Origin of the sequence: Citrobacter sp. Cm046 (assembly GCF_030333065.1) — a bacterium.
GTDB lineage: Bacteria > Pseudomonadota > Gammaproteobacteria > Enterobacterales > Enterobacteriaceae > Citrobacter > Citrobacter murliniae.
In genome coordinates this window covers 115344-173014 of record NZ_JAOWGP010000036.1, presented here as the reverse complement: position 1 = coordinate 173014, position 57671 = coordinate 115344, and the positions used below count along the sequence as shown (strand labels likewise).

General features: G+C 51.5%; 55 protein-coding genes (2 of these 55 cut by a window edge). 26 read left to right on the top strand and 29 right to left on the bottom strand.

The genetic code is table 11. The annotated features are described in order from the left end of the window. Positions 1–708, top strand: the 3' portion of a protein-coding gene (gene rdgC / locus OGX98_RS07495) for a recombination-associated protein RdgC (RefSeq protein WP_045440439.1). It extends 204 nt beyond the left edge of the window; 708 of the gene's 912 nt are visible here — the last part of the coding sequence; the start codon falls outside the window, past its left edge; its stop codon occupies positions 706–708. A gap of 44 nt (positions 709–752) precedes the next feature. Here rdgC and ppnP read toward each other — a convergent pair whose 3' ends face one another. The 5 genes from ppnP to OGX98_RS07470 form a co-directional block, all read right to left on the bottom strand. Then, positions 753–1037 (bottom strand): pyrimidine/purine nucleoside phosphorylase, encoded by a 285-nt coding sequence (ppnP, locus tag OGX98_RS07490; RefSeq protein WP_045440436.1) that lies wholly within the window; start codon positions 1035–1037, stop codon positions 753–755. A gap of 71 nt (positions 1038–1108) precedes the next feature. Then, positions 1109–1786: an AroM family protein gene (locus OGX98_RS07485; protein ID WP_048221959.1), complete on the bottom strand. Its 678-nt coding sequence runs from the start codon at positions 1784–1786 to the stop codon at positions 1109–1111. A gap of 246 nt (positions 1787–2032) precedes the next feature. After that, the gene (gene yaiA / locus OGX98_RS07480; RefSeq protein WP_045440432.1) at positions 2033–2224 is read right to left on the bottom strand and encodes a protein YaiA; all 192 of its coding nucleotides are present in this window, start codon (positions 2222–2224) and stop codon (positions 2033–2035) included. 26 nt (positions 2225–2250) lie between these two features. Further along, entirely contained in the window at positions 2251–2796 is a 546-nt protein-coding gene (gene aroL / locus OGX98_RS07475; RefSeq protein WP_045440429.1) for a shikimate kinase AroL, read from the bottom strand. A gap of 185 nt (positions 2797–2981) precedes the next feature. Further along, positions 2982–3437 carry a YaiI/YqxD family protein gene (locus tag OGX98_RS07470; RefSeq protein WP_045440426.1) on the bottom strand — a complete coding sequence of 152 codons (456 nt, stop codon included), beginning with the start codon at positions 3435–3437 and terminating at the stop codon, positions 2982–2984. 148 nt (positions 3438–3585) lie between these two features. Between OGX98_RS07470 and proC the strand changes: the two genes are divergently transcribed. Next, complete coding sequence (proC, locus tag OGX98_RS07465) at positions 3586–4395, top strand: pyrroline-5-carboxylate reductase (protein ID WP_048221961.1); 810 nt, start codon at positions 3586–3588, stop codon at positions 4393–4395. A gap of 15 nt (positions 4396–4410) precedes the next feature. On the opposite strand, the gene adrA is transcribed toward proC, so the two are convergent. The 5 genes from adrA to OGX98_RS07440 form a co-directional block, all read right to left on the bottom strand. Continuing rightward, on the bottom strand, positions 4411–5526 hold the full coding sequence (adrA, locus tag OGX98_RS07460; protein WP_144243049.1) for a diguanylate cyclase AdrA: 1116 nt from the start codon (positions 5524–5526) through the stop codon (positions 4411–4413). Positions 5527–5617: 91 nt separating this feature from the next. Beyond that, a complete protein-coding gene (gene psiF, locus OGX98_RS07455; protein ID WP_045440421.1) occupies positions 5618–5938 on the bottom strand; it encodes a phosphate starvation-inducible protein PsiF in 321 nt (106 codons plus the stop codon). Positions 5939–6068: 130 nt separating this feature from the next. After that, positions 6069–7484 (bottom strand): alkaline phosphatase, encoded by a 1416-nt coding sequence (phoA, locus tag OGX98_RS07450; RefSeq protein ID WP_225760577.1) that lies wholly within the window; start codon positions 7482–7484, stop codon positions 6069–6071. Positions 7485–7590: 106 nt separating this feature from the next. Further along, positions 7591–7833 (bottom strand): sigma-S stabilization anti-adapter protein IraP, encoded by a 243-nt coding sequence (locus OGX98_RS07445; protein ID WP_045440415.1) that lies wholly within the window; start codon positions 7831–7833, stop codon positions 7591–7593. A 210-nt stretch (positions 7834–8043) separates the two neighbouring features. After that, on the bottom strand, positions 8044–9240 hold the full coding sequence (locus OGX98_RS07440) for a multidrug efflux MFS transporter (protein WP_045449472.1): 1197 nt from the start codon (positions 9238–9240) through the stop codon (positions 8044–8046). A 300-nt stretch (positions 9241–9540) separates the two neighbouring features. On the opposite strand from OGX98_RS07440, the gene ddlA reads away from it, so the two are divergent. After that, positions 9541–10635, top strand: a complete 1095-nt coding sequence (gene ddlA, locus OGX98_RS07435; protein ID WP_286595063.1) for a D-alanine--D-alanine ligase — start codon at positions 9541–9543, stop codon at positions 10633–10635. A gap of 154 nt (positions 10636–10789) precedes the next feature. On the opposite strand, the gene OGX98_RS07430 is transcribed toward ddlA, so the two are convergent. Beyond that, a complete protein-coding gene (locus OGX98_RS07430) occupies positions 10790–11008 on the bottom strand; it encodes a DUF2754 family protein (protein WP_045440413.1) in 219 nt (72 codons plus the stop codon). Between the two features lie 261 nt (positions 11009–11269). On the opposite strand from OGX98_RS07430, the gene OGX98_RS07425 reads away from it, so the two are divergent. Beyond that, positions 11270–11593 carry a DUF2755 family protein gene (locus OGX98_RS07425; protein ID WP_045440411.1) on the top strand — a complete coding sequence of 108 codons (324 nt, stop codon included), beginning with the start codon at positions 11270–11272 and terminating at the stop codon, positions 11591–11593. Here OGX98_RS07425 and OGX98_RS07420 read toward each other — a convergent pair. Together OGX98_RS07420 and sbmA are read right to left on the bottom strand one after the other, a co-directional pair. Next, positions 11578–12681, bottom strand: a complete 1104-nt coding sequence (locus OGX98_RS07420; protein WP_048221964.1) for a DUF1615 domain-containing protein — start codon at positions 12679–12681, stop codon at positions 11578–11580. The genes OGX98_RS07425 and OGX98_RS07420 overlap by 16 nt on opposite strands. Positions 12682–12694: 13 nt before the next feature. Then, positions 12695–13915, bottom strand: a complete 1221-nt coding sequence (gene sbmA / locus OGX98_RS07415; protein ID WP_045440405.1) for a peptide antibiotic transporter SbmA — start codon at positions 13913–13915, stop codon at positions 12695–12697. Between the two features lie 375 nt (positions 13916–14290). Between sbmA and ampH the strand changes: the two genes are divergently transcribed. Both ampH and hemB read left to right on the top strand, forming a co-directional pair. Beyond that, positions 14291–15448, top strand: a complete 1158-nt coding sequence (gene ampH, locus OGX98_RS07410) for a D-alanyl-D-alanine-carboxypeptidase/endopeptidase AmpH (protein WP_045440403.1) — start codon at positions 14291–14293, stop codon at positions 15446–15448. Positions 15449–15604: 156 nt separating this feature from the next. Further along, the gene (hemB, locus tag OGX98_RS07405; RefSeq protein WP_286595062.1) at positions 15605–16579 is read left to right on the top strand and encodes a porphobilinogen synthase; all 975 of its coding nucleotides are present in this window, start codon (positions 15605–15607) and stop codon (positions 16577–16579) included. A gap of 77 nt (positions 16580–16656) precedes the next feature. Here hemB and tauD read toward each other — a convergent pair whose 3' ends face one another. From tauD to tauA, 4 genes are read right to left on the bottom strand one after another with little or no spacing between them, the layout of a single operon-like run. Beyond that, on the bottom strand, positions 16657–17508 hold the full coding sequence (tauD, locus tag OGX98_RS07400) for a taurine dioxygenase (protein ID WP_045440398.1): 852 nt from the start codon (positions 17506–17508) through the stop codon (positions 16657–16659). Next, positions 17505–18332 carry a taurine ABC transporter permease TauC gene (tauC, locus tag OGX98_RS07395; protein WP_045440395.1) on the bottom strand — a complete coding sequence of 276 codons (828 nt, stop codon included), beginning with the start codon at positions 18330–18332 and terminating at the stop codon, positions 17505–17507. The genes tauD and tauC overlap by 4 nt, the downstream gene beginning before the upstream one ends. Further along, positions 18329–19096 (bottom strand): taurine ABC transporter ATP-binding subunit, encoded by a 768-nt coding sequence (tauB, locus tag OGX98_RS07390; RefSeq protein WP_225760574.1) that lies wholly within the window; start codon positions 19094–19096, stop codon positions 18329–18331. Before tauB ends, tauC begins: the two co-directional genes overlap by 4 nt. Before the next feature lie 11 nt (positions 19097–19107). Beyond that, positions 19108–20070 (bottom strand): taurine ABC transporter substrate-binding protein, encoded by a 963-nt coding sequence (tauA, locus tag OGX98_RS07385; RefSeq protein WP_045440390.1) that lies wholly within the window; start codon positions 20068–20070, stop codon positions 19108–19110. Positions 20071–20325: 255 nt separating this feature from the next. On the opposite strand from tauA, the gene OGX98_RS07380 reads away from it, so the two are divergent. From OGX98_RS07380 to fbpC, 6 genes are all read left to right on the top strand, one after another. Continuing rightward, positions 20326–20955, top strand: coding sequence for a response regulator transcription factor (locus OGX98_RS07380; protein ID WP_048221969.1), 630 nt, complete (start codon positions 20326–20328; stop codon positions 20953–20955). Next, entirely contained in the window at positions 20955–22496 is a 1542-nt protein-coding gene (locus OGX98_RS07375; RefSeq protein ID WP_048221970.1) for an MASE1 domain-containing sensor histidine kinase, read from the top strand. Before OGX98_RS07380 ends, OGX98_RS07375 begins: the two co-directional genes overlap by 1 nt. An 88-nt stretch (positions 22497–22584) precedes the next feature. After that, a complete protein-coding gene (uhpC, locus tag OGX98_RS07370) occupies positions 22585–23889 on the top strand; it encodes an MFS transporter family glucose-6-phosphate receptor UhpC (RefSeq protein WP_200012149.1) in 1305 nt (434 codons plus the stop codon). After that, entirely contained in the window at positions 23886–24917 is a 1032-nt protein-coding gene (locus OGX98_RS07365) for an ABC transporter substrate-binding protein (RefSeq protein ID WP_045440378.1), read from the top strand. The genes uhpC and OGX98_RS07365 overlap by 4 nt, the downstream gene beginning before the upstream one ends. Before the next feature lie 70 nt (positions 24918–24987). Next, entirely contained in the window at positions 24988–27066 is a 2079-nt protein-coding gene (locus tag OGX98_RS07360) for an ABC transporter permease (protein WP_286595061.1), read from the top strand. 11 nt (positions 27067–27077) lie between these two features. Beyond that, positions 27078–28124: a ferric ABC transporter ATP-binding protein gene (fbpC, locus tag OGX98_RS07355; RefSeq protein ID WP_045440372.1), complete on the top strand. Its 1047-nt coding sequence runs from the start codon at positions 27078–27080 to the stop codon at positions 28122–28124. A 31-nt stretch (positions 28125–28155) separates the two neighbouring features. On the opposite strand, the gene mmuM is transcribed toward fbpC, so the two are convergent. Both mmuM and mmuP read right to left on the bottom strand, forming a co-directional pair. Continuing rightward, entirely contained in the window at positions 28156–29088 is a 933-nt protein-coding gene (mmuM, locus tag OGX98_RS07350; protein WP_048221972.1) for a homocysteine S-methyltransferase, read from the bottom strand. Then, positions 29075–30478 (bottom strand): S-methylmethionine permease, encoded by a 1404-nt coding sequence (gene mmuP / locus OGX98_RS07345; protein WP_286595060.1) that lies wholly within the window; start codon positions 30476–30478, stop codon positions 29075–29077. Before mmuP ends, mmuM begins: the two co-directional genes overlap by 14 nt. 407 nt (positions 30479–30885) lie before the next feature. On the opposite strand from mmuP, the gene OGX98_RS07340 reads away from it, so the two are divergent. Together OGX98_RS07340 and OGX98_RS07335 are read left to right on the top strand one after the other, a co-directional pair. Next, positions 30886–31389, top strand: a complete 504-nt coding sequence (locus tag OGX98_RS07340) for a GNAT family N-acetyltransferase (RefSeq protein WP_286595059.1) — start codon at positions 30886–30888, stop codon at positions 31387–31389. A 164-nt stretch (positions 31390–31553) separates the two neighbouring features. After that, a complete protein-coding gene (locus tag OGX98_RS07335) occupies positions 31554–32342 on the top strand; it encodes a hypothetical protein (protein ID WP_200012143.1) in 789 nt (262 codons plus the stop codon). Between the two features lie 162 nt (positions 32343–32504). On the opposite strand, the gene OGX98_RS07330 is transcribed toward OGX98_RS07335, so the two are convergent. Next, the gene (locus OGX98_RS07330; RefSeq protein WP_045440360.1) at positions 32505–32981 is read right to left on the bottom strand and encodes a cold-shock protein; all 477 of its coding nucleotides are present in this window, start codon (positions 32979–32981) and stop codon (positions 32505–32507) included. Positions 32982–33068: 87 nt separating this feature from the next. After that, positions 33069–33314: a DUF2543 family protein gene (locus OGX98_RS07325; RefSeq protein WP_045449467.1), complete on the bottom strand. Its 246-nt coding sequence runs from the start codon at positions 33312–33314 to the stop codon at positions 33069–33071. A gap of 396 nt (positions 33315–33710) precedes the next feature. Between OGX98_RS07325 and OGX98_RS07320 the strand changes: the two genes are divergently transcribed. Together OGX98_RS07320 and OGX98_RS07315 are read left to right on the top strand one after the other, a co-directional pair. Then, positions 33711–34487: an MBL fold metallo-hydrolase gene (locus OGX98_RS07320; protein WP_045440358.1), complete on the top strand. Its 777-nt coding sequence runs from the start codon at positions 33711–33713 to the stop codon at positions 34485–34487. 18 nt (positions 34488–34505) lie between these two features. After that, positions 34506–35456 carry a GlxA family transcriptional regulator gene (locus OGX98_RS07315; protein ID WP_284097372.1) on the top strand — a complete coding sequence of 317 codons (951 nt, stop codon included), beginning with the start codon at positions 34506–34508 and terminating at the stop codon, positions 35454–35456. Here OGX98_RS07315 and OGX98_RS07310 read toward each other — a convergent pair. Then, positions 35453–36061, bottom strand: a complete 609-nt coding sequence (locus tag OGX98_RS07310; protein WP_045440353.1) for a class I SAM-dependent DNA methyltransferase — start codon at positions 36059–36061, stop codon at positions 35453–35455. The genes OGX98_RS07315 and OGX98_RS07310 overlap by 4 nt on opposite strands. A 175-nt stretch (positions 36062–36236) precedes the next feature. Between OGX98_RS07310 and OGX98_RS07305 the strand changes: the two genes are divergently transcribed. The 5 genes from OGX98_RS07305 (at position 36237) to OGX98_RS07285 (ending at position 42999) form a co-directional block, all read left to right on the top strand. After that, positions 36237–37316, top strand: a complete 1080-nt coding sequence (locus OGX98_RS07305) for a LacI family DNA-binding transcriptional regulator (RefSeq protein WP_200012134.1) — start codon at positions 36237–36239, stop codon at positions 37314–37316. Positions 37317–37469: 153 nt separating this feature from the next. Further along, entirely contained in the window at positions 37470–40547 is a 3078-nt protein-coding gene (locus tag OGX98_RS07300; RefSeq protein WP_286595058.1) for a beta-galactosidase, read from the top strand. A 59-nt stretch (positions 40548–40606) separates the two neighbouring features. After that, the gene (locus OGX98_RS07295) at positions 40607–41860 is read left to right on the top strand and encodes an MFS transporter (RefSeq protein WP_136345276.1); all 1254 of its coding nucleotides are present in this window, start codon (positions 40607–40609) and stop codon (positions 41858–41860) included. A 29-nt stretch (positions 41861–41889) separates the two neighbouring features. Then, positions 41890–42501: a galactoside O-acetyltransferase gene (lacA, locus tag OGX98_RS07290; protein WP_286595057.1), complete on the top strand. Its 612-nt coding sequence runs from the start codon at positions 41890–41892 to the stop codon at positions 42499–42501. Positions 42502–42726: 225 nt separating this feature from the next. Beyond that, positions 42727–42999 (top strand): YceK/YidQ family lipoprotein, encoded by a 273-nt coding sequence (locus OGX98_RS07285; RefSeq protein ID WP_045440341.1) that lies wholly within the window; start codon positions 42727–42729, stop codon positions 42997–42999. Positions 43000–43058: 59 nt separating this feature from the next. Here the strand turns inward: OGX98_RS07285 and prpE are convergent, their stop codons facing one another. The 4 genes from prpE to prpB form a co-directional block, all read right to left on the bottom strand. Continuing rightward, positions 43059–44945 carry a propionate--CoA ligase gene (gene prpE, locus OGX98_RS07280; protein WP_045440339.1) on the bottom strand — a complete coding sequence of 629 codons (1887 nt, stop codon included), beginning with the start codon at positions 44943–44945 and terminating at the stop codon, positions 43059–43061. 40 nt (positions 44946–44985) lie between these two features. Beyond that, the gene (locus OGX98_RS07275; protein WP_286595056.1) at positions 44986–46437 is read right to left on the bottom strand and encodes a bifunctional 2-methylcitrate dehydratase/aconitate hydratase; all 1452 of its coding nucleotides are present in this window, start codon (positions 46435–46437) and stop codon (positions 44986–44988) included. Between the two features lie 38 nt (positions 46438–46475). Continuing rightward, complete coding sequence (prpC, locus tag OGX98_RS07270; protein ID WP_045440334.1) at positions 46476–47645, bottom strand: bifunctional 2-methylcitrate synthase/citrate synthase; 1170 nt, start codon at positions 47643–47645, stop codon at positions 46476–46478. A 109-nt stretch (positions 47646–47754) separates the two neighbouring features. Then, complete coding sequence (gene prpB / locus OGX98_RS07265; RefSeq protein WP_045440332.1) at positions 47755–48633, bottom strand: methylisocitrate lyase; 879 nt, start codon at positions 48631–48633, stop codon at positions 47755–47757. Between the two features lie 250 nt (positions 48634–48883). Between prpB and prpR the strand changes: the two genes are divergently transcribed. Then, positions 48884–50479, top strand: a complete 1596-nt coding sequence (gene prpR / locus OGX98_RS07260; protein WP_200012128.1) for a propionate catabolism operon regulatory protein PrpR — start codon at positions 48884–48886, stop codon at positions 50477–50479. A gap of 48 nt (positions 50480–50527) precedes the next feature. Here the strand turns inward: prpR and yahO are convergent, their stop codons facing one another. Next, on the bottom strand, positions 50528–50803 hold the full coding sequence (gene yahO, locus OGX98_RS07255; protein ID WP_045440330.1) for a DUF1471 family periplasmic protein YahO: 276 nt from the start codon (positions 50801–50803) through the stop codon (positions 50528–50530). Positions 50804–51161: 358 nt separating this feature from the next. Between yahO and OGX98_RS07250 the strand changes: the two genes are divergently transcribed. The 4 genes from OGX98_RS07250 to OGX98_RS07235 all read left to right on the top strand — a co-directional run bounded on the left by OGX98_RS07250 (position 51162) and on the right by OGX98_RS07235 (position 55300). Beyond that, complete coding sequence (locus OGX98_RS07250) at positions 51162–51794, top strand: LysE family transporter (protein ID WP_286595054.1); 633 nt, start codon at positions 51162–51164, stop codon at positions 51792–51794. 81 nt (positions 51795–51875) lie between these two features. Further along, on the top strand, positions 51876–53261 hold the full coding sequence (locus OGX98_RS07245) for a diguanylate cyclase (protein WP_286595053.1): 1386 nt from the start codon (positions 51876–51878) through the stop codon (positions 53259–53261). A 229-nt stretch (positions 53262–53490) separates the two neighbouring features. Continuing rightward, entirely contained in the window at positions 53491–54585 is a 1095-nt protein-coding gene (locus OGX98_RS07240; RefSeq protein ID WP_045440324.1) for a 4Fe-4S binding protein, read from the top strand. A 205-nt stretch (positions 54586–54790) separates the two neighbouring features. Continuing rightward, complete coding sequence (locus OGX98_RS07235; RefSeq protein ID WP_225760564.1) at positions 54791–55300, top strand: hypothetical protein; 510 nt, start codon at positions 54791–54793, stop codon at positions 55298–55300. 53 nt (positions 55301–55353) lie between these two features. On the opposite strand, the gene foxA is transcribed toward OGX98_RS07235, so the two are convergent. Together foxA and OGX98_RS07225 are read right to left on the bottom strand one after the other, a co-directional pair. Next, the gene (gene foxA, locus OGX98_RS07230; protein WP_200041934.1) at positions 55354–57462 is read right to left on the bottom strand and encodes a ferrioxamine B receptor FoxA; all 2109 of its coding nucleotides are present in this window, start codon (positions 57460–57462) and stop codon (positions 55354–55356) included. A 121-nt stretch (positions 57463–57583) separates the two neighbouring features. Beyond that, a protein-coding gene (locus OGX98_RS07225; protein WP_286595052.1) for a helix-turn-helix transcriptional regulator crosses the window boundary here: on the bottom strand, positions 57584–57671 show its end. It continues 896 nt past the right edge of the window; the window shows 88 of its 984 coding nt (coding positions 897–984); the start codon falls outside the window, past its right edge; the stop codon is at positions 57584–57586.

The following is a 57671-nucleotide window of genomic DNA, read 5'->3' as shown; positions in this document are numbered from 1 at the left end:
CGCAAAGAAGAGAAAATCCTGCCATCCCCTGTGATTAAGCAGGCGCTTGAAGCAAAAATATTCAAACTGGAAGCTGAGCAGGGTCGCAAACTCAAAAAGACCGAAAAAGACTCGCTTAAAGATGAAGTGTTGCATTCATTGCTGCCGCGCGCCTTTAGCCGCTTCAGCCAGACAATGATGTGGATAGACACCGTCAATGACCTGATCATGGTCGACTGCGCAAGCGCGAAGAAAGCGGAAGATACGCTGGCGTTGTTGCGTAAAAGCCTGGGTTCTCTGCCGGTTGTTCCGTTAGCGCTGGAAAATCCGATCGAGTTAACGCTCACCGAATGGGTGCGTTCCGGCTCTGTCGCCCAGGGCTTCCAGTTGCTGGATGAAGCGGAACTGAAAGCCATGCTGGAAGATGGCGGCGTGATCCGCGCGAAGAAACAGGATCTGGTGAGCGACGAGATTGCCGTTCACATTGAAGCCGGTAAAGTCGTCACCAAACTGGCTCTCGACTGGCAACAACGTATTCAGTTTATGATGTGTGACGATGGCTCACTAAAGCGTCTGAAGTTCAGTGATGAACTGCGCGATCAAAACGAAGACATCGACAGAGAAGACTATGCTCAACGTTTTGATGCCGATTTCATCCTGATGACCGGAGAACTGGCGGCGTTAATCAAAAGCCTGGTGGAAGGATTAGGCGGAGAAGCACAGCGCTGATTAGGATGTGCCGGATGGCAGCTTCGTCATCCGGCATTTTACAATTACAAATAGCGGCAAAGATACGATGTTGGCTCTGCCACCTGCAGATGAAACTCACTGTGCCCTGGCACGTTGAACACGTCCCCTGCAGCATACACTTTCCACTCAGTTTCCCCTGGCAGCAACACATTCAGCGCGCCGCTAACCACCGTCATCTCTTCAGGTGCCGCAGTACCGAAAGTGTATTCGCCTTCCGCCATGACGCCAACGCTGGCACGGCCAGTACTGCTGCTGGTAAAACCAATCGATTTTACTTTGCCGGAAAAGTATTCATTACTTTGAAGCATACAACTGGCCCTATCTCGTTATTAAGTTAACAAACAATATAGGGGCCTGACGTTCCACCTGTCACGCAAAATTAAGCGAGCAGTTCTGAAGCCAGCCGCGCAATCAGGACATTAGACAAAAGCACCGGAACATCCAGCGATTTTTGCAGTAAATCACGATGTCGCTGATTAAACCCTAAACAATCCAGCATGATCACATCAGCACCTTGCTCAATGAGATCTTTCCCCGCATCGATCAGTTGTTGTGCGGATCCATCAAGAGGATTTGCCACGGCATAAACTGGCGGGGTCTGTAATACCTGCCATTTACTCACCTGGGCCTCAAGCAACTCAGTGACAGGCACAATCACCCCGACCTGATGCCCATCCACAATCGATGCCACCAGAGGGGGGATAATACGTAGGGGCTCAAGCAGGATGCTATTGTGTGCCGTCAGGCGGGCAATTGAAGCGGTACTCATCAATAAGATGACGTCAAAACCCTGGTTATCCAGCACTTCAACAATGCTTTGGAGATCGCGCTCAACTTTCTGGCGCGAGACATGAGCAAGCCGATGGTCGCTGAGCAACGTTAATAACAAATCATCACCTGGCGATACGGCATATTCGAGCATCACATCTTCCCTCTGCATCTGCCCCAGCAGACTATGGTGCGTGATGTGTTGCTCATCAATATATTCCGTCAGGAGCGGTAATACCTCACTCATCGGGACAACACCAATCGTGAGGATAGCCAGCGACGTACTCATTTGTTACTCCACCGTCTTCTTACTGCGTCATGAATTCCCAGGCAAATGCCGGACACCTACCTGCGCTACAAATGCTCAAAAGCGTAGCAGCAGATAAGCAAGGCATAATGTAAAGATTCCTAATCATTCCAGTATTATGTTGTTATCGCTTAATTTTCAATTTTCGCTGTGTATGACGACGTGCGAAAAATGTGATACCGATACGAGCAGAGGGTACTCTGATTTCTTTACCAGCAACGCCTGGCGTCAGGTTTTATCGGGATCCTCATAGCGCTTTTTGGCGTCCATGGCCTCTTGCGCGGAAGGATGTTCACTGATCAATGAATCGGGTTTAGGATGATCGGCGCGAAGTTGATACCAGGTTACCGTCTGGCCAGGCGTCCCTTTCTCAACTGTCACAATGGTAGCTTTGCGCGGGTAAGGTGGTTTTGTCGGCATATCTCTTCCTTTTGAGTGGATGAGCTTTAAGTATAGACACCACCCTGTAACCGTGACGCCGGCTGCGACAGTAGCCCCAGAATATCGGCAACAACCTGAGAAGGTTTATTTGTTGCATCAACAATGTAGTGCGCCGCTTCCCGATACAGGACATCGCGCTGCTCCAGCACTTCCTGCACTTCTTCAGTTAATGGTTTACCGGTCAAGGTCGGGCGTAACCCTTCTTCCGGCGCGGCCTCCAGGCGGTTAACCAGTACTGATACGGGTGCGCTTAAATAAATGACTACACCACTATTGCGCATGTAGTGCCGGTTGTATTCGGTGAGAATGATACCGCCGCCGGTCGCAACAACGGTTAAAGGTGCGGTAACGGCTTCCAGAGCAGCCGTCTCCTGGGCGCGAAACCCCTCCCATCCCTCTCTTTCGACAATTTCCGCCACGGTCATTTGTACATGAGATTGCAACCAGCGATCGGTATCAACAAATTGGAAATCGATAGCCTTGGCGAGCGCCATTCCGGTTGTCGTCTTACCACACCCCCGGGGGCCAACAAGAAAAAGAGGTTGCGTCATCACAGAAATTCCCCAGAGAACCGCAAGCGAGCGGGATCTGATGCTGTTAAAGTTATAATCATACCATCAAACTAGTACATCACCAAAGTGTAAACAATACACTCCACTTAGGGCAATTAAATTAATTAAGCCCTACTATAACAAGAATTCACCATGATGAAAGTGTAAAAAATAAATTACAGCCACTATTTTCTGCGCTGAACTTCCAACCACCATTTATCAAGTTCAGCTGCAAAATGCTGGCGATCGCGTGGTGAAAGACTATCAGGCCCGCCGGTCTGGATCCCACTGGCACGCAGGGTATCCATAAAATCACGCATCGTCAGGCGTTCACGGATTGTCGCTTCGGTATAACGTTCTCCGCGTGGGTTTAGTGCAGCCGCACCTTTTTCAATAACCTCAGAAGCCAACGGGATATCCGCCGTGATCACTAAATCGCCCACATTACACTGGCGCACAATCTCATTATCTGCGACGTCAAACCCGGCAGGAACACGTAAAGTACGGATTAAACGCGAAGGCGGGACGCGCAAACTCTGATTTGCCACCAGAATCAGCGGCATCTGCATACGTTCAGAAGCACGGTATAATATTTCTTTAATCACATTAGGACACGCATCCGCATCCACCCATATTGTCATATCACCTCCCGACTCATGTGCAATCGCGTATTGTCTCGTGCTTTTACTTTCCAGCAAAGTGCTGTTTCTCCTTCTGAACACATTCATTCCGCGCTAAGCTTACCTTTCCCAGGTAAAACAACGAGTATCACGTATAGGGAGTGACACAATGGACAAGAAAATTGGGTTTATCGGCTGCGGTAACATGGGCAAAGCGATTCTTGGCGGCCTGATCGCCAGCGGCCAGGTTCTCCCCGGACAAATCTGGGTCTATACCCCTTCCCCCGAAAAAGTCGCCGCCCTGCACGACCAGTACGGCATTAATGCAGCACAATCTGCGCAGGAAGTCGCGCAAATTGCCGACATTGTTTTTGGGGCCGTGAAACCAGGCATCATGATTAAAGTGCTGAGTGAAATTACCTCCAGCCTGAGCAAAGATTCACTGGTCGTATCTATTGCGGCTGGCGTCACCCTCGATCAGCTCGCCCGTGCATTGGGTCATGACCGCAAAATTATTCGCGCAATGCCAAACACTCCGTCACTGGTTAATGCCGGTATGACATCTGTGACACCAAACGCGTTGGTTACACCAGAAGATACCGCTGACGTGTTGAATATTTTCCGCTGCTTTGGTGAAGCGGAAGTCATCGCAGAATCAATGATTCACCCAGTCGTTGGGGTCAGCGGTTCAGCACCGGCATATGTTTTTATGTTTATCGAAGCAATGGCGGATGCAGCTGTTCAGGGTGGCATGCCGCGCACACAGGCGTATAAATTCGCGGCACAGGCGGTGATGGGATCGGCCAAAATGGTCCTCGAAACGGGTAAACATCCTGGTGAGCTGAAGGATATGGTGTGTTCGCCTGGTGGAACCACCATTGAAGCTGTTCGTGTCCTGGAAGAACGCGGCTTCCGTTCTTCGGTGATTGAAGCGATGGTTAAGTGTATGGAACAATCGGAGAAACTCAGCAAATCCTGAGTGGATAACCGGACGTCAGGCCGCCGCTTCAGTGCGGTTACGTCCGGAATTCTTTGCTTTGTATAACGCCATATCCGCCGATTTTAACCATTCTCGATAATGTTCAGTCTCTGCGGTCAGGGGCGCCACACCCACGCTAATCCGCAGGGCAACCTGCGGAGCGCATGATAAGCGTAACTGGCTGAGCCGTTCGTGGACCCGCGACATTGCTGCAATAGCGTTGGCTGCCGGCGTTCCGCACATAATCACAGCAAACTCATCACCGCCAAAACGCCCTATGACATCACTGCCGCGTAATGTCATCTGCAATTGACGAGTCAGAGCGACGATAGCCTCATCCCCGACGTCATGTCCCCAGGTATCATTGATGCTCTTGAAGTGGTCGATATCAATAATCAGTAACGTGGCATCACGCTGATAGCGACGACAATTATCAAATTCATTGCGCAGTAAAAATTCCCAATGGCGTCGGTTATACACCCCGGTCATACCATCCCGCGTACTCATCACCTGCAACCGACGTTTATGCTCCGCCAGCTTTATTACCGTTTGATAGCTGACCCAGGCAAACAGCAACGGATAAATAACCAGCACCGGCAAAGATAGCAATACGCTCAATTGTGTACTGCTAAAAGCAACGGAGATAGCCGTTAACTGCAACGTGACAAGGCATGAAACCACCAACAACACGGCACCCGCGATGAATAATCGCACACCACCTGCGCCCATCAGGTTGATGCAGATAATCATCAGCAGTGCCGTGGATGGCAGCAGGTTAACCCCCATAATCCCCATCCACATACCCGCCAGGATCGCATCCGCTTTTAAATTAGTGAATTCACCATGTTGAGGATCTTCTGCTTTGCTCGCCAACTGCCACGCCAGGTGTGGCCAGACAAAGGCCCATCCCACCAATAACAGCCACCAGCCGCCGGTAATCGGCTGTGAAACTAATACAGAAGCAATGGGGAAAAACATTCCCCCCAGCCCTACCGCACGCGGCAGCCTGATCCGTCGGGCAAATCGCAGTCCGGAGCGCTGATGGTCATTTCGATGAAGTGATAATAACGCTTCATTCTGTACGACCTTTTTTTGATAGAAATTTTCATCATTCATCGTATTTGGGAATATTCTGAAACAAATTTCCCAAATTATAGGAAGGGGTCTGGCGGTGAAAGTATGATATTTCGGGTGAGCGATTTTCTCTGCTCACCCGTATGTATTACGCAGCTTTTTTCAGACAGGCACTCATAAACTTATTACGATCATCGCCTTTCAGAGACTGCTCTGTCGCCTGGACATTGCACTCACGCATTTTCTGCTGCTGTGGCGTCAGGCTCTTTTCCTCTGGAGCAGATTTACTGTTTTTCAGGCAATCACTCATGTACGTCTTACGGGCATCCCCTTTTAAGGTTTGCGCCGTCGCTTGCTGGTTGCAGGTGGTCATACGCTGTTGTTGCGGGGTTAATGTCTTCTCGGCAGCACCGACGGTAGTTAAGAAAATCAGACCAAATAGCAACGTAACCAGTAATGTTATTTTCATAGCACCATCCTTTTATAAGCATGCAACTCTAAACGCCGCCCTATTCTGAACGACAGCATGTAGGTATAAGTCTGGCTGCTAAACACAAAAAAACCACCCGACAGCAATAGTATTGCCGCCGGATGTCTGCTTATTTAAGCCCTAATGCGGCTTTCATGGTGTAGAACAGATCGGTTTGGTCGGTCAGACCGACAACATTCGCAGCATGTGGTCCATAGGCCGCAATACGCAACTGGCTGCCGGTATGCTCCTGGGATTCTTCCTCGGAGTTGCCGTAGCTTATAACCATTACCGCGCCATCTTTGGTGTTCAGTGCCTGGGTTAAACCTGGAGCCTTCGTATCCGGCGCAACAATCTGGCTGGAATGGGCGTGATCGGCGGTAACTACAACCAGGGTGTTGCCATCTTTCTTCGCAAATGCAAGCGCACGCTGCACCGCCTCATCCAGATCGACCGTTTCTCCAATCTGCCCACATGGGTTAGCGGCGTGATCCTGCTTATCGATTGACGCCCCTTCAACTTGCAGGAAGAAACCTTTCTCATTTTTGCTCAACAGCTCAATCGCTTTATCCGTCATCTGTGCCAGCGTGGGCACGGTATCGTTACGCTTTGGGTTCGGCGCACAAGTCACGACGGGTTGATCTATGTTGCCGTGATATGACGCTTTCGGACCTTCCCAGCGTACCGGCATGTTGCCCTCGGAGAACAGACCCAGCAACGGTTTATCCTGATTGGCTTCAGTGATTGCTGCAAGCGTTGCGGCATCGCTCACCAACTGATATCCACGCGCCTGTGCCTGTTCACGCAGCGTTTTCCCCTGCCAGTCACCTGCTGCCGCGGTCTCTGCAAAGGTTTTTGCCCCACCGCCAAGCGTAACATCGGCGCGGGCGTTCAATAATTGTTCCGTGATCGACCCTTTACCACCTTTTTCCAGCGCATTGGTCGGGCATTTTTCAGCGGTTACACTCGGACCGTAGCATTTACGTGAGGTCACATGCGCTACCAGGGCAGCCGGAGTCGCATCCTGCAACTCAGCAGTAGAAACGTTGCCTGTCGCCAGACCTGCGGCTTTCGCCATTTCCAGAATCGTGATGTGATCTTTTTCGTGAATATCAACGCCCAACGCGCCATTGTAGGTTTTAACGCCGGTCGTCCACGCCGTTGCTGACGCCGCAGAATCCGTTACATAATCAGGTTTACCCGTTTTTTTATCCAACGCGTAATGTGTGTATTGCCCGGTCAGAGGTAATGCATCAATACCTTTAAAAAATCCACCTGCGCCTTCGGCATAATTGCGAGCTGCTGTAATTTCTGAATCCCCCATGCCATCACCGATCAATAAAATAATATTCCGGGCAGGTTTATCAATCAGTGAATCACGCAGAGCCGCCGTTTGATCAGCGGTTAATCGGCGCGCCCCACCTGGCGTGGTGATATCCCCCTGAGCGGCACGATTATCCATAACCGGTACAGCAGATGATTCAGCATAAATAACCGGGGTAAACAGTAATGGTAACAGGGCAATAGCGAGTGCACTTTGTTTCACTTTATTTTCTCCATGTATAAATACAGTAAAATTAAAACAAAGTGACTATAAGTATTTGATGTGACACTTTTATGATGTCAGGGGGTAGTGAATTTCTGGAGATCGCTCAATACGTTTTTGGTAGGCTTTCACCCGGATTATGCAGAGTTGTCAAAAATGCCGGCATACGGCTTACGCCCGCCAGCGCGCCCTCAATTTGACGAATCAATATTTGCTGATCATTTTTCGCCATATTGCTTAGCATCTCCATGATAACCCACTCTAACGTTTCTACCTGGGCAGCCAGCTCCTGCGACTCTTCTTCTTTTTGGGCAAGCTTAAGTAGTAACTCAGTGACGAGATTTTTCATTTTCGTATTCCCTTTACAAAATATGGGTCACGTTAGCATTATGGCTCACGACTGCCTAGGGGATGAAAGTTGTATTTTTATAAATAATAAGACGTTTTGCGAAAACAATCACAACACAAAATAATGTGCAATGCCCCTTACTCCAGAACTATTCCATATTAAAGAGTAAGGGGATGAATAATCACACAGATATACAATACCTACGTGAGCTTAGTGCGCAAGACGCCGGCGTCGTAACGCGATGGCCAGTTGCCAGATATTAATAAGTACAATACATGCGGTCGCGATAAAAACCCAGCGGAAACCCGCCATTGCCGATACCGTTGCGCCCATTAATGGCCCTGCGACGTTACCCAGATACATAAACGACTGATTATACCCAAAGATGCGACCGGTAATCTGATCGCTGGAATATTTGACCAGCAACGTCTGCACAGCAGGTAGCATCGCGCCATCGGCAAAACCAAGCAGGAAACGCAATATTCCCAACTGCAATGGCGTAGTAACCCAGGACATGGCGAAAAAGAGCACCACGGCGAAGATTAACGTCGCCATAAGAATTCGCTCCGTGCCAATTCGATCGCCCAGTTTTCCAAGTCGGGGCGCCGATATCAGCGCCGATACGCCAGGTACCGAAGCAATTAAGCCGCTGAGAAAAGCAATGTTTGTGCTGTCTGGCACCATAGATTTGATAAACAGTGCCAGAATGGGACCTATTGAGCCGTTACACAGCTGAATAACCATAGTGGTAAAAAACAGGCTAATCACCAACGCCGGATAAGGCAGTGAGGCGAAAACCGCCTTGCCGCTTAAACGTTCACTTTTTTTAATCGTCGGACGTACGCCCTCTTTAATTAAAAACAATGTGACCAGAAAACTTACTACCAGCAGCGCCGCAGTAATACAAAATACCGCCCTTAAGCCGATATGATCGGCAATAAACCCACCCATCAGCGGCCCGCCAATAACACCGCTAATTTGCGCCGTAGAGAGCGTACTCAGCGCCCAACCGCTGCGTTCACGCGGTACCTGTGACGCGACCAGCGCCATCGCATTGGGGATATATCCCGATGTTAACCCCATCACGCCACGGAGCAGGAAAAGCTGCCAGACGTTAGTCGCAAATGCCTGCAGTAAAATCGCGATGGCCATCCCTAACGAAGCGCGCAATAGCATTAATTTGCGCCCTTTGCGATCGGCTAAGCTACCCCACATCGGTGCAACAATGGCAGAAATAAGAAAAGTGACACTAAACGTTAAGCCGGACCACATCGACAGCGCTTCATGCGAGGTCACCCCAAGCTGGGAGATATAGAGCGGTAAAAAAGGCAGGATTTGACTGATCGCCAGTCCGGTAAAAAAGCACCCGAACCAAACGGAAATAAGGTTAACTCTCCAGGATTCCATAAGACTCATAACGATAAGCAGCTGAAAACTGCGAGCAGCTTAACAAATTACGTATCCAGACGGAGGTTCAGCGGTGCGATGTATCACAGTTTAGTATTTTATCTCCCCGCTCATCATAATTGTGATATCCATCACATCAAATCCACACTTTACACAGGTGATTATGCTTTAACCAGCGCACTCGGGTTTAAACAAATTTGTTCCCCTGTACTTCACGAAAACATTCTGCCAGAAGCCGAGGAATCCTGCGTTTTGTCGTGGTAATGTATGTGCTTTGCATTCATGGAATGGGTTTTTAAGATGGCAAAGTTGCGGGTAGGAATCGTATTTGGTGGTAAGTCAGCAGAACATGAAGTGTCATTGCAATCGGCTAAAAATATTGTCGATGCCATCGACAAGACTCGCTTTGATGTTGTGTTGTTAGGTATTGATAAACAAGGGCAATGGCACGTCAGCGATGCCGGTAATTATCTGCTTAATGCAGACGATCCGGCTCATATTGCGTTGCGTCCTTCACCAACCAGCCTCGCTCAGGTACCGGGTAAACAAGAGCATCAACTGATCGACGCGCAGAATGGTCAGCCGCTGCCAACGGTGGATGTTATTTTTCCAATCGTTCACGGTACGCTGGGAGAAGATGGTTCTCTGCAAGGCATGCTACGCGTAGCGAACTTACCGTTCGTCGGCTCCGATGTGCTTGGTTCCGCAGCCTGTATGGATAAAGACGTGACCAAACGTCTGCTGCGTGATGCCGGGTTAAACATCGCACCATTTATTACGCTCACCCGCGCAAACCGCCACACCATCAGCTTTGCCGAGGTTGAATCACGCCTGGGTCTCCCACTGTTCGTGAAACCTGCCAATCAGGGGTCATCCGTTGGCGTTAGCAAAGTCACCAGCGAAGCACAGTACAACCAGGCCGTCGCGCTGGCATTTGAGTTCGATCATAAGGTGGTTGTGGAACAAGGGATCAAAGGCCGCGAGATCGAATGCGCGGTACTGGGGAACGATCACCCCCAGGCCAGCACCTGTGGCGAGATCGTTCTGAACAGTGATTTTTACGCTTACGACACCAAATACATTGACGACAACGGGGCAAAAGTTGTCGTTCCTGCGGTGATTGCGCCAGAAATTAACGATAAGATCCGCGAGATTGCGATTCAGGCATACCAGACGCTGGGCTGCGCCGGCATGGCCCGGGTGGATGTATTCCTGACTGATGAAAACGACGTGGTGATCAATGAGATCAACACGCTGCCAGGCTTTACCAATATCAGTATGTATCCAAAACTGTGGCAGGCGAGCGGTTTAGGCTATACCGATTTGATCACCCGTCTGATCGAACTGGCGCTGGAACGCCACGCTGCGGATAGTGCGTTGAAAACCAGTATGTAAAACTGACCATAATGCCTGATATACCCTAAATATTTCGGGTTACAGAAAGGCGGCCACGCCGTGAATCCCCAGGAGCTTACATCAGTAAGTGACTGGGGTGAGCCAGGAAAGTCAACACTCCTGCAACTTGAAGTATGAGGGGTATAACAAAACGTTATTGGGTATCTTTCACATCATCAGCTTCCACACGACGGCGAATAATGAGTCCGGCGAGCCAAAAACTGATCACCCATGTGACCAGCCCTACCGCATAGGTTTGCCATCCCTTAGCTTCAAAACCCAGTAATCCCACCACACCATTCAGAATAAAGATAAGCCCAATGGCGAACGCATAGTAGTGCCAGTCACGGCGAATTTTAGCAGGCAGGTTCATAGCAGCTCCGGAGAAACACACATTAGGCGCATCCTCGCACATTTTCCCAGAGACGTCTGTGGCGTATGCGGAATTTCTTAAATGTCACAAAATTTCACTTAAGGTTAAAGATTTGTGACCATCTGCAAAAAACTTAAATCCAGGAATAATCCCTGGCTGAAATTACCATCATTCTGATATTGACAATGGCGATCACCTGTCAGACTCACTGTCAGTTGTTGGCATTACGTCGAAAGAAGCAGGTTATTTCCGGAGGTCTTTATGGCTGATTTTACGCTCTCTAAAACCCTTTTTAAGGGCAAGTATCGGGATACCTCCTCCCTGACCGGCAATATTGCGTATGCCGTATTTGTACTGTTCTGTTTCTGGGTGGGAGCACAGATTTTAAATCTGTTAGCTCACGCACCCGGAATTTACGAGCAACTGATGCAGCTACAAATGCAGGAAACCGGACGTCCACGAATCGAAATCGGTTTTGGCGTCGGTACGATTTTTGGCGTGATCCCCTTCCTGGCCGGAGGGCTGATCCTTGGCATCGTCGCTGGCTTTATGCGCTGGCGCCAACGCCATCATAAAGCAGACTGAGCCATACATTTCGCCCGGCGCTCGTCCACCCGTTTAGCAAACCACGCAGTGGTCAGGTTGCGGGTGATCTTCGGACTTTCCAGTTGAATACCCGGCAGCATTTCACGGGGTAACGCTTTGCCCACCTTCGCTTCAGCCAGCTTATAGACCTTCTCATAAAGCGCGGTCTCTTCAAAAGCAAGGCTGTCGCCCTTTTGCAGTTGACGCCGAATATCGCTCTCACTCATATTCAGCTTCCCAACCAGTTTACGTACTGCCAGCTCCGTTTTACCTGGATCTTTGCTGTCGTAGCGAATCAAGTCGCCATCCAGTTCCAGCTTCACACCGCTGGCTTTACTGACAGCGTTCTGGAAAGCGGCATTCCGGCTGGCGTACCAGCCCGCATTAAAGTCAGCGAAACGGAAAACAGGTGCACTATAGTTCGCCGGATAGTTCAGCAAATGATAAGTTCCGAACCATAGCCCACCACGGCGACTGAACACTTCCTGACGCACTGTTCCTGCCATTTTCCATGGGTATCCCGTCGTGTGCTGTTCCGCAAACGCAATGCTGACCTGCATCGGACCGCCGGTATGAACCGGATTTAGTGAACCAAACAGCGTCTGTCCCATCGGCACCATATTGATAAAATCATCAAAGATGGCGCTAAGCTGCTTTTCCGTCTTCACTGAATCCAGGCGCTCACTGTAGCTTTTTCCTGTCGGGGAATTAATCTTCAGTGCGGTATGAACCAGAAACACCGGAATATGCATACGCTCAGCACGACGGTCGATCTCTTTCCAGGCAATTTTACTTAAGCCAGGAACGACCGGATCGGCCTGATAGTTGGACTCCTGCTGCGCCACTGCCAGCACCGAACAGACGTTCTCGACCGTCGGTGCCAGCTTCTGGCTTTCAAACGTCTTCGCCAGATCCTGCGCCCAGGCGTCTCTGTCCTTCACACTGGACGGCATTTTCTGACGCACGACGCTCGCCACATCGACGGCTTTCTCCCCTTTTTTTAACGGCTGCGAGGGTTGGCTGCTACACCCCACCAACACCAGTACAGCCAGACAAGACCAGGGGTAAAGACGGGAAACCGTCGACATAACATCTCCTTTGTTAACTAAGTGTATTGGTAACTACCTGAATTTCCTGGCCATCTAGCTCACGTTCAAAGCTGCGCAGACGCTTATAGATAGACATCAGTTCGACTAACGTCGTCCAGGAGTTAATCAGATACTGGAACGATCCTCGCACCTGTCCAAACACGTTGGTAATTTGCGTCATCAGACCGAGCGTAATCGTACCGGCAACAATCGATGGAAACAGCAGGAACAAGCCGAAAACGTTATCAACCTGCAGGTAAAGAATGCGGGCGATATTGAAGTACATATAGTGAAAATAGAGGCGGAAATAGTTCTGACGCACCGCGTGAAACAGTTCGCGAACGGTAGGTGGCGTCGCGCGGTTGGCATCGTCTTCACCGTACACCAGTTCTTTACGATAAGCCGCTTCCACACGTTGGTTTTTGAACTCCAGACCCGGAAGTTTTATCCCCACTACCGCCAGCATCCCGGTTCCCATCAGCGACCAGACAATCGCAGCAATCACCAGACCATAAGGCACATGTCCGACTATTGGCAAATCAGGGACATGCGCAGAAAGCGTAACCAGTACCGGCAAGAAGGCAATCAGCGTCATGATGGCGTTGATAAAACTGACGCCCATATCTTCCAGCGTCGAGGCAAAACGCATAGTGTCTTCCTGCACACGCTGCGCGGCACCTTCGATATGACGCAGATGCTGCCAGTGCGCCATATAATGTTCGTTCATTGCGGTACGCCAGCGGAAAACATAATGGCTGACGAAGAAATTGTTCATCACGCCAATGACGACGGCAATCAGCGCAATACCAAGAAAGATCCCCACTTCATGATAGAACTGCTCAATTTTCACCTTATGGGGAGCGCTGAGTGCAGTTTGAATCAAATCATAAAATGGCGCATACCAGGCGTTAACGGCGACCCCGACTTCAACCAGAAACCAGGTCACAAAGATAATCAGCGACGTGCCGAGTATGGACCAGTACTGCCAGCGATGTGGACTGTAGATAAACCAGAACAGCGCGAACAGGCCGACGCACAAAATGTAGTAAGCATAAAAAATCAGATAATCCAGCGACCAGAATCGCGCTGCGCTAATCGGTACGTCCCCCGATGCGCCAGTAATGCGCGCCACCCAGGCTCCCCCACCTGCCTGCCAAAATACAACGGCAACCAGTGCCCAAATAAATGCCGAAATAAAGAACGGCCCCGGCTTTGGGAAAAAAGACTTAAACATAGTGCTCTCCTGCTAACTTCTTATCGTTATGACGACTGCTGTGCATTTGCCACAGACGGTGGCAAGACGGCTAACGCCCAAAAACACAAGCTGAAACCGACCATTGTGACCAGAATCAGCGAACTTAGTTCGCTACCCGGTTCTGAAGAATTGTTTCTGTGGTTTTCACCTAACACTGCGTTCCAGCATATTCAGATTATCACAGCGTAAGATCACAAAAGCGAACATCCACTATCAGGGAAAAGCTCACGTTTACTCATCGTTACGTTTTTCACACTATCATTGGCGTATTAGCGCTTTGCAATATGCCGTTCAGTAGTATAAATACGCATACGCACGTCACCTTTTACTTCCTCTAACTCATGGACACCACCGTTGAAACGTAGTCTGCTTTTTTCTGCCGCGCTGTGTGCGGCGTCATTGACATCTGTCCAGGCGGCACAGCCTATAACCGATCCGGTCTTCGCCTCCGACATCGTTGATCGCTACGCCGATCATATTTTCTACGGCAGTGGGGCTACGGGGATGGCACTCGTGGTGATTGATGGTAATCAGCGCGTATTTCGCAGCTTTGGTGAAACGCGCCCCGGCAATAATGTTCACCCGCAACTGGATTCCGTGATTCGAATCGCCTCGATTACTAAATTGATGACCAGTGAAATGCTGGTTAAATTACTCGATCAAGGCACGGTAAAACTCAACGATCCGTTGAGTAAATATGCACCTCCCGGCGCACGCGTCCCCACATATCAGGGAACGCCAATCACCCTGGTGAATCTGGCAACGCATACCAGCGCCCTGCCGCGCGAACAGCCTGGCGGTGCAGCAAAGCGTCCGGTATTTGTCTGGCCTACGCGCGAACAGCGCTGGAGCTACCTTTCTACCGCGACGCTGAAAGCCGCACCAGGATCGCAGGCTTCGTATTCAAACCTGGCATTCGACCTGCTGGCCGATGCGCTGGCAGCGGCGTCCGGTAAGCCTTATCCGCAACTCTTTGAAGAGAAAATCACCCGACCGCTCGGGATGAAAGACACCACTTTCACCCCCTCACCCGATCAGTGCAAACGTCTGATGGTCGCGGAAAAAGGGGCCAGCCCGTGTAACAATACGCTGGCGGCGATGGGCAGCGGCGGCGTCTATTCTACGCCTGGTGATATGATGCGCTGGATGCAACAGTATCTCTCATCTGACTTCTATCATCGTAGCCAGCAGGCTGACCGGATGCAGACACTGATTTATCAGCGTACACAGCTGACCAAAGTGATCGGAATGGATGTACCAGGCAAAGCCGATGCGCTTGGTTTGGGTTGGGTGTATATGGCACCGAAAAATGGTCGTCCGGGGATTATTCAGAAAACCGGCGGCGGCGGTGGATTCATTACTTACATGGCGATGATCCCGCAGAAAAATGTCGGCGCTTTTGTCGTGGTCACCCGTTCTCCGCTGACCCGATTTACCAATATGAGTGACGGTATCAATAATCTGGTCACAGAATTAAGCGGTAATAAGCCGCTGGTCATTCCCGCGTCCTGATTGACTGCTCAAAAGGCAAACGGTTGATGCGGACCCGTTTGCCTGATTCACCCAGCCGCATTCTCCGGTATGCCACAAGAAAGCAACTTTCATAAACTCCCTTCACTCTGGTTCGGGTATACTACGGCCTTCGATTCCACAAACATCAGGCATACCATGACAGACCTAATCCAACGCCCTCGCCGCCTGCGCAAATCCCCTGCGCTGCGCGCTATGTTTGAAGAGACAACACTCAGCTTAAATGACCTGGTGTTGCCGATCTTTGTTGAAGAAGAACTCGACGATTACAAAGCCATCGAGGCGATGCCCGGCGTGATGCGCATTCCGGAAAAACATCTGGCAAGCGAGATTGAACGCATTGCCAATGCCGGTATCCGCTCGGTGATGACCTTTGGTATTTCCCACCACACAGATGACACCGGCAGCGACGCCTGGAAAGAAGACGGGCTGGTAGCGCGCATGTCTCGTATCTGCAAGCAAACTGTCCCGGAAATGATCGTCATGTCCGATACCTGCTTCTGTGAATACACCTCGCACGGTCACTGCGGCGTGTTATGCGAACATGGTGTTGATAACGATTTGACCCTTGCCAACCTCGGCAAGCAGGCAGTCGTCGCCGCTGCTGCGGGTGCTGATTTCATTGCCCCTTCCGCTGCGATGGACGGCCAGGTACAGGCTATTCGCCAGGCGCTGGACGCCGCGGGTTTCACCGATACCGCCATCATGTCCTACTCCACCAAGTTTGCCTCATCGTTCTACGGCCCGTTCCGTGAAGCCGCAGGCACTGCGCTGAAAGGCGATCGTAAAACCTATCAGATGAACCCAATGAACCGTCGCGAGGCGATCCGCGAATCGCTGCTTGATGAAGCGCAGGGCGCAGACTGTCTGATGGTAAAACCGGCTGGTGCATACCTTGATATTCTGCGTGATATCCGCGAACGCACGGAACTGCCGATTGGCGCCTATCAGGTCAGCGGTGAGTACGCGATGATCAAATTTGCGGCGATGGCCGGAGCAATAGATGAAGAGAAAGTGGTGCTGGAAAGCTTAGGGTCGATCAAACGCGCGGGCGCGGATCTGATCTTCAGCTACTTCGCACTGGATCTGGCAGAGAAAAAAATACTGCGTTAAGTTATTTTGCCAGATGGCGCTTCGCGTTATACGGCCAGCCACATTGTTGGCCAGGTCAGCGAAGCGCCAGCAGGCAATCAGCCCGCACGGAAGTATGGTTTGTCCCCCAGAATCGTCGCCCGATGCATAATGCGTCGCTGCGGCAGATAGTCAGCATTAGCATAATGCTGCGTCACACGGTTATCCCAAATCGCCACATCGTTGGGCTGCCAGCGCCAGCGCACCTGAAACTCCGGTTTAGTGATGTGGGCAAACAGGAATCCGAGCAGCGCTTCACTCTCTTTCTCCGTCACATCGACAATCCGTGTCGTAAATCCCTCATTCACAAACAGTGCCTGTTTACCGCTCACCGGATGCGTGCGCACGACCGGATGCAACAACGGCGGATGCTTTGCTACCGCCTCCAGCCAGCGCTGGTGCTCCTCTTCAGTCTTACGATATTTAAACTCCTGAAATGACTTACGGAAATCATGTTCAGCCCGCAGACCGCTTAGCAGTTGGCGAAACGGCGCAGATAGCGCCTCATAGGCGGCAATTCCGCTGGTCCACAGCGTGTCACCACCGGTTGAGGGCAGCTCTTTAGCTGCAAGAATCGCCCCGGCAGGCGGCGTCTCAATAAACGTCACATCGGTGTGCCAGTTGTCATTATCCGGCGGATTATCATTATGCGTATCCAGCACGATAATCTCCTCCACTCCCTCAGCATGGGGATAGACCGGATGAATATGCAGATCGCCAAAACGCAGCGCCAGCGCCCGTTGTTGCTGCGGCGTAATAACCTGATCGCGCAGGAATACCACCTGGTGGCGCAGTACCGCATGGTACAACTGTTCAAACTGGTTATCGCTCAGTGGACGGGTCAGATCCGCACCTGTTATCTGTGCCCCAATATACGGCCCCAGCGGGCTAATACTCAGACGTTCACTCATTGTACTTCTCCATGCCAGGGCGTCAGACGGCGCTGGAGCGCACGCAGACCCAGTTCTAAAATAAAGGCGATAACGGCAATCACCGCGATCCCCGCCAGCACCACATCCGTTGCCAGAAATTCACCGGCTGACTGCACCATAAAACCTAAACCTCGCGTCGCGGCAATCAGCTCTGCTGCCACCAGCGTCGACCAGCCCACGCCCAGTCCGATGCGCAATCCGGTAAGAATTTCCGGCAATGCCCCCGGTAAAATAACAAACCACAATACCTGTATACGGCTGGCCCCCAGCGATTGCGCGGCCCGGATCCTCACCTGCTGCGCGCTTTTTACGCCCGCCAGTGCCGACATTGCAACAGGTGCAAAAATGGCCAGATAGATCAGCAAGATCTTGGAGGTTTCGCCGATCCCAAACCAGATGACCATCAGCGGCAAATAGGCCAGCGGTGGAACCGGACGATACAGTTCGATAATCGGATCGAGGATACCGCGCACAGTCGGACTCAGCCCCATCGCGATCCCCACAGGAACACCAAGCAACACCGCTGCCAGCAGAGCTATCACAATACGCGTCAGACTTGCCGCCAGGTGCTGCCACAACGTGGCATCCATAAAGCCTTGCGGCCCGGCAATGGTAATAAGTTTTTGTAACACCAGCCCCGGCGAGGGTAAAAACAGTGGACTGATCAATTGCAGAGCTGCCACCGTCCACCATATCGCCAGGATAACGGTCAACGTACCGAGACTTAACGTAATCTGGCGAGAGAACGGCCAGCGCCAGCTCAGCGCGCGCTGCCGGGGTTTATCGTTAATCACCACACTCATGAAAAAGCCTCCCGTTGTTCAAAGACGCGGCTTAACACATACTCACGCATCGCGATAAACTGCGGATCGGACTTAATACTGCGGCTGTCTTCTCCGGCCACAAAGCGGCGGGAGAAATTGAGCGGCAAACGTTCAAGCACCCGGCCAGGACCTGGGGACAGCAGCACCAGTTCCGTTGCCATAAACACGGCCTCTTCGATATCGTGGGTGATCAGCAGCACCTGTTTACCCGTCTCATACCAGAGCTTAAGAAGCAGGGTTTGCATCTGTTCGCGGGTAAACGCATCCAGCGCACCAAACGGCTCGTCCAACAGCAACAATTGCGGATTCGCCGCCAGCGCCCGGGCAATACCCACGCGCTGACGCTGACCGCCAGAAAGCTGCCAGATAAAGCGTTTTTCTGCGCCCTCTAATCCAACTTTCTTCAACATTTCCAGAGCGACACGTTGACGCTGCATTTTCTCTACGCCAGCCAGTTGCAGACCGAACCCGACGTTATCCTGCACGTTACGCCAGGGCAGCAGACCTTCGTTCTGGAACACAACGCCACGTTCAGCCCCAGGACCTTCGACCTTTTTCCCTTCCAGCAAAATACTGCCGTGCTGATAAGGTACAAATCCGGCAATCAGATTCAGCAACGTGGTTTTCCCGCATCCTGAAGGCCCAAGCACCACCAGCAGTTCACCGCCATCCAGGGTCAGATTGATATCGTCCAGCGCAGGTTTTCCACCGTAACTGGCGGCAAGATGAGAGATTTGCAGCATCAGCGCCCCCTTTATTGCACAAAGCGATCGGTGACGTACTGGCTGTAGTCCGTCGCTACGGCAGGCACTTTCCCCTGCTCTTTGAGGAACTGCGCGGTGTCGATAATCGCTTTGTTTACCGGCCCGGTCAGTTCGGCGGTTTGCTGTTGCGGTGTCAGATAGGTATTACCCTTCACCAGCGCAGGAATGTCTGCCTCCGGCACTCCACTTAAGCGCGACAGCTTGCTGATATTTTCCGGCTGCTTCAGCCACTCATCGGGGTTAGCGATATAGGGCTGCTGTGCAGCAATCGCGCTTTTGGCAAAGGCTTTCACTACCTCAGGATGCTTCTCGGCAAAATCTTTACGCACCACCCACACATCCAGCGTCGGCGCCCCCCATTCCCCCACTTTTTCGGAGTCGGTTAATACTTTGCCGTCTTTTTCCAGTGCATTTACCGCAGGCGCCCAAACGTAAGCACCATCAATGTCTCCGCGCTGCCAGGCGGCAATAATCGCCGGAGGTTGCAGATTCACAATCTCCACCTGGCCAGGCTTAATACCCCAGTGTTTGAGTGCAGCCAGCAGGCTGTAGTGGGTCGTGGAGATAAACGGCACGGCGATACGTTTACCAATCAGATCCTGCGGTGTGCTGATATTTTTCTTTACCACCAGCGCTTCGGAGTTACCCAGTTTTGAGGCCAGCAAGAAAACCTCAATCGGCACCTGCTGACTGGCGGCGACCGCCAGCGGGCTGGAACCGAGATTGCCAATCTGCACATCGCCGGAAGCCAGTGCCCGCACGATGCTCGCGCCACTATCGAACTTACGCCAGTCAACGGTGGCCCCGCTCTCTTTGGCAAAGGTGTTGTCCGCCTGCGCCACTTTGGCGGGTTCGGCGGAAGTCTGATACGCGACGGTGACATTGACCGCCTGCGCCTGAAATGCAACCAATGCCAGTACGGCAAGGAGTGTGTTACGCGATGAAATACCCATGATTGTCTGCTCCCCTGTCTTGTTATGGAGGCAGTATTTCGTTGCGGCTGAATTTGATAAAGGAATTAAAAATTCTGGCTAAGAACAAAGCGTTTTTAGAAAAAAACCGGCAAAGGTTAGTGATTTTCCACAAAAACCGCGCCACGCCTTTTTATTGCGATTTTGTTACATCCGTTACATAACTATACCTGATTGATTGCCAGCACAGCCCTGGCAGGCATCATAGACGTCATTGTCAGACAAGAGAGCAATATCATGATTCATGTTGTGCTGGTGGATGACCATGTGGTGGTGCGTTCCGGCTTTGCGCAATTACTCAGCCTCGAAGATGACATTGACGTCATCGGTCAGTACAGCAGCGCGGCACAAGCCTGGCCCGCATTACTGCGCGATGACGTCAACGTGGCGGTAATGGACATCGCCATGCCGGATGAAAATGGTCTGAGCCTGTTAAAACGACTGCGGTCGCAGAAACCCGGCTTTCGCGCCATCATTCTCAGCATTTACGACGCGCCTACATTTGTTCAAAGCGCACTGGATGCCGGAGCCAGCGGCTACCTGACCAAACGCTGCGGCCCCGAGGAATTAGTACAGGCTGTACGCTCAGTGGGTATGGGCGGGCATTACCTGTGTGCCGATGCCTTACGGGCGCTACGCGGTGGTGAACAGCCCGCGCAGGTTCTGGAAGTACTGACCCCACGCGAGCGGGAAGTCTTTGATCTGCTGGTCAAAGGCGATAGCGTGAAAGAAATCGCCTTTAAGCTCGATCTCAGCCATAAAACTGTCCATGTCCACCGCGCTAACGTACTGGGCAAGCTGCAATGTCACAGCACCATCGATCTGGTGCATTTCGCCCTCGACCACCAGTTGCTGACGGGGCATTAATGTCACGATCGGCTCGCCATGGGGTGATCTCACTTTTTATCCTGTTGGCCTGGGGATCGGGCTGGCTGATGCTGTGGACGCTAGGTTTTTACCTGACCCATAACGGCCAACAGGCGGCGTTATTTCTGCCTCACGGCGTCTACCTTGCTCTGCTGATCCTGCTTTCGCGCCGTTACTGGCCCGCGCTGGTGCTGCCACCGGTGCTGATGCTGTTGTGGTTGCACAGCGAGCAGTTGTTGAATGGCTACATCCTGCTGGCAGCACCGTTTATCAGCCTGATCCCAGCGAGCATTGGGCAATCCTACTGGCACCGCTTCCCCCTTTACTGGCAGCGATTAACGTTGTTACTGGCCGCGGTCACCGTGACGTCATTACTCAACACCGCCCTGCTTTCGCCCTTTATTCAAAGTCCGGCTATGTTGACGGGTCTGGCATCGTTTACCGGTGGCGTGTTGCTGACGCCATTTGTCTATCTGATCTACGAGTTTCTCCGCCAGCAGCACCGGTATCATTTGCTCGGTCTGGATACCACCAATCCACCGCTGCGCACGTCGCTTATTATCTGGTGCAGCCTGTTTTTTATTATCGGCATCGGTACGCAGATGGTTCTGTCACCGGATATCGAGCGCCTGCTACTGATCGTGGTATTCCTGCCAAACGTGGTGATGGCGTGGAAATTTGGCTGGCAGGGGGGCGTATTGTCCGGGCTACTCGGCAGCATGATGATCACCATCGCCCGGCAGATAGGCGTAGGATTCAGCAATCTACTCGAACTGGAGATTTTTCTCGCCACCCAGGCACTGCTGGGCATCGGGCTGGGGATCGCCATCAGTCGCCAGCAGCATCTGGCGCAGAACCTGCATCATTATCGCCAGCGTCTGGAATCTGAACTGACAGCGCGGCGAGCGTTGACCGAACAACTGATCCGCACCGAAGAAAATACCCGCAAGAACCTGGCGCGGGAACTGCATGACGAAATTGGCCAGAACATTACCGCGATTCAAATCCAGTCGCAGTTAGTCAAACGGGCGCACAATCCACAACAAACGCTCGAGGCCGCCAATCAGATCAACGATCTTGCCCGACGTATTCACCACTCTACCCGTCAGTTGTTGCGCCAGTTACGCCCTCCCGCTCTCGATGAACTGTCCTTTAAAGATGCGCTACATCATCTGGTGAACGAATTTGCGTTTGCCGAACGGGGTATTCGTTGTCGGTTTGAGTATCAGATGGAAAATACGCCAGAAAATGAAACGGTCAGATTCACCCTTTATCGTCTTTTGCAGGAATTACTCAATAACGTCTGCAAACATGCAGACGCCAGCGAGGTGTCGATTGCGTTACGCCAGCGAGAAAACAGCCTGCATCTGGAAGTTGATGATAACGGCGTCGGTATTCTACCCGAAAAAATCCCTGGCTTCGGTATCCAGGGAATGCGTGAGCGCGTTAATGCACTCGGCGGCGAGTTGACGATCGAATCGCAGAATGGTACGCGGGTAATTGTTAACCTGCCCACAAATTTGCAACAAACCCGCCATTAACCAGGAAAAAGTCTTAGTCAGTCCGGACTTTCTCTCATCCCCTTTCGGTTTCACTTTCATATAGTCAGCAAAACGGAGACGGCTATCTATGCACGCACGCTCAGCCAGCAAAACAGACCAACAATATCGGGCACTACGCCCCCGGCTGCTAATGTGCATGGTGATTGGCTACGCCGCGTTTTACCTGACGCGCAAAAGCGTCAACTACGTACTTCCGGCGCTGCAAACCGATCTTGGGCTGGATAAAGGCGATATCGGCCTGCTGGGATCGCTGTTCTATCTGACGTACGGCCTGTCGAAATTCACCGCCGGATTATGGCATGACAGCCACGGGCAGCGCGCGTTTATGGGCATCGGCCTGTTCGCCACCGGCGTATTAAACGTGGTGTTTGCGTTTGGCGAATCACTGCCCCTGTTGCTTGCTGTCTGGACGTTAAACGGTTTTTTCCAGGGTTGGGGCTGGCCGCCCTGCGCCCGACTGTTGACCCACTGGTATTCACGCAACGAGCGCGGCTTCTGGTGGGGCTGCTGGAATATGTCGATCAACATCGGTGGAGCGGTGATCCCACTGATTAGCGCCTTTGCCGCCCACTGGTGGGGCTGGCAGGCCGCCATGCTGGCACCTGGGATCATCAGCATGGCATTAGGCATCTGGCTTACTCTGCAACTCAAAGGCACGCCACAGGAAGAGGGATTACCCACGGTTGGAGAATGGCGACATGACCCGCTGGAGTTGCGCCAGGAGCAGCAAAGCCCGCCGATGGGGCTTTGGCAAATGTTACGCACGACGATGCTGAAGAACCCGATGATCTGGCTGCTCGGCGTGTCGTATGTGCTGGTCTATTTGATCCGCATTGCCCTCAATGACTGGGGCAACATCTGGCTGACGGAAAGCCACGGCGTCAACCTGCTCAGCGCCAATGCCACAGTGATGCTGTTTGAAGTCGGTGGTTTACTCGGGGCGCTGTTTGCCGGATGGGGATCAGATTTGCTGTTCAGTGGACAACGCGCGCCAATGATTTTGTTGTTCACGCTGGGGCTGATGGTCTCTGTCGCTGCCCTGTGGCTGGCACCGGTTCACCACTACGCACTGCTGGCGGTCTGTTTCTTTACCGTGGGCTTTTTTGTTTTTGGCCCACAAATGTTGATTGGCCTGGCCGCTGTCGAATGCGGACACAAGGCGGCGGCAGGTTCAATCACGGGTTTTCTCGGATTGTTCGCCTATCTGGGGGCCGCGCTGGCGGGTTGGCCGCTGTCGCTGGTCATAGAACGTTACGGCTGGTCGGGAATGTTCAGTTTGCTCTCGGTAGCCGCTGTCTTTATGGGTTTATTGCTGATGCCGCTACTTATTGCAGGCATTACCCCTTCTCTCAGTCAAAGGATAAAACAATGAAACTGACGCTTACCTCTACCCTGATTGCATCCGGCATTGCGCTGGCTGCCTTAAGCAGCGTTGCACAAGCAGAAGGTCGCCTGGTGGTCTATTGCAGTGCCACCAACGAGATGTGTGAATCCGAAACCAAAGCTTTCGGCGACAAATATGACGTGAAGACCTCGTTCATCCGTAACGGATCGGGCAGTACGCTGGCGAAAGTCGATGCCGAGAAGAAAAACCCGCAGGCGGATGTCTGGTACGGCGGTACGCTGGATCCGCAATCTCAGGCCGGTGAAATGGGTCTGCTGCAGCCCTATAAATCACCGAACCTCAGCCAGATCATGGAGAAATTCCGCGATCCCGCCAAGGTTAAAGGTAACCTCTCCTCGGCGGTTTACGTCGGTATTCTGGGCTTTGGCGTCAATACCCAGCGTCTGAAAGAGAAAAACCTGCCAGTACCAAAATGCTGGAAAGATCTAACCAAACCGGAATACAAAGGTGAAATTCAGATTGCCGACCCGCAAAGTTCAGGCACGGCTTACACCGCACTGGCGACCTTTGCCCAGCTATGGGGTGAAGATCAGGCCTTTGATTATCTGAAGCAACTCAACGCCAACGTCTCCCAGTACACCAAATCCGGCATAGCCCCGGCACGTAACGCCGCCCGTGGCGAAACTGCTATCGGCATTGGTTTCCTGCACGACTATTCGCTGGAAAAAGAACAAGGCGCGCCGCTGGAACTGATCTCCCCTTGCGAAGGTACCGGCTATGAAATTGGTGGCGTCAGCATTCTGAAAGGCGCTCGTAATATTGACAACGCCAAACTGTTCGTCGACTGGGTGCTGTCGAAAGACGCCCAGGAGCTGGCATGGAAGAAAGGCAAATCCTATCAGATCCTGACCAACACCACTGCCGAAACCTCGCCAAACTCACTGAAACTCGATGATCTGAAACTTATCAATTACGACATGGATAAGTATGGTTCTACCGATGTGCGTAAAGCCTTGATCAACAAGTGGGTCAGCGAAGTGAAGATGGGTAAATAAGCCCACATTTTGCGGTTAATGCCCGGTGGCGCTCGCGCTTACCGGGCCTACATACAACACCGGAACGCTTATGTCACACACACTTGCACTCCATCCCGTGAAAAAACGGGATGCGATATTCCTTTGGGTTTTGCTGGGCTGGCTGGCGTTTGCCCTGCTGCCAAGCTGGAGTCTGGACTACGGCCTGCTGGAATCGACAAGCGATGAAATTATCGCTGCTTACAGTTGGTCGCATTTCAATATCAGCTGGTTATGGTATCTGCTGCCGAGCCTGCTGCTGGTGCGCCCGTTCCAGGAAGCCAGACGCGAACAGTGCAGCCGCCACTATCTCGATGCGGGCTGGGCGTTTTTCTGCATGGCCTTTATTGTCGCCAGCGCCACACTTGAAGGACGCGGTTTAGGTTATGCCACTATCGTACTGTTTGTGGCCCTGGGCGCGATCATGACCCTGGCGCTCACCCGCCTCGAATGGCTGGGCGGCGACCGTTTCGTCATCGGTTCACTTACGGCTATTATCGCGCTGATCGGTATTTTTATCGTCTGGCCAAGCATCGCCATTTTCATTCCGATGTTCACCAACGACACCGGAGAGTTTGCGCCACTGGCGTTTATGAATGTGCTGTCACAGGCGCATATCATTCAGGTGATCCTCAACTCCATTATGCTGTCGATTGCCGTCGGCGTCGGCTGTACCTTCTTCGGTCTGGTGCTGGCGATTTACACCACCCGTATCGCCAGACGCAGCGCCATCATTGGTCGTATTTTCTCGATTCTGCCGATCGTCACTCCGCCGTTTGTCGTCGGCTTAGGCGTCACTCTGATGATGGGACGCTCCGGCTACATCACCGAATTTATGGTGGAGTGGTTCGGGCTGACGAATACCAACTGGCTGTATGGTTTTACCGGCATCTGGCTGGCGCAAGTGCTGGCTTTCACCCCAATGGCATTTATGATCCTCGACGGGGCGATCAAGACTATTCATCCCTCGCTGGAAGAGGCCTCCTACACCCTACGCGCCAGTCGCTGGCAGACCTTTAACGGTGTATTTGTCCCGCTGCTGAAACCGGCGCTGGCTAACGCCTTTTTGATTGTCGTGGTGCAATCGCTGGCCGACTTCAGTAACCCCCTGGTCCTCGGCGGTAACTTTGACGTACTGGCAACACAAATCTACTTCTACATCACCGGCTCACAGCTCGATTACCAGGCCGCCAGTACGCTTGGTGCATTCCTGCTGCTGTTCTCGTTGCTGGTGTTCTGCGTGCAGTACATGTGGATCGGTAAACGCTCGTACGTCACCGTTTCGGGTAAATCCTATCGTGGCGACGTGCAGCCGCTGCCGGTGACCCTGGTGTGGAGCGTCGTCGCCCTGCTGGCCGTGTGGATTGCCTTTAACGCCCTGCTCTACGGCAGCATTTTCTACGGTAGTTTTACCGTTAACTGGGGCGTGGACTACACCCTGACGCTGGCGAACTTTACCAAGCTGTTCGGCCAGGGCATGAGCGACGGAGCATGGCCTTCACTGCTCGATACCCTGCTTTACGCAGGTATTGCCGCCCCCATCACCGCCATCTTCGGCCTGCTGATTGCCTGGGTAGTGGTGCGCCAGCAGTTCAAAGGCAAGAAGACCATCGAGTTCACTACCATGCTGTGTTTTGCAGTACCCGGCACCGTGGCTGGCGTATCGTACATTCTGGCCTTTAACAGCGCACCGGTGTATCTCACCGGAACGGCGGCGATAGTCATTATCTCGATGGTCATGCGTAACGTACCGGTCGGGATCCGCGCGGGAATCGCCGGACTCGGACAAATCGACAAATCACTGGATGAAGCCTCACTCAGCCTGCGCGCCGGTTCGCTGCGAACCATCACGCACATCCTGTTACCGCTGCTGCGCCCGGCGATCCTCTCGGCGCTCATCTACAGCTTTGTCCGTGCCATTACCACCGTCAGCGCCATTGTGTTCCTCGTGACGCCGGATACCCGCGTGGCGACCGCCTACATCCTGAACCGCGTGGAAGACGGCGAATACGGCGTGGCGATTGCCTACGGTTCGATTCTGATCGTGGTGATGCTGGCGATTATTTTCATCTTTGACTGGCTGATCGGTGAATCACGTACCTCCCGTTCAAAAGCCAAAAACCAGGCGTAATGGAGCGCACTATGAGTCAGAAAAATTTTGTTGAGCTGCGCAACGTCACCAAGCGATTCGGCAGCAATACGGTTATCGACAATATCAACCTCACCATCCCACAAGGGCAAATGGTGACGCTGCTGGGGCCGTCAGGCTGCGGAAAAACTACCATTCTGCGTCTGGTCGCCGGGTTGGAAAAACCGAGCGAGGGGCAGATTTACATTGATGGCGAAGACGTCACCCATCGCTCTATTCAGCAGCGCGATATCTGTATGGTGTTTCAGTCCTACGCTCTGTTCCCGCATATGTCGCTGGGAGAGAACGTCGGCTATGGTCTGAAAATGCTCGGTATCTCACGCGCGGAAGTGAAGGCCCGCGTAAAAGAAGCGCTGGCGATGGTCGATCTGGAAGGATTCGAAGACCGTTATGTCGATCAGATCTCCGGTGGACAGCAGCAGCGTGTGGCGTTGGCGCGCGCGCTGATCCTCAAACCGAAAGTCCTGCTGTTCGATGAGCCACTCAGCAACCTTGATGCCAACCTGCGTCGCAGCATGCGCGATAAGATCCGTGAGTTGCAAAAGCAATTTGATATCACCTCGCTGTACGTGACCCACGATCAGAGTGAAGCCTTTGCCGTTTCCGACACCGTACTGGTAATGAACAAGGGACATATCATGCAGATCGGCTCGCCGCAGGATCTCTACCGTCAACCTGCGTCACGCTTTATGGCAAGCTTTATGGGTGACGCCAACCTGTTTCCGGCAGCATTCAGTCAGGAATATGTTGATATCTACGGTTACCGACTGCCGCGACCACTGCATTTTGCTACTCAGGGCGAAGGCACGGTCGGCGTACGACCAGAAGCAATTACGTTGAGCGATCGCGGTGAAGAGAGCCAGCGCTGTGTGATCCAGCACGTCGCCTATATGGGGCCGCAGTATGAGGTGACCGTCGTGTGGCACGGGCAGGAAATCTTACTGCAGGTTAACGCAACCCGCCTGCAGCCGGACGTCGGTGAGCACTACTATCTCGAAATCCACCCGTACGGGATGTTTGTATTAGCGGATGCGGCGTGATGATTTACCGGGCCTTCCGGCCCGGTAACGCTCAAAAACAGGCTTTTAACCCGGCAATATCCTCTGGCGTGGTGCGACAACACCCGCCAATCAACCGCGCACCGGCAGCCCGCCACTGAGGCAGATAATCCGCCAGCCGCGCACAACCTTCACCATGATGATGCCAGGTTTTGCTCTGCGCATCGTAATGCTCCCCCGAATTGGGATAGACCACCAGCGGCAGCGTCGTTAATCCATGCAGATGCTGTAGCGCAGCGGTCGTGTTTTCCAGCGCAATACAGTTGATACCAATCGCCACTACCTGCGGATAGTGAGCCAAAAACGCGACAACTTCGCTCAGCGGCGTACCATCGCTCAGATGTTCGCTGTCACGCAGAGTAAAAGAGAACCATGCCCGCGCTCGCGGGTACGCGCTCAGCAACTCCGCTAGCGCTTTAATCTCAGCAAAATTCGGCATCGTTTCACAGGCCAGCAGATCGGCCCCGGCATCAAGCAAGGCTTCTACGCGCGGACGATGGAACGCCTGAAACTGTTCCTGACTTCGCTCGTAATCGCCGCGGTACTCTGAACCATCCGCCAGATACGCACCATATGGCCCCACGGAGCCAGCCACCAGCAGTCCCCCTGCCAGCGGATTCTCCGCCAGATACGCCTCGCGCGCCTTACGTGCCAGCTCCACGCTTTTGCCAATCAGCGCTTTTGACTGCGCTTCATCCAGTCCGAGCGTGGCAAAGCCTGCAGGCGTTGCCTGATAGCTGGCGGTGATCGCGCACTGCGCCCCCGCCCGATAGTAATCAAGGTGAACTTCGCGGATAAGCTGCGGATCTTCTACCAGCACTTTGGCTGACCACAGGCTATTGGCTAAATTACAGCCACGCGCTTCCAGTTCAGTCGCCATTGCGCCATCCAGCAACAGGAAGTCCTGTTTATCAAGGAGAGCGCTTAACGGATTATTCTGCGACATGTTCTGGCTCCTGTTTTGCTTTACGGGGTTGAGTAAGGAAATAAGCACCATAACACAGCGCAACAAACGGTAACCCGCACCACAACGCAATTCTCTGCGCCGGATCGAATGCCAGTCCCACACAAGCCACCAGACACAGCACAAACCCCAGTACAGGCACCAGCGGATACCACGGTGCGCGATAATGTAATTCACTCAATGCCTTACCTTGCTGCAGATGCCGGCGGCGAAAAACAAAGTGCGAGGCGCAGATGCTAAGCCACACCGCGACAACCGCAAACCCGGAGATCGCCGAGAGCGCGACAAATACTGTATCCGGGGCAACCACACTGGAAAACAGCGCCAGCACGCCGCCAAGCATACTGACCGACAACGCCGTCAGCGGCACACCGTTTTTCGTCACCCGCGCAAAACAGGCAGGTAACGTGCGCTCATTCGACAGCGACCACAACATACGCCCGGAGGCGTACAGTCCGGAGTTCGCCGCAGAAAGAATGGCCGTCAGGATCACGAAATTAAAAATATCGGCGGCATACGGAATCCCTACCTTCTCAAACACCAGCACAAACGGGCTTTTCTCCACGCCAGCCTGCTGCATCGGGATCAACGCTGCCAGCACAAATACGGTGCCGATAAAGAAAATGATCAGTCGCGCGATAGTGGTACGAATTGCCACCGGAATGACCTTGCGTGGGTTTTCCGTTTCACCTGCAGCAATACCGATAAGCTCAGTACCAGAGAAAGCAAAATTCACTGCCACCATGGTCATCAGGATAGGTAAACCACCGTGCGGGAACCAGCCTTCTGCCGTGATATTACTCAGCCCCGGCGCGGGCGAACCGTCATGCATCGGGATAAAGCCAAAAATAGCCGCTCCACCGAGAATAATAAACGCGATGATGGTGACCACTTTCACCAGCGAGAACCAGAACTCCCCTTCGGCAAAAAAGCGCGTAGAGATAACGTTCAGGCCAAAAATAATGACGCAGAAAACCACGCACCAGATCCATACCGGTACCTGCGGAAACCAGTACTGCATGCAGAATCCGGCGGCGGTAAAGCTCGAACCAAGTGCCACGGTCCAGGTCAGCCAGTAGAGCCAGGCGACGGTGTAACCTGTCGCCGGACCAAGATTGCGCGCAGCATAGACGTGAAACGCTCCGGTTTCCGGCATCGCCACCGACAATTCTCCCAGACACTGCATGACCAGCCAGACCACCAGCGCGCCAATCAGGTAGGCCAGCAACGTCCCCGCCGCGCCAGTGGTGGAAATGATGTACCCGGTATTGAAGAATAACCCTGTGCCAATAACGCCACCTAAGGAGAGCATAATCAGGTGACGCGTTTTCATCGTGCGCTTCAGCGGCGCATTTTGTTGTGTTGTTTGCATATAACCTTCCAAACGTATGGACATCTAAACATCCAAAGAAGGTTTGTTATATCGTGTTTGTTAACAGAATGCAAAGTCATCCCTGTACCAGACGCAGATGCCCGCGCCGGGTGCTCAATACCGGATGAGGATTAATAATAAGATATAAAAAAGGCCGCCAGCTCATAACGCCTCCATTGCCAGGCTTTATGTAAACTCTGGCAATGGAAACACTCAGTGGCGTTCACACTGAAGTGGGAACCTTCTGGCCACACTCATACTTCTGGATGAGGTTCCGGGTGGTAAAATCGACCACATTTATTCTCTGCATGCGCAGAGCTGAGTCCAATTAACTCAATTTGACAGATTCTACAGGTGTATCATGGCTGTGGAGTATTGCATCCGGCAGCGCGGTTTAAGAGGAATTAATGGAGATTCGACGTTTCAAAAATGGGGATGAGGCCGCATTATTTCGCGTCTTTTTATCGTCCGTACATAACATCGCGTCACGCGACTACACGCCAGAACAAATCGATGCGTGGGCTCCAGCGGATATTGATCAGGAACTTTGGGCCAGTCATATGAGGACGTTACGACCCTTTGTCGTTGAGATTGATGGTGAAATAGCCGGGTATGCTGATGTTCAGCCCAATGGATATATTGACCATTTTTTCGTATCGGGAACCTGTCCAGGGCAAGGCGTTGGTACTTTGCTTATGAATCGCATTCATCAAGAGGCCAGATTACTCGGTTTGAACGAGCTCACATCGCACGTGAGCAAAACCGCGGAGTCTTTCTTTTTACGTCATGGTTTTTATTTGGTGAAGCGAAAACATCCTGTTCGACGTGGCGTGACGCTGCAGAATGCAGTGATGCGAAAAGAACTTAATCAGGAAGCGGTGTCAGGGGTGAAAAAAAACACTGAGGGTTGATTGCTGTATTTCAATCGAAATGTAACCCGATAATTATGGATTTTCTTATATATCCGGTAAGACTTAGTGCTCCTCATACAATGTGTGCTACATAGCGAGTCAATGTAAGTAGTCACAAGATCATTAATAATTCGTGATAAACATCTCAGAAACAGATGGATCTAATGGATCTAAATGCGGTAATGGCGCTAATCTGGAAATCGCTAATTTCGGAGATTATGATGATACGGCTAGTAAACTCAAAAGAAGAAATCGTTGATAATATTTTTTCTTTTACTCAAGCACTTAACGAAACGCCTAGAAATCCAATATTTGAACAGTCTGGACGATTTAAATGCTGGTATGCTTATAAAGATGAACTCAATAATCAATGGTGCTTTGGTCCAAGCAAATATATAGGCTACGCTGAAATAAGCATTGACATTTATAATAAGACATATCCTGAACTGGATGGAAAGATAACTGAAAAACAGTTATCAAAATTCAGCTCAGACATTGATGACGTTACTTATTCATATCTCCAAAATGAATTATTTAAGTTATTAAGCCATGCCGGAAGAATTCCATCTAAAAGTGCAAAAATAAAAATCATTGAAGGTGTCAAAAAAAACATGCTAACTAAAAAAATTAACTATGAAACATCTGATGAATGTCGTTTCTATTATGAAGATGAAAAACCTTCTATCGTTAACATTTCAAACTTCATTCGCTCTGATGTAGGAATAAAATTTGATCTGCAATGGGGCGATAGCCGCTATTTTGTCTCACTAAATAAAAAAACAGACTTTTGGTATTGCGAAGGAATTGCTTCTTATATAAAAACCGGAGAAAAAATTGATATAGCGGCTTTTGTTAAATTTCATGACAATGGAGATATTGATATTCTTGGGGATAAATGGTTTGAGAATGGATACAATGCGTTATGGACAGCATCTGTTTGTGTCAGCCGTTAAGATAGTACCTTAAATAGTATCCCATGGCGTATTTCCATAGCGATATTACTCTCAGACTTCGAACATAAGCCATCTGTCACAGAGTTAAAAGAACAAAAATACCACCCGAAATTCTGCACCTGAACGGCGCAGAATTTCGGCTCACAGTCAGTCCAAAAGATTTCAGACCTTGAGGAGTTTCACCGTGGCGTCGATGTCTATCTCATCTTCCGAGAAGATCAGCGTTGTTCCCTGGAAGGTGGTGATTGCCAACTTTTTCAGCGTACGCATTTCTCCGGGCTTCACATCTGATTTCGGTTTGATGCTGTTCATCAGTACGCCCACAGACAACACCGCATTTTCTTTATCAATGCGAGTCTCAACAGGCACTTCTTCACTGTATACCAGGTAAGACTTGATCGCCGTGAGCTTTAGTCGCTCGCCCGCGATATAAATGTACTTGCTCTCTGGTACGACTTTCACCGCATAAGCTGACAAACCCTTGTTATTGGTCGTGGGTTCGAAAGTCACCGCCGCATCTTTCTTGATCAGCTCAGGGTTAGCAACCTTAATCACATGAAAATAACGGTTATCTCCGTTTTCATCTTTGATAAATCCAAAGCCTTTATCTTTAAACCACGTTGTGATTGTTCCGTTCATTGCTTTACCGCCTGGTTAATCGTTAATCTACTAAATTATTGCTGTGCGCAGTGTAAAACACAATGCCAGTGCAGGCTACGCCTTTGGTTACTCGTTACCCCAGCGATTGAGAAACTCCGCTATCTCATCGATACGCTGTTCGTCGATGCCAGCAACACCAGCCATCTCCTGCTGCGCTTCTTCGCTGATCTCCTCGTTGTTCATTAAACGGGTGATCAGTAGCTGGAAGTAATGCGCCAGGGAGTCGCGTTCCGGCTCGTTCACCGGCTTTGTCGTCTCCGTCGCGTACTCGTCGGCAATATCATAATACTTCAGCGAAATTTCGTTGTTCATCAGTTGCTCCGGGGTGAATGCCGTGTGTCAGCGGTTGCCTGCATCGTCTGGTGCGAATGATAGCATTCTTATTTCACCGTTAGCGATCTGTTTTATTGGCGATAATACATTGAATATATCAAAATATTCTCTGCAGCCGTTTTTCATTTAATAAAATCACTTACATTTAATTCACTCTGATTTATTCAGCACGGTATCATTGTCTGGTATTAAATAAATATTAAGCAGGTTGGCTATCATTTAATTTACTATCGCGGCATACACTTTACGTCACGGCATCGGTAATCATAGCATCCGGTTGGCCCAATCCCATCGCTAATCGCCCATTTGCCCACATTTATCTTCTGGACAACACTCTACGATGACACCACTGACCCAAAACGTGGAGCAAACACCATGAACATCACGCAAATACGCAATGCCACGCAACGCATCACCTTTGGCGGCAAAACCTTTCTGGTCGATCCTATGCTGGCGCCAAAAAGTGCTTATCCGGGTTTTGCCGGAACAGCGCGCGCAGAGATCCGTAACCCAACCGTCGATCTGCCCATCGACATCGATACCCTGCTTAACGTCGATGCGCTGATCGTGACCCATCTGCACGAGGATCACTGGGACGAGGTTGCCACTCGCGTCGTGCCGAAAGATAAACCGATCTATGTGCAAAATGAGCAGGATGAGCACGTGCTGCGGGAGCAGGGTTTCACACAACTGACCGTACTGACGCACAGCACTACGCTGGGCGACATCACCCTGCGTAAAACCGGCGGCCAGCACGGCTCGGATCGCGCTTACGCCATCCCGCAAATGGCGGAGCGTCTGGGTGATGCCTGCGGGGTTATCTTCCAGCATCCGGCGGAAAAAACGCTGTATCTGGTCGGGGACACCATCTGGCGCAACGAGGTGGAAACCAATATGCAGACTTTCCAGCCAGATGTGGTTATTTTGAACGCAGGCTTTGCCCACGTTATCGGTTTTGGGCCAATTATTATGGGTGCTGAGGATGTACTAAAAACCCACTTCACGCTGCCGCAGGCACAGATTGTCGCGACCCATATGGAAGCGATTAACCACTGCCTGCTCACCCGTTCAGCTCTGAAAGATTATGCCCACGACAACCAGATTGCGGAATTCGTCAACGTGCCTGAAGATGGTGAAACCCTGACGTTTTAATGCCAACAGAGGAATCGTATGCTCCCGCTCACCGTCGCTATCGTCGCCGTTGAAGATTTCAGCCCGTTTCACTTCTCGGTGCCGTGCATCATTTTCAGTGACAAAGTGGCGGCGAAAAAACGCTTTGAGGTGCAACTGTGCGCCGAGAAACCTGGCATCATCGCTTCTCAGGACGGCTTTTCCGTCACCGCCTCTCACGGTTATGAAGCCGTGGAGGCGGCCGACATTGTGGTGATCCCATACTGGGGCACCACGGCCCATCGCCCGGCACAAAGTCTGCTTGATGCACTCAATCGCGCGCGGCAAAACGGCGCCCAAATTGTCGGATTGTGCCTGGGTGCATTTGTTCTCGGCTATGCCGGATTGCTGGACGGCAAACGAGCGGCCACGCACTGGGAGTTTGAACAAGACTTTCAGGCACGTTTTCCCGCCGCTCGTCTGGATATCAACGCCTTATATGTGGATGACGACGGCATTATCACCTCGGCAGGTACCGCAGCCGCTCTTGATTGCTGCTTGTATGTGATCCGCCAACGCTTTGGCAGTACGGTCGCGAATCAGATTGCCCGACGGATGATTGTGCCGCCACATCGCGAAGGAGGACAGGCGCAGTTTATCGAACAGCCAGTGGCGAAAAGTACCCAGGATCAGCGCATCAACGCTCTGCTCGACTATTTGCGCCAGCATATCCACGAACAACATAACCTCGACGGGCTGGCGAAGCGGGTAATGATGAGTCGGCGAACTTTAACCCGCCATTTTATGAAAGCTACCGGGTCGAGCGTGGCAGAGTGGCTGATTGCCGAACGCCTGCGTCGCAGTCAGGAACTGCTTGAGTCCAGCCCGTTACCCGTTGAAAGAATTGCCGAACAGGTTGGCTTTCTGTCGCCGGTAACCTGGCGCCAGCATTTTAAATCACACTTCGGTGTCAGTCCCGCTGAGTGGCGCAAAACTTTTCGCGGCGTTTAACCCCTTTTCTTCGCCAGCCAGACCGTATGCCCGGCGCATTGCGGATCTTCCATCACCATATCAATCACCTCAAAGCCGTGCGCTGACAGCAGTGCGCGGTACTCGTCGGGCGCAAGACTGGCGTGAAACAACGGTTCGCCTTCAAACTGTCCCATGGCGATGCCGTTACTGGTGCCGCTGGTAAACATGAGTGCGCTACCGGGATGGCTGAGCCGGTCAAAAATCGGGAACATGTTTTGTTGGTCCTGCTGGGTTAAATGGAAAAAACTGTCCCAGGCAAGCAAACCCTCGAAAGTTTCATTCAGCGTTAATTCGCGCATATCCTGCTCCAGCCAGCGCTGGTCGGGAAAAGCTTGCCGGGCGCGCGCCAGCATCGCCGCTGAACCATCCACACCGGTAAGCTGAAAACCTTGCTGGATAAAATAGTCGGCAATCGGCTGACCATTCCCACAGCCAATATCTACAATGCTGCCCAGCCCGCCCATTGCCGCAATGAATTTATCCAGCCAGTGTTTTTCAAAAAGCGTGCGCGAGCGCTGGCAGGCAAACGCAGCTGCGTGGCGTCGGTAAATGGACAGAATGTTCTTTGCCTCCAGATCACTCACAATTTCCTCACTATTTTTTGATATATCATTATGTTAAATATGGCAACCATAGACCACAGGGAGCGATTTGCTGAAAGCTTCTTTCTCCGAAATGAGCCTCGCAGAACAATGCCACAAATGACGAAAAACCTTTCATGGTGTGGCATGATAGCGCGTGGATAACATGGAAATCAGGGTGGTAAATGTGAAACCGGTAACGCTATACGATGTTGCAGACCATGCAGGAGTCTCTTACCAGACCGTCTCCCGCGTCGTGAATCAGGCCAGCCACGTTTCCGCGAAAACCCGTCAGAAAGTTGAGGCCGCAATGGCGGAACTTAACTATATCCCCAACCGCGTCGCACAGCAGCTTGCGGGCAAGCAAACGCCGCTTATCGGCGTGGTGACCGCAAACCTTGCTCTGCATGCACCCTCGCAAATTGTTGCCGCCATTAAATCTCGCGCCGACCAGTCCGGGGCCAGTGTGGTGATTGCGATGGTTGAGCGTAGCGGTATGCAAGCGTGTAAATCGGCGGTACATAACCTGCTGTCACAGCGTGTGACCGGGCTTATCATCAACTATCCGCTTGATGAAGAGGACGCCATTGCCGTTGCCGCCTCCTGCGCCCCGGTGCCGGTGCTGTTTCTTGATGTCTCGGATCAATCCCCAATTAACAGCGTGATTTTCTCCCATGACGATGGCGCGCGACTGGGCGTAGAACATCTGGTACAGCATGGCCATCAACGTATCGCTCTGTTAGCCGGACCGAATACCTCAGTCTCGGCACGGCTCAGACACGCGGGCTGGCATAAGTATCTGGCGCACTACCAGCTACAACCGACGGTGGAAATGGAAGGCGACTGGAGCGCTATGTCCGGTTTTCATCAAACCATGCAGATGCTTAACGACGGTAACATCCCTACCGCTATGCTGGTCGCCAATGATCAAATGGCACTGGGCGCGATGCGGGCAATAAGCGAATTTGGCCTGCGGGTCGCAACCGACATCTCGGTAATTGGCTATGATGACACCGAAGACAGCTCCTGTTATATCCCGCCGCTGACCACAATAAAGCAGGATTTCCCGATGCTTGGACAAACCAGCGTCGACAAACTATTACAGCTTTCACAGGGTGGATCCGCCCCGGGTAACCAGCTTCTGCCCGTTACGCTGGTTGAGCGAAAAACCGTTCTGCCGCCGAATACTCAGACCGCTACCGCTCAGGGACTCGCGGAGTCTTTAATGCAGCTGGCCCGCCAAATTTCTCGTCTTTAACACTCCATGGGGAAGTTATCATCTTTATCTCGCATACCTGAATTTATGTGATTTAGTTCAATTATTATTCACCCTCCCCTTTACAAAATAATCGACTCCCACGTATGTTCAATAAAATTGTGAGCGAATAACAAATTTAACCAGGATACTGCCATGACCCTGAACACGGATTCACTCGCCGCCGTACTGAAACGCCGCGACTGGGAAAACCCCGGCGTGACACAACTCAATCGCCTGGAGGCTCACCCGCCTTTTTGTAGCTGGCGCTCAGCGGATGATGCCCGCAGGAACAGTCGCGCTGCGCAATTGCGTTCACTGAATGGTGAGTGGAAATTTGCCTGGTTTGCTTCGCCAGAAGCGGTACCTGAAAGCTGGCTTGAAAACGATCTGCCGCAGGCGGATACCATCGTGGTGCCTTCTAACTGGCAGATGAGCGGTTATGACGTACCAATCTACTCCAACATTACCTATCCGTTTCCGGTCAACCCCCCGTACGTTCCGGCTGAGAACCCAACCGGATGTTACTCGCTCACATTTAGTGTAGATGAAGGCTGGCTACTTGAGGGCCAGACTCGCGTTATTTTTGATGGTGTCAATTCTGCATTTCATCTGTGGTGCAATGGTCGCTGGGTCGGCTACGGTCAGGACAGTCGTCTGCCTTCCGAATTTGATCTTAGCAATTTCCTGACTCGCGGTGAAAACCGTCTGGCGGTGATGGTGCTACGCTGGAGCGATGGTAGCTATCTGGAAGACCAGGACATGTGGCGTATGAGCGGTATTTTCCGCGACGTTTCTCTGCTGCACAAACCCACGACGCAAATCCGCGATCTGCGTGTCAACACCCGCTTTAACGATGACTTCAGTCGCGCAGTGCTGGAAGCGGAAGTCAGGGTGGCGGGCAACGAGAGCGAAGATTTACGCGTCACCCTACAATTGTGGGATGGTGAAACACTGATCAGCGATACCACCGCCCTGTTAGGCAGCGAGATCATTGATGAGCGCGGGGCTTACAACGATCGCACTTCGCTGCGTCTGAATGTTGAAAACCCGGCGCTGTGGAGCGCAGAAACACCCAATCTGTACCGCGCTGTTGTACAGTTACATACAGCCAACGGCACACTGATTGAAGCAGAAGCCTGCGATGTCGGCTTTCGTCAGGTGAGCATTGAAAATGGTCTGCTCCTGTTAAACGGCAAGCCACTATTGATTCGCGGAACCAACCGGCATGAACATCACCCGAAAAACGGTCAGGTGATGGACGAAGCGACGATGCTGCAGGACATCATCCTGATGAAGCAGAACAACTTCAATGCCGTACGCTGCTCCCATTATCCGAATCATCCGCTGTGGTACACCCTGTGCGATCGCTACGGGCTGTACGTAGTGGATGAAGCCAATATCGAAACCCACGGCATGGTGCCGATGAATCGCCTGACCGACAATCCAGACTGGCTGCCAGCCATGAGTCAGCGCGTCACGCGTATGGTGCAGCGCGATCGCAACCACCCCAGTATTATTATCTGGTCGCTGGGAAATGAATCCGGTCACGGCGTGAACCACGATGCCCTCTACCGCTGGATTAAATCAGAAGACCCGTCCCGCCCGGTGCAGTACGAAGGCGGGGGCGCAGATACCGCAGCAACAGACATCATCTGCCCAATGTATGCCCGCGTCGACCAGGATCAGCCTTTCCCGGCTGTGCCAAAATGGTCAATCAAAAAATGGCTGTCGATGCCCGGTGAGCTGCGCCCGTTAATCCTTTGCGAATACGCCCATGCGATGGGCAACAGCCTCGGCGGTTACGCTAAATACTGGCAGGCGTTTCGCCAGTACCCTCGCTTACAGGGCGGTTTCGTCTGGGACTGGGTGGATCAGTCGCTCATCAGATACGATGACGAAGGTAAGCCCTGGTCTGCCTACGGCGGTGACTTTGGCGACACGCCGAACGATCGTCAGTTCTGTATGAACGGTCTGGTGTTTGCCGATCGCACACCGCATCCATCACTGTACGAGGCTAAACACGCGCAGCAATTTTTCCAGTTCACGTTGCTCCCTGGCGCGCAATGGAAGATTGAGGTCACCAGTGAATATTTGTTCCGTCGCAGCGATAACGAAGTTTTGCACTGGTCTATCGCTCAGGACGGTAATCCACTGGCCAGCGGAGAGCAGGCACTGGATATCGCTCCGCAGGGCAACCAGATAATCACCCTGCCGGAAATCCCGATGCCTGAAACTGCGGGCCAGCTGTGGCTGACGGTGCACGTTGCTCAGCCCCAGGCGACCGGGTGGTCAGAAGCTGGACATATCAGTGCCTGGTATCAGTGGAAACTGGAAGAAAAATTCAGTCTGACACTTCCATCACATGCCAGTACAACGCCAAAGCTGACCGTCAGCGAGGGCGCATTTACAGCGGCAGTCAATAACAAACGCTGGGAATTCTCCCGTCAGTCAGGTCTGCTAACACAATACTGGATGGATGATACGCCGCAGTTATTAACCCCGTTAATCGATCAGTTCATCCGCGCACCGCTGGATAACGACATTGGTGTCAGTGAAGTCACCCGTATCGATCCCAACGCCTGGGTCGAACGCTGGAAGGCGGCAGGTCACTATCACACAGAGCCAAAGCTACTGGTTTGTGAAGCCGAAACACTGTCCAGCAGCGTACTGATTACCACCGTACATGCCTGGCAGTACCTTGGTAACACACTGTTTATCAGCCGAAAATCCTACCGTATTGACGGACACGGTGAGATGCAAATGACAATAGATGTCGATGTCGCCAGCGGAACGCCGCATCCGGCGAGGATTGGTCTTAGCTGTCAGCTTGCGTTGGTCGCTGAGCGGGTAAACTGGACAGGTCTCGGTCCCCACGAGAACTACCCGGACCGCCTGAGCGCGGCCTGTTTTGGCAAGTGGGATCTTTCGCTGGATGAGATGTATACCCCTTACGTTTTTCCGAGTGAAAACGGCCTGCGCTGTGGAACGCGCGAATTGCGCTACGGTGCTCATCAGTGGCGCGGTGATTTCCAGTTCAACATCAGTCGCTACAGTCAGAAACAACTGATGGAAACCAGCCATCGCCATCTGCTGCAACCAGAGGCGGGGACCTGGCTCAATATTGATGGTTTCCATATGGGCGTCGGCGGGGATGACTCATGGAGTCCTTCCGTTTCGCCGGAATATCAACTGAGTGCCGGACACTATCACTACCAGGTCAACTGGCGCTAAAAATAATAAATAATTGGGCAGGTTGCGACCTGCCATTATTTTGCGTAAGGAAATCCATTATGTATTATTTAAAAAACACTAACTTTTGGATGTTCGGTTTTTTCTTCTTCTTTTACTTTTTTATTATGGGGGCTTATTTCCCATTTTTCCCTATCTGGTTACACGATATAAACCATATCAGCAAAGGGGATACCGGCGTCATCTTCGCCTGCATCTCTTTATTCTCACTGCTTTTTCAGCCCATTTTTGGTCTGCTCTCCGATAAACTCGGACTGCGAAAACACCTGCTATGGATCATTACCGGGATGCTGGTAATGTTTGCCCCGTTCTTTATTTACGTTTTTGGTCCACTACTGCAGTTTAATATTTTACTCGGCTCTATTGTCGGGGGAATTTACCTGGGTTTTATTTACAACGCAGGGGCTCCGGCAATCGAAGCCTATATTGAAAAAGCGAGTCGCCGAAGTCATTTTGAATTTGGCCGCGCACGTATGTTTGGTTGCGTGGGCTGGGCATTGTGCGCCTCAATTGCCGGGATTATGTTTACTATTAACAACCAGTTTGTCTTCTGGTTGGGATCGGGTTGCGCGATAATTCTGGCAATACTGCTGTTCTTTTCGAAAGCTGAAGTGCCTTCTTCTGCAAAGGTTGCGGACGCAGTCGGCGCCAATCATTCAGCTTTCAGCCTGAAACTGGCACTGGAGTTATTTAAACAACCTAAACTATGGTTCCTTTCACTGTATGTCGTCGGTGTTTCCTGCACTTATGATGTGTTCGACCAGCAGTTCGCCAATTTTTTCACCTCATTCTTTGCCACTGGTGAACAAGGTACTCGCGTATTTGGCTACGTCACCACCATGGGAGAGCTACTCAACGCTTCCATCATGTTTTTTGCCCCGCTAATTGTGAATCGCATCGGTGGGAAAAACGCCCTGTTGCTGGCAGGCACTATTATGTCAGTGAGGATTATCGGTTCCGCGTTTGCCACCTCCGCGCTGGAAGTTGTTATCCTCAAAACGCTTCATATGTTTGAAATCCCCTTCTTGATCGTCGGCTGCTTCAAATACATCACCAGCCAGTTTGAAGTTCGTTTTTCCGCCACTATTTATCTGGTGTGCTTCTGTTTCTTCAAACAGCTGGCAATGATTTTCATGTCCATACTGGCCGGTAATATGTACGAAAGTATCGGTTTTAAGGGAGCTTATCTGGTACTGGGAATCATCGCCCTGAGCTTCACGCTGATTTCAGTCTTTACGCTTAGCGGCGCAAAACCATTCTCTCGTTATGTCACGCAAATGGACAGACAGGTCTGAATTTAACATACAAGGATGGAGTCGCATTAATGAGCACCGCCATGAGAGACAGAATAAAAGCAGGAAAGCTGTTTACCGATATGTGTGAAGGGTTACCGCAAGAGAGATTGCGCGGAAAAGAGTTAATGTATGAATTTAATCACACGCGTCCATCAGAAGTTGAAAAGAGAGAGAAACTGATTCATGAAATGTTTGGCACCGTGGGAGAACATGCGTGGATAGAGCCCCCCATTTATTTTTCTTACGGTAGCAATATTCACATTGGTAAAAACTTCTATGCCAATTTTAACTTCACCATTGTAGATGATTACACGGTTACCATAGGCGATAACGTTTTAATTGCACCCAACGTCACGATCTCTGTAACCGGGCATCCTGTTCATCATGAGCTGAGAAAGTTTGGCGAGATGTATTCTTTTCCGGTAACGATCGGCAATAATGTCTGGATTGGCAGTAATGTTGTTATCAATCCCGGAATTACGATTGGCGAGAACACGGTCATCGGTGCGGGTAGTATCGTGACTAAAGACATCCCACCCAATGTCGTTGCTGCTGGCGTTCCCTGTCGGGTCATCCGAGAAATCAGCGACAGAGACAAGCAATATTATTACAAAGACTACAAAACGGAGCTGTCTATTTAAACAGATTACTATCCAATAAACGTAAAGGGGCAGACTTATACCCGTCATACTTCAAGTCGCCAGGGTATTGGCTACGCCTTTACGGGCCACAGCTTCGCAGCGTTCAACTCTGTTCCTGACAGATTGTCACTCCCCCTTATCACTTACCTGACAGCTTAAGTTTTGCGGACAAAAAGCCGCTTTTCTACTGTTATGGTAAAACAAGGTGGTAAGCCAGGTCAGAGCATGAGCAGAAAGACAGTTGCGGTAATAGCGCTATTTATCAGCACATTACTTTCGGGATGTGGCAGCATTAATGCACGCACGGAAGGTAAAGAGTCAAATACATATTACGTGGGTATGCATCACGACATTGATAAAATAAAAAACCCGGGTGCTTACGATTATAACTATTTCGATTTAGCGTTGTTATTTGTTGATGTGCCGTTATCTTTTGTGGCGGACACTGTATATGCGCCATTTGATAGCGATCACGGACCGTATAAGAAGGCGAATTAAGATGTAGTGCCGGATGCATCGCTGATGCGACTTATCCGGCCTACGGTTAAGATGCCTGGTTATTCTTCAATTACCTGACGGATTTGCTGTAACGACGCGGGATCGTCAATGGTGGTCAGATCGCCGGGATCGCGACCTTCACAGATCGCCTGGATCGTTCGCCGCAGCATTTTTCCGGAGCGAGTTTTGGGGAGTTGAGAAACAAACCAGACATGTGCCGGGCGACCAAAGTTACCAATCTGACTGTCCACCAGCGCCATAATCGCCTTCTCTTCTGAATGCGCGATATCGCGATCTTCCAGACTGTCGCTCTGCTTCGGAATAACAAATGCCACAGCCACCTGCCCTTTCAACGCATCTTTTACGCCCACTACCGCCACTTCCGCAACGTTCGGATAGCTGGAAATACTCTCTTCGATCTCGCGCGTGCCAAGTCGATGTCCGGCAACGTTAATCACATCATCCGTCCGGCCAAGAATAAAGTAATAACCATCGGCATCGCGGATCCCCCAGTCAAACGTGGCGTACACCTGACGAGAAAACAGCGACCAGTAGGTATTCACAAAGCGCGTGTCATCGCCCCAGATAGTTTGAATACACCCCGGCGGCAGAGGCCCTTCAATCACCAGCATTCCCTTCTCATTTGCCTCACAGGGTTCACCGGTCACTTCATTCAGCAACTGTACGTTGTAGCCATACATCGGCACGCCAGGACTACCCAGACGCGAAGGCCGGTCATCCAGTCCACGAGCAATCGCCATGATCGGCCAGCCGGATTCGGTCTGCCAGTAGTTATCGATAACCGGTACGCCCAGCGTTTCCGTTACCCAGCTCGCCGTCGGTTCATCCAGCGGCTCACCCGCCAGATACAGCACCTCCAGCGAGGAGAGATCGTGGTTGCGGATCTGCGCAGTCGGGAATTTCTTCAGCACGCGGATAGCGGTCGGCGCCGAGAACATCCGGCTGACCTGATATTTCTCGACGATTTTCCACCATACCCCGCAGTCCGGATACGTTGGTAACCCTTCGTAGACAATAGTCGCCATCCCCGCCAGCAGCGGGGCGTACACGATGTAGGAGTGTCCAACCACCCAGCCGATATCCGAGGCACAGAAAAAGACGCCACCAGCTTTGCCGCCAAAAATGGTGTCCATTGAGGTCGCCAGCGCCACCGCGTAGCCGCCGACATCACGCTGTACGCCTTTCGGTTTGCCGGTCGTGCCAGAGGTGTAGAGAATGCAGGATGTTTCGTTCGACTCCAGCCAGGTTACCGGCACACGCGCCCCGAGATGCTGCTGACGCAGCGTGGCAAAATCGAGGTCACGCCCCGCCACCTGCGCCATTTTCGCCAGACCGCGATCGACCAAAATCACATGGCGTGGCTGGTGCTGCGCCTGATTGATCGCATCGTCGAGCAACGTTTTATACGGCAGTATTTTGCCACCACGCGCTCCGGCATCTGCTGATACGATAACCGTTGGTCGGGCATCGTCGATCCGCGCCGCCACGCTATGTGAAGCGAATCCACCGAACACAACCGAATGGATCGCCCCAATACGTGCACAGGCCAGTAGCGTAATGTGCGCCTCGGCAATCATTGGCATATAGACCAGCACCCGATCGCCACGTTGAACGCCCAGCGACAATAGCATCGCTGCTGTTACGTTAACTTCGTCATACAACTGGCTAAAGGTAAACGTGCGTTCTTCTTCGGTTTCCGATGAAACGGCAATCAGCGCCAGCGCATCAGGTTGCTTATCCAGCCAACGGTCGATGGCGTTATGGCACAAATTCGTCGTCCCGCCGCAAAACCAGCGGGCAAACGGCGGATGGTTGTGATCCAGCACCTGGGTAAACGGCTGCTGCCAGTCAATACGCTGGGCCTGCTCGGCCCAGAACGACTCTGGTTGGGTAATCGAACGCTGATAAAAATCGCTATAAGACATAACGCTCTCCTGTTGAACTTACGCCTTGCCGCACGCAGGTTTAAATAATGAAAAGATCCATATACTCATTGACCGGCATCTGCTCCAGGCGTGTTCTGTCCAGGGAGACATCCAGGATGCGCTGCTGCTGGCGAGTTGGGAACTGACGCGCCAGGTTGATTTTGAATTTTTCGACCAGCTTTGGCATACCGTCATGACGACGACGCGCGTGGCCAATTGGGTACTCCACCACCACCTCTTCGAAACGTGAACCGTCGGTAAACTCGAGAGTGATGGCGTTAGCGATAGCGCGTTTTTCCGGGTCGTGATAATCAGCGGTAAAGGCAGGATCTTCGAAGCAGTTGATCTTCTCGCGCAGGGCATCAATGCGTTTATCCTGCGCCACACCGTCTTCATAATCTGCTGCCGTCAAACGTCCAAACAGCAGAGGGATCGCCACCATGTACTGAATGCAATGGTCGCGATCCGCCGGGTTATTTAGTGGGCCTTTTTTATCGATGATACGAATACAGGCTTCGTGAGTACGAATCGTCACTTTTTCGATATCCGCAGCGGTTTTCCCTGCCGCCTGCAACTTCTCATAAAGGGTCATCGCCGCTTCTACCGCAGTCTGTGAGTGGAACTCTGCCGGGAAGGAAATTTTAAACAACACGTTTTCCATCACGTACGAGCCGTATGGACGCTGGAAGCGGAACTCCTCCCCTTTGAAAGAAACGTCATAAAAGCCCCAGGTTTTTGCCGTCAGCGCCGACGGATAGCCCATCTCACCGGTCTTCGCCATCAGCGCCAGACGTACCGCGCGGGAAGTCGCATCGCCTGCCGCCCAGGATTTACGCGTGCCGGTATTCGGAGCGTGGCGGTAGGTACGCAGCGACTGCCCGTCGACCCACGCCAGTGATACCGCATTGAGGATCTCGTCACGAGTCAGCCCCAGCATCTCGGCCACCACAGCGGTCGACGCGACTTTAACCAACAGAACGTGATCCAGCCCGACGCGGTTAAAGGAGTTTTCCAGCGCGATGCAGCCCTGAATTTCATGGGCTTTGATCATCCCGGTCAGCACTTTTTTCATGGTTAACGGCGCTTTTCCAACAGCCACCGCATTGCGAGACAGCCAGTCTGCCGTCGCCAGGATACCGCCGAGGTTATCGGAAGGATGACCCCATTCAGCGGCCAGCCAGGTATCGTTGAAGTCCAGCCAGCGGATCATCGCGCCAATGTTAAATGCCGCCTGCACCGGATCAAGCTGAAACTGAGTACCCGGTACGCGAACACCGTTCGGCACTACCGTCCCCGGAACGACCGGCCCTAACAACTTTTTACAGGCCGGATATTCCAGCGCTTCCAGGCCACAGCCGAGGGTATCAAGCAGACAATAATGCGCAGTGTCATACGCCACTTTCGAGGTGATTTCGTAGTTCATGACGTAATCCACGATATCAACGATTTCACGGTCAAATTCTGGGCGAACATTCGAAATTTGTGCAGACATAACAAGAGTTCCTGAGTTTTATAATTTGAGGAATTGAATTAGCAACGCTGATCAATCGGGACAAAAACGCGATCTTCCGGGCCGGTATAATTGGCAGAAGGACGGATAATTTTATTATCCTGACGCTGTTCGATAATGTGTGCCGCCCAGCCGGTAACGCGGGCGATAACAAATAATGGGGTGAACATTTCGGTCGGAACGCCCATCATGTTGTAGGAGACCGCCGAGAACCAGTCGAGGTTGGGGAACATCTTTTTCGACTCCCACATCACGGTTTCCAGGCGATCGGCAATGTTGTACATCTTCAGCGAACCACCTTCCTGAGAAAGCTGCTTCGCCACGCGTTTGATTACCTGATGACGTGGATCGGCAATGGTATAAACCGGGTGGCCAAAACCAATCACCACTTCTTTATTTTCAATACGCTTGCGGATATCGGTTTCGGCTTCATCCGGCGTTTCGTAGCGCTGCTGGATCTCCAGCGACACTTCGTTCGCACCGCCGTGTTTTGGGCCACGCAGAGCACCAATAGCACCGATAATCGCTGAATACATATCGGAGCCAGTACCCGCAATCACCCGGCTGGTGAATGTGGAGGCGTTAAATTCGTGTTCGGCGTAAAGCACCAGCGAGATGTGCATCGCTTTTTCCCAGCTTTGCGACGGCTTTTCGCCATGCAGCAAATGCAGGAAGTGACCGCCAATAGAATCATCGTCGGTTTCGGGCTGGATCCGCTCACCGTTGTGGCTGTAGTGATACCAGTAAAGCAGGATCGAACTGAGCGAGGCCAGCAGCTTGTCGGCAATATCACGTGCGCCAGAAACGGTATGCCCCTCTTTTTCAGGTAGCGTGCAGCCTAACGCGGAGACACCGGTGCGCATCACATCCATAGGGTGCGATGCTGCGGGCAGCGCTTCCAGCACGGTACGTACGTTAGCCGGTAAACCGCGCAGCGCTTTTAATTTGCTTTTATAGGCATTGAGTTCATCACGGTTGGGTAATTTTCCGTGGATCAGCAGATGTGCAACTTCTTCAAATTCGCACTGTTGCGCCAGGTCGAGAATATCGTAGCCACGATAGTGTAAATCGTTACCGCTTTTACCGACGGTACACAGGGCGGTATTTCCGGCTGGCACGCCTGACAGCGCGACTGATTTTTTAGGCTTAATGACATTGGTATTATTTTGCAGGATCGTTGTGTCGCTCATGTTGTCCTCGTCATTATTTTAATGTGTAGGGTATTGAGGGTGTACGCCGTAGACCGGATAAACGTAGTGCCATCCGGCAGTGCCGGATGGCGGCTGCGCCTTATCAGGCCTACTTGAGATTCAGGGCGTCGAGCTTCTCCTCGTACTGGTAATAATTGATGCTTTCGTACAGCTCGTTACGCGTCTGCATAATGTCGATCACGCTCTTTTGCGTGCCTTCCTGGCGCAGCACGTTGTAAACCCTTTCTGCGGCGCGGTTCATGGCACGGAAAGCAGACAGCGGATAGAGCGCCATTGCGACGTTAGCGCTACGCAATTCATCGGTGGTGAACAGCGGCGTGGCGCCAAATTCGGTAATGTTGGCGAGGATCGGTACCTGCACCGCATCAGCAAACTGGCGGTACATAGAAAGCTCGGTGATGGCCTCCGGGAACAGCATGTCAGCACCCGCTTCGACATACGCCCGCGCACGATCGATTGCCGCTTCCAACCCTTCCACCGCCAGCGCATCGGTACGCGCCATGATCACAAAGTTCGGATCGGTGCGCGCATCCACTGCGGCGCGAATACGATCAACCATCTCTTCTTTGGAGACGATCGCTTTATTCGGACGATGACCGCAGCGCTTAGCGCCGATCTGATCTTCAATATGCAGCGCAGCGGCGCCGGCTTTGATCATTGATTTCACAGTACGCGCCACGTTAAATGCCGAGGATCCGAAACCAATATCTGCATCCACCAGCAGCGGCAACGGGCAGACATCGGTAATACGGCGAATATCAGTCAGAACATCATCCAGAGTGGAGATGCCGAGATCCGGCAAGCCCAGCGATCCGGCAGCGACACCACCACCCGACAGATAAATCGCCTGATACCCGGCACGCTGAGCCAACAGCGCGTGATTGGCGTTAATGGTGCCAACGATTTGTAATGGATTTTCTTTGGTGAGCGCGGCGCGAAACGCCAGCCCTGGGGAGTGTAGAGACATATCCCATCCTCTTGTTATCAACTTGTTATCGTTCGTTGATTAACTAAAGCAAGGGGTATGCCAAAGACCTTAATTTTTATTCATTTTCTGTTTTTGTTTTTAAAAACAATAAATTAAATTAAATCTTTATATCTTTGTTGCACAAAAGCGTGTCAGCTATCGTTTCATGAAACTGGTTTAAGTGTTTCATTGCAACATTTATGAAACACAACTAAACCCAATATTCGGTTCCTGACTTTTTGGGTTAGCTATGGCTGATACACATCTTCCTCCACGGGTGAACGACGACAAACCGGTTATCTGGACGGTCTCCGTCACGCGTCTGTTCGAACTTTTCCGCGACATTAGCCTCGAGTTTGATCACCTGGCGACTATCACCCCTATTCAGCTTGGTTTTGAAAAGGCAGTGACCTGGATCCGTAAAAAGCTGGCCACTGAGCGTTGCGATGCCATCATCGCCGCAGGCTCCAACGGTGCCTATTTGAAGAGCCGCTTGTCCATTCCGGTGATCCTGATTAAACCCAGCGGATTTGATGTGTTACAGGCGCTGGCGAAAGCGGGAAAACTCACTTCGTCGATTGGCGTCATCACCTATCAGGAAACCATCCCCGCGCTGATGGCCTTTCAAAAAACATTCAATTTACAGCTTGAGCAGCGCAGCTATATCACTGAAGAGGATGCCCGTGGACAAATCAATGAGCTGAAAGCCTGCGGTACACAAGCGGTGGTCGGCGCGGGACTGATTACCGATCTGGCGGAAGAAGCCGGTATGACCGGCATCTTTATCTATTCGGCATCCACCGTGCGCCAGGCCTTCAGCGATGCGCTGGATATGACCCGTATGACGCTACGGCGAAACGGCCAGTATGCTTCTGGTGAGACGCTGCGTACCCGCTATGCCTTGGTGGACATGCGCGGTCACTCTGCGCAGATGGAACAGATGCGGCATACGATTATGCTGTACGCCCGCTCCCGCGCGCCGGTATTGATTCAGGGCGAAACCGGAACCGGTAAAGAGCTGGCGGCGCAGGCCATTCATCGTGAATATTTCACCCGCCAGGAGAATCGACGCGGGAAGCCCTCACCGCCGTTTGTCGCCGTCAACTGCGGGGCCATCACCGAATCATTGCTGGAAGCTGAGCTGTTCGGCTATGAGGATGGCGCATTTACCGGCTCGCGCCGGGGAGGACGCGCAGGTCTGTTTGAAATCGCCCACGGTGGAACGCTGTTTCTCGATGAGATTGGCGAGATGCCGCTGCCGCTACAAACCCGACTACTGCGCGTGCTGGAAGAAAAAGAGGTTACGCGGGTGGGCGGACATCAGCCAATCCCGGTGGATGTGCGGGTGATTAGCGCCACGCATTGTCATCTTGAGCAGGAGATGAAACAGGGAAAGTTTCGTACCGATCTGTTTTATCGCCTGAGCATTCTGCGTCTGCAGTTGCCGCCGCTGCGCGAGCGTCTGCCCGATATTTTGCCGCTGGCCGAAGGATTTTTAAAACAGTCATTGGCGGAATTAGATGTGCCGTTTTCAGAGACAGTGCGCAAGGGATTGAGTCTGAGTCAGCATACTCTGCTGAATTATGGCTGGCCGGGGAATATTCGTGAACTGCGCAATATGATGGAGCGTCTGGCGCTATTTTTAAGTGAGGATCCACAGCCGGAGCTGAACGTCCATTTCTTACAGCAGTTAATGCCGGAACTGACCAATGTCGCCGAAATACCCCAGATGTCACCATCGCTGACGCCACAGCAGGTACTGGCACAATTCAATGGCGATAAAACAGCGGCAGCACGATATCTCGGTATCAGCAGAACCACATTCTGGCGCAGGTTAAAAGAATAACCCACCAGTACAAGGACTGGCGGGTATTTTATCTTTCAATACAGCGCATTATTTTTTCTTGTAAATATTGGCAGTGCCATGGATTTTATTATCCGTTTGACCGGATGTTAATACCACAACGTCAGCACCTTTCTCTTCTGCTTTCTTCAGAAGTTCTTCTTTGGCATCTGCAACGGAAACTTCATTACTTGTTGAGATATCACCAATTTTTGTATATTGCGACTCAACCTTTTCAAACTCAACCTTTGTCATAAATTCTGCTGCATACACGTTGGTCACGACAAAAGCTAACGCACCAATTAATAACTTATATCCAGTTTTCATATAAAAACTCCAGGTTTTGTTTTACGCCATTATCGACCCCTGAGCATCCATCGTGCGAGTCAAGGATGATTAATAAGTAGTTCAGCCCGAATAAAAAATCCAGAGCTAACAGAAATATAAAGATATTTTGCAAAACAATGGCGGCAGAGATTCCTGTAGCGCTGCGTGCGCCACCCCGCCCGGTCTATTGAAAACACCCCAGACGCCCGTTTGCAACATCGGCGGCGTTTCATAAAACAGTGTGAGTACATACTCAGAATCATGCTTACACTAAAACTATAGTATGGGTTGATTCAGAACGACCTCAATTACGATTGAAGGTAAAACGCCAATTTTTTCACAGATGGAAGCGCTGTTTATGGAACCTCTACACGCCGTCGTACTTACCGTCAGTTTATTTGTTTTAACCTTTTTTAACCCCGGCGCGAATCTGTTCGTGGTGGTGCAAACCAGTCTGGCATCAGGGCGGCGAGCAGGCGTAATGACAGGACTGGGCGTTGCATTAGGCGATGCCTTCTATTCCGGTCTGGGACTCTTTGGGATGGCGACGCTTATCACCCAGTGTGAAGAGATATTTTCGCTGATAAAAATTATCGGTGGCGCCTATTTGCTGTGGTTTGCGTGGAATAGCATACGGCATCAGGCCACACCACAAATGCCCACATTACAGCAGCCGCTCTCCGCTCCCTGGTATGTTTTCTTCCGTCGTGGATTATTAACGGATTTGTCCAATCCACAGACCGTGCTGTTTTTTATTAGTATCTTCTCAGTAACGTTAAGTGCAGAAACCCCGACCTGGGCCAGGTTAATGGCGTGGGCAGGAATAGTCTTTTCTTCCGTTATCTGGCGTATTTTTCTCAGCCAGGCGTTTTCTCTACCCACAGTGCGTCGTGCATACGGACGTATTCAACGGGTTGCCAGTCGGGTGATTGGCGCCATTATCGGCGTCTTCGCTTTAAGGCTGATTTATGAAGGTATTAGCCATCGTTAAGAGAGTTTAACTTGACCATCGTGACGTAATTGTCCGTAATACCGCCTGAATTTTTCAATCGTATTTTTGAGTGGCTGTGAGATGGAACAGGTTGATCCGGTAAACGACACATTACTCCTTTCGGAATGGCAGGCGCTGTTGCGCCAGACACCTCCTGAAGTTCACACGCTCCTGACATCATTAACCGATCAGGAGATCCGCCATTTAGTAACTGTTTTTTATGACTACATGCTCTCCCATGCTGAGAGCGCGTTATTCCTTAATACCGAACAGGTCAGCACCCGCCTCAGCGGCAGTATGTTTGACTGGCTTCGCAGCGTACTCGGCAGTGCGCAGGAAGATATTTCACAGTTGCTGGCGAAACAACGCAATATTGGCGTGGTCCATGCGCGAATTGGCCTACCAATCGATCTGGTTAATCGCGGCGCACGTAAGCTGAAAGATGAGCTGTATCGGGTACTTAAAAAGAAAGCAAACTACCCACCCGGCCTGTTAAGCGATGCCATCTGTTTCAGCAGCCTGGCAATGGACACCGCTCTGGAGGCCATGACGGTCTCCTACTCCCCAAGTTATCAAAACTCGATGCATACGCAGGAGCAGTATCGCCTGCAGACAATTTACGATGATGTCAACGTAGAGCGCGAGCGGCAAATCCGTTCATTTACCGACTGGGAAAACCAGTTTATCTACAATATAGCCACGGGGTTGCCCTCCGCGGAGATAGTTTTTCTGTCGAACTCTGATTTTGGCATGTGGTTTTCGCATAAGGGAAAACACATCCTCGGCAACAGCAATCTGCTGGCTGAGATGGAGTCGCTGATCGTAGAAATCGACGATCGCCTGATGCAGACACTGTCGAATCAGCAGCCGACAGAAGCCCAACGGATGAGTCTTTTACAGGATGTTCGACAGCTTTCTGCAAAAATGCATTTCCTTCTCGCCTCGATGTTTGAAGCGCTGGTCAAACAGGAAAATGGTAAAGACTCGCTGACTCAGTTGCTTAACCGTCGCTTTATTCCGACCATCATGCGCCGTGAAATCTCGCTGGCATTACATTCGCGTAAGCCTTTTACTCTGGCAATGCTGGATATCGACTACTTCAAGCAAATCAACGATCGCTATGGGCATAACACCGGTGATATCACGCTGAAGAACGTAGCGGCCATCATTTATGAACATATCCGCAGCAGCGATTATGTTTTCCGCTACGGTGGCGAAGAATTTATGATCCTGCTGGTTGAGTCGGATATTTCACAGGCGAATATTATTCTGGAAACCCTGCGTAAGAAAATCGCTGAGCTACGGATGGTGGCCTCTGCCGCTGAGTCGTTCTCTATTACCGTCAGTATTGGTATCGCCGAATATGACTATCATCCGGACTACAAGCAACTGGTTGATAAAGCCGATCGTGCACTCTACCTGGCGAAAAGTAATGGACGTAATCGCGTAGAGACTTATCAGGAATGACCCCAGGCATCCAGCTAAAGTAAGTGCCAAATAATAAATACCTCGTTCGAGGTATTTATTTGACCTGCGATAACTATCGGCTGTTATTTTTATGAAGGCATTTTAACGCTATAAAAATAACAGTCACTTAATAAGATGCAAATCAAATACACTATATCTGTCTGGCGTTAGCATATCCCGGTGATGCATCCTCCTGTGTGGAGGAAATAAAGAGGGATAATACAACACCATGAACGGGAAAAAGAGAACTCGCTGGCAGCGCCGCCCCGGCACGACCGGAGGAAAACTACCGTGGAATGACTGGCGCAATGCCACCACCTGGAGAAGAGCCACCCAGTTTCTCCTGCTGTCCATCAATATCTACATTGGCATAACGTTCTATTATTGGGTCCGCTATTTCGAAACCGCCGGCACCAGCGTTTATATTCCAAGACCTGGCGGCATTGAGGGATGGCTCCCCATCGCAGGGTTGATGAATATCAGATACACCCTGGAGACCGGTTATCTTCCGCCTGTTCATGCAGCCTCAATGTTGCTGTTAGTGGCATTTATCCTGATAAGCCTGTTGTTAAAAAAATCATTCTGCTCGTGGCTATGCCCGGTGGGTACGCTTTCAGAACTGATTGGCAATGTAGGGAAAAAGCTATTTGGACGCCATTTCAGGTTACCACGCTGGCTGGATATCCCGCTGCTCGGTCTGAAATATCTGCTGTTGAGTTTTTTCCTGTATATCGCCCTGTCAATGCCCGCACAAGGTATTCAGTACTTCCTGATGTCAGCTTATGGAATGATCATCGACGTTAAGATGCTCGATTTCTTCCGCAATATCGGCAGAGCTACGCTCATCTTCGTGATCGTTATCAGCGTCATGAGTTTATTTATCCGCAATGCCTGGTGCCGCTATCTGTGCCCCTATGGCGCACTGCTCGGCCTCTTCTCCCTGCTTTCTCCGTTTAAAATACGTCGTAATGCAGACAGTTGTATAGACTGCGGAAAATGCGCGAAAAACTGCCCGTCAGCGATTCCTGTCGATCGTTTGATTCAGGTCAGAACCGTTGAATGTACCGGTTGTATGACCTGCGTAGAATCCTGTCCGGTGGCTTCAACGCTTACATTTTCACTAAAAACGCCGCCAGGCTCGCAAGAAAACAGTAAACCCTTGTGGCGTCAAACTGCGCTTTCCGGTGTAGTCATGGCAATGCTGGTACTGAGTATCCTCTTCTCAGCTATCGGTTTTGCGGTCTATGCGAAGGTCTGGGACACGCCAATTCCTGATCATATGTATTTCCAACTGATACCCAAAGCCAGGATGATTGGGCACTAATAATCTGCACCACCACACCCGCTCCCATGCCATACAAAAACCCTGCTAATTCTGGCAGGGTTTTCTGTTTATCATGCCACTTTAAGACTAATGAACTTGTGCCCCCGTCGCCCTGTTTATACAACCTTAAATATCAACTGTAATAACCCAATTTTTATTTCATTACAGGCAATAAGGGACCACAATAATGTTCGGGAATAAAATCGTGACTAAAATAAAACTGACGCTGGTATTACCTGTTTTTCTTGCTGGCTGTACGATGAGTGACGGGGAATTAAGAAACGCCTACGCTAACCATTATCAGCAACCTGCCACTTATGTTGAAATCTATAAGCAAAAAATAGCCGGGATGGATATCGATGCGTTAACCCAATATGCTGCAGCTGAAGAGAAGAAAAAGATGCGTGGACAGCCGAGGCTGAAAGTTGACGACTCTATTACGGTTGAAAATATTCAGGCTAAAGGCAATCGGGTGGTGTTTGATTACTCTCTGTCAGAAATCTGGCTGGCGCTGCCCACAAATAAGCAGCTGGAACAACAAGCAATCATGAAAAAAGATCTGATTTATCGTACCTGCTCACTGGAAACGGTACGTCTGGCCCAGGCGAAGGGGCTGGAAGAAGAACATAACTATTACAGCCAGTATCCCAATAAGCTCTCCTTTACCCTGAGAACCAACGCCCAGATTTGTATCGATAACGGCTTTACTCAGTAATCTCGCTGATCCCTGGATTGCCCGGCGAGACTCACGCCGGGCCATTTATGCTATCAGAACTTCCAGGACACGCTGCCGACAATACTACGTTCAGCACCAAAGTAGCAGTAAGACAGTGAGTTACAGGCCGCAACGTAACGTTTATCGGTCAGGTTATTGACGTTGAGCTGCGCGCTCACCCCTTTCAGGCCGATATGCGTTAAGTCGTAGCCAATCGCCATATCCACCAGTGTGTATGAAGGTAGAGTGTGGGTATTCAGACGATCGCTGGTAATGCCATTGACATAACGCACGCCAGAACCCAGCGTCAGACCATCCAGCGGGCCGCTTTTCACATCGTAACTCAGCCAGCTACTGGCCTGATTACGCGGCGCATAAACAGCGCGCTTACCTTGCTCTTCCGGACTGCTTTTCTTATAGCGAATATCGGTGTAGGTATACGCCGCCTGCAAACGGAAGTTATCTGTTAGCTGACTAATCGCCTCCAGCTCCACACCCTCGGATTCAATTTCCCCAATTGAACGGTACGGATCGGTCGGCTCTTCTTTGGTGGCGATATTGGTCTGATTGATGCGGAAAACCGACGCACTAAACTGGCTGTTCAGCCCTTCTGGTTCATATTTCAACCCGGCTTCCCACTGTTTGCCCTTCATTGGCTCCAGCAGGTTACCGTTTTCATCAGCAAAACTGGTCGGCGTGAAGGCGGTAGAGTAGCTCACGTATGGGGCTAAACCGTTATCAAACAGATAGAGCAGAGCGGCGCGGGTGCTGAAGTTGTTTTTATCCAGATCGCTACGCGAGTCGTTGATCTTATCAATATTTGACACACTGACCTGATCGTAACGACCGCCCAGAGTAATACGCCAGCGATCCCAGGACATCTGATCCTGCAGATAATAGCCCGTCTGGCGCAGTTTGTGTTTTTCACGCGCATACATACTGATGTAATCCGGCTTCGCCCCATACACCGGATTAAAGGCATCTATTGGCGGGAATGCGCCGTAGTAGCCAGTGGTATTATTGCTGCGATCCTGATAGTCGATCCCCACCAGCAGACGGTGGTTCACCTGCCAGGTATCAAAACTACCATCAAGCTGGTTATCCAGCGTAATTGCCGACATTTTCTCATCGGATCCAGAATAGCCGCGATTGAGTTCAGTCTCATTCAGCCAGCCTGCCGCATAAACCTGGTTCAGTTCGACATCGGTATGTAAATAACGCAGCTTTTGCCGCACCGACCAACCGTTGTCAAACATGTGTTCAATGTTGTAACCCACCATGTTTTCGCGGCGATCGTATTTGTCGTAATCATCTTCACCTTCGAAGAAGGTGTTAGAGATCTTCTGACCATAGTGGGGAACCACGGTGCCATCATAAGGCAAACCTGAGTGGCTGCCACCTTCCGGATCACGATGCAGATAGGCCATCAGATCGAGGCGTGTCTGGTCGGTGATCCGCCAGGTCAGGCTTGGCATCAGCGCATAGCGCTCTTCTTTCAATGGACCAAACTGCGAGTCCGCGTAGCGCGTCATTCCGCTCAGACGCGCTGCCACACGATCGTTATCATCCAGAGCGCCAGTCACATCAAAGGCTGCGCCGCGCTGATTGTTGTTCCCGGCAAATAACTTCACTTCCCCGCCAGGGTCAAACGAGGGTTTACGTGATGTCAGCGCAACAATACCGCCCGGAGAAGAGCGACCATACAGCACGGATGCCGGACCACGAACCACTTCGATGTTTTCAAGGAACCAAGGATCGACGACCAACGAGCTGTGAGAGTTGGTATCGCCCATCATTTTCAGGCCATCGAGATAGACGTTGTCGAGGCTACCATCAGAGAAACCGCGCAGCACAATGTAGTCAAAACGGTTCGAAGCGCCAATCTGGTTGCTGTACACCCCTGGTGTATAGCTCACAGCCTGACGCACACTGGTTGCCCCTTGCTCTTCAAACTGTTCGCGGGTGATGATAGACACCGACTGCGGGGTTTCAATATCCGGCGTGGCAAGCTTGGTTGCACCACTTTGCATCTGCGAGGTGACAACCACCGTATCGTTTTTTGTTGTTTCCTGCGCCAGCAGAGGAAAAGCCACGCTGCCGGTTACCCATCCCACCAACAGCGCCAATCGAGTCTTAGCGAACATGAACATCTCCAAAGGCATTTCTAATTGTAAATAAGAATTATTACCTTTTTGGTGGCGAAGATAGCTATGCCGGATGCCAGGTTGCGTATGCGCAGTGCCAAAATGTTAGTCTCGACTTCGCACAAAGCAGAAAAATGGATTAGCAAAGTTTGAGTACATCGCCAGGCGGAAAACCATAGCGACGACGAAAGGCGGTAGAAAAGTTAGTGGCGTGCTGATAACCCGAC

Excerpts from the sequence above, each read along its gene's own strand:
- tauA (WP_045440390.1), bottom strand. The coding sequence starts at position 20,070 with ATGGGTATTTCATCGCGTAACACACTCCTTGCCGTACTGGCATTGGTT.
- OGX98_RS07380 (WP_048221969.1), top strand. The coding sequence starts at position 20,326 with ATGATTCATGTTGTGCTGGTGGATGACCATGTGGTGGTGCGTTCCGGC.
- OGX98_RS07250 (WP_286595054.1), top strand. The coding sequence starts at position 51,162 with ATGGAACCTCTACACGCCGTCGTACTTACCGTCAGTTTATTTGTTTTA.
- lacA (WP_286595057.1), top strand. The coding sequence starts at position 41,890 with ATGAGCACCGCCATGAGAGACAGAATAAAAGCAGGAAAGCTGTTTACC.
- mmuM (WP_048221972.1), bottom strand. The coding sequence starts at position 29,088 with ATGTCGCAGAATAATCCGTTAAGCGCTCTCCTTGATAAACAGGACTTC.
- OGX98_RS07275 (WP_286595056.1), bottom strand. The coding sequence starts at position 46,437 with ATGTCTGCACAAATTTCGAATGTTCGCCCAGAATTTGACCGTGAAATC.
- OGX98_RS07285 (WP_045440341.1), top strand. The coding sequence starts at position 42,727 with ATGAGCAGAAAGACAGTTGCGGTAATAGCGCTATTTATCAGCACATTA.
- aroL (WP_045440429.1), bottom strand. The coding sequence starts at position 2,796 with ATGACGCAACCTCTTTTTCTTGTTGGCCCCCGGGGGTGTGGTAAGACG.
- OGX98_RS07325 (WP_045449467.1), bottom strand. The coding sequence starts at position 33,314 with ATGAACAACGAAATTTCGCTGAAGTATTATGATATTGCCGACGAGTAC.
- OGX98_RS07420 (WP_048221964.1), bottom strand. The coding sequence starts at position 12,681 with ATGTCGACGGTTTCCCGTCTTTACCCCTGGTCTTGTCTGGCTGTACTG.
- OGX98_RS07340 (WP_286595059.1), top strand. The coding sequence starts at position 30,886 with ATGGAGATTCGACGTTTCAAAAATGGGGATGAGGCCGCATTATTTCGC.
- prpB (WP_045440332.1), bottom strand. The coding sequence starts at position 48,633 with ATGTCTCTACACTCCCCAGGGCTGGCGTTTCGCGCCGCGCTCACCAAA.
- foxA (WP_200041934.1), bottom strand. The coding sequence starts at position 57,462 with ATGCCTTTGGAGATGTTCATGTTCGCTAAGACTCGATTGGCGCTGTTG.
- yahO (WP_045440330.1), bottom strand. The coding sequence starts at position 50,803 with ATGAAAACTGGATATAAGTTATTAATTGGTGCGTTAGCTTTTGTCGTG.
- yaiA (WP_045440432.1), bottom strand. The coding sequence starts at position 2,224 with ATGCCGACAAAACCACCTTACCCGCGCAAAGCTACCATTGTGACAGTT.
- hemB (WP_286595062.1), top strand. The coding sequence starts at position 15,605 with ATGACAGACCTAATCCAACGCCCTCGCCGCCTGCGCAAATCCCCTGCG.
- OGX98_RS07430 (WP_045440413.1), bottom strand. The coding sequence starts at position 11,008 with ATGAACCTGCCTGCTAAAATTCGCCGTGACTGGCACTACTATGCGTTC.
- OGX98_RS07485 (WP_048221959.1), bottom strand. The coding sequence starts at position 1,786 with ATGAGTACGTCGCTGGCTATCCTCACGATTGGTGTTGTCCCGATGAGT.
- OGX98_RS07470 (WP_045440426.1), bottom strand. The coding sequence starts at position 3,437 with ATGACAATATGGGTGGATGCGGATGCGTGTCCTAATGTGATTAAAGAA.
- OGX98_RS07375 (WP_048221970.1), top strand. The coding sequence starts at position 20,955 with ATGTCACGATCGGCTCGCCATGGGGTGATCTCACTTTTTATCCTGTTG.
- mmuP (WP_286595060.1), bottom strand. The coding sequence starts at position 30,478 with ATGCAAACAACACAACAAAATGCGCCGCTGAAGCGCACGATGAAAACG.
- OGX98_RS07315 (WP_284097372.1), top strand. The coding sequence starts at position 34,506 with ATGCTCCCGCTCACCGTCGCTATCGTCGCCGTTGAAGATTTCAGCCCG.
- fbpC (WP_045440372.1), top strand. The coding sequence starts at position 27,078 with ATGAGTCAGAAAAATTTTGTTGAGCTGCGCAACGTCACCAAGCGATTC.
- OGX98_RS07330 (WP_045440360.1), bottom strand. The coding sequence starts at position 32,981 with ATGAACGGAACAATCACAACGTGGTTTAAAGATAAAGGCTTTGGATTT.
- prpE (WP_045440339.1), bottom strand. The coding sequence starts at position 44,945 with ATGTCTTATAGCGATTTTTATCAGCGTTCGATTACCCAACCAGAGTCG.
- OGX98_RS07365 (WP_045440378.1), top strand. The coding sequence starts at position 23,886 with ATGAAACTGACGCTTACCTCTACCCTGATTGCATCCGGCATTGCGCTG.
- OGX98_RS07445 (WP_045440415.1), bottom strand. The coding sequence starts at position 7,833 with ATGAAAAATCTCGTCACTGAGTTACTACTTAAGCTTGCCCAAAAAGAA.
- OGX98_RS07425 (WP_045440411.1), top strand. The coding sequence starts at position 11,270 with ATGGCTGATTTTACGCTCTCTAAAACCCTTTTTAAGGGCAAGTATCGG.
- OGX98_RS07300 (WP_286595058.1), top strand. The coding sequence starts at position 37,470 with ATGACCCTGAACACGGATTCACTCGCCGCCGTACTGAAACGCCGCGAC.
- prpC (WP_045440334.1), bottom strand. The coding sequence starts at position 47,645 with ATGAGCGACACAACGATCCTGCAAAATAATACCAATGTCATTAAGCCT.
- OGX98_RS07320 (WP_045440358.1), top strand. The coding sequence starts at position 33,711 with ATGAACATCACGCAAATACGCAATGCCACGCAACGCATCACCTTTGGC.
- sbmA (WP_045440405.1), bottom strand. The coding sequence starts at position 13,915 with ATGTTTAAGTCTTTTTTCCCAAAGCCGGGGCCGTTCTTTATTTCGGCA.
- OGX98_RS07240 (WP_045440324.1), top strand. The coding sequence starts at position 53,491 with ATGAACGGGAAAAAGAGAACTCGCTGGCAGCGCCGCCCCGGCACGACC.
- prpR (WP_200012128.1), top strand. The coding sequence starts at position 48,884 with ATGGCTGATACACATCTTCCTCCACGGGTGAACGACGACAAACCGGTT.
- OGX98_RS07295 (WP_136345276.1), top strand. The coding sequence starts at position 40,607 with ATGTATTATTTAAAAAACACTAACTTTTGGATGTTCGGTTTTTTCTTC.
- tauC (WP_045440395.1), bottom strand. The coding sequence starts at position 18,332 with ATGAGTGTGGTGATTAACGATAAACCCCGGCAGCGCGCGCTGAGCTGG.
- OGX98_RS07335 (WP_200012143.1), top strand. The coding sequence starts at position 31,554 with ATGGATCTAAATGCGGTAATGGCGCTAATCTGGAAATCGCTAATTTCG.
- ddlA (WP_286595063.1), top strand. The coding sequence starts at position 9,541 with ATGGCAAAGTTGCGGGTAGGAATCGTATTTGGTGGTAAGTCAGCAGAA.
- OGX98_RS07245 (WP_286595053.1), top strand. The coding sequence starts at position 51,876 with ATGGAACAGGTTGATCCGGTAAACGACACATTACTCCTTTCGGAATGG.
- proC (WP_048221961.1), top strand. The coding sequence starts at position 3,586 with ATGGACAAGAAAATTGGGTTTATCGGCTGCGGTAACATGGGCAAAGCG.
- OGX98_RS07360 (WP_286595061.1), top strand. The coding sequence starts at position 24,988 with ATGTCACACACACTTGCACTCCATCCCGTGAAAAAACGGGATGCGATA.
- tauB (WP_225760574.1), bottom strand. The coding sequence starts at position 19,096 with ATGCTGCAAATCTCTCATCTTGCCGCCAGTTACGGTGGAAAACCTGCG.
- ppnP (WP_045440436.1), bottom strand. The coding sequence starts at position 1,037 with ATGCTTCAAAGTAATGAATACTTTTCCGGCAAAGTAAAATCGATTGGT.
- OGX98_RS07440 (WP_045449472.1), bottom strand. The coding sequence starts at position 9,240 with ATGGAATCCTGGAGAGTTAACCTTATTTCCGTTTGGTTCGGGTGCTTT.
- tauD (WP_045440398.1), bottom strand. The coding sequence starts at position 17,508 with ATGAGTGAACGTCTGAGTATTAGCCCGCTGGGGCCGTATATTGGGGCA.
- psiF (WP_045440421.1), bottom strand. The coding sequence starts at position 5,938 with ATGAAAATAACATTACTGGTTACGTTGCTATTTGGTCTGATTTTCTTA.
- uhpC (WP_200012149.1), top strand. The coding sequence starts at position 22,585 with ATGCACGCACGCTCAGCCAGCAAAACAGACCAACAATATCGGGCACTA.